A 55,232-nucleotide genomic window follows, 5' to 3' on the forward strand; every position below is an offset into this window, starting at 1 on the left:
TCTCGGGCGTGCGTCACCCGGTTTTCGAGCTGTTTGGCATAGGCCTTGAGCGGCTTGCTGACCTCACGGGGCAGTGGCAGGGCCTGCAGTTGGGTGACCAGCGTATTGAGCGCTGCGCTGACTTGCTCAACCCGGGTTTCACGTCGCTGCTCGGAGTCGAGCACGGCTTTTTCAAGGCGCGGGAGCAAGGCGGCAAGGGCGGCGTCCATCTCATTGGTGCGCACCGCTTCGCGCATTTCTTTCATGCATTGGTCGACCGTGCGGTCCGTGCCCTCAGCGGCCAGGGTGCTACGCACCAGGCCACGGCGCAGCAAGTCGAGGCGGGCATTCCAGCGGCGCTCAAGCTTGTCTTGCAGCTCCACGCTTTTAAGGTATTTCTCTTTCCAGCGCGCGGCCTCGTCCCTCATGCCTTCGCCCCGTTGTCAGGCGGGCGCAGCGCGATCTGGGAGTCGACGCCGACAGAGCCTGGCAGACGGATATCGACGGCTACCGGCAGATGGTCCGAGATAGGCTGATCCAGTACCTGGACGCGCTCAAGGGTCAGGCTTGGGCTGAGCAAAATATGATCCAGGCAACGTTGCGGGCGCCAACTGGGGAAGGTGGCCTCCATTTGCGGCGCCAGCAGCCCGAGGTCCCGCAGTGGCGAGGTGTGCAGCAGGTCGTTGGCATGGGTGTTCATGTCGCCCATCAACACCTGGTGCTGATAGTCGCCAATCAACTCGCGAATATAGGCCAGCTGCCGGGTGCGGGTTTTGGTTCCCAGCGCCAGGTGCATGACCACGACCACCAAAGCGTCGGGGCCTTCACCAAAGCGCACCAGAATCGCACCACGCCCCGCAGGGCCGGGCAAGGGATGATCTTCAATCGCGGCAGGGCGCAACCGGCTGAGCACACCATTACTGTGCTGGGCCAGACGCCCGAGATTGCGATTGAGTTGTTGATACCAGTAGGGAAATTCGCCCTGCTGGGCAAGATACTTGACCTGATTGATGTAGCCAGAACGATGGCTACCACCGTCGGCCTCTTGCAGGGCGACCAGGTCGAAGTCGCCGAGCAGGTCACCAATACGCTCCAGGTTACCGGCCCGCCCCTTATGGGGGAGCACATGCTGCCAACTGCGGGTCAGGTAATGCCGGTAACCCTGGGTGCTGTTACCCACCTGGATATTGAAACTGAGCAGTCGTAAACGTCGATCATCCGGCATCCCGCAGGACGCCAGATGATCTTCGTTGATCTGCGGCTCATGCAGACCAACACTTCGCTCGCCTTTCCAGCGGAGCATGGGCGAGGGCGCCGCTTAGTTTTTTGCGCCCGCTGCGCGCTCTTTGGCGATCAGCTGGTCAGCCACGCTCAAAGCGCCTTCAGGGCCACCGGCAGTGCCCAGGTCGAAGCGGTACTTGCCGTTGACGACCATGGTCGGTACGCCGGAGATTTGATAGGCCTGTGCCTTCTTCTTGGCGTCTTCAACTTTGCCTTTGACGGCGAACGAGTTGTAAGTGCTCAGGAACTTGTCTTTATCGATGCCTTCACCGGCCAGGAAATCAGCCATTTCTTCTGGGGTTGCCAGCTTCTTGCCGTCGTGGATGGCCTGGAACACGGCTTTGTGAACCTTGTTTTCAACGCCCATGGCTTCAAGGGTGATGAACAATTGGCCATGAACATTCCAGATCCCGCCAAACATGGCAGGGATACGCACGAAGCTCACGTCGGCGGGCAGTTTTTCTGCCCAGGGATTGATGGTTGGCTCGAATGCAAAGCAATGCGGGCAGCCATACCAGAACAGCTCGACCACTTCGATCTTGCCAGGCACGGCAACCGGAACGGCGCTGCTCAGCTCTACATATTGTTTGCCCGCTTCAAGCGGCTCGGCAGCTTGAGCGGTCATGCCAAACAGGCTGGCACTGACGAGAGCGGCGCTGAGAATCAGATTACGCATGCTTTACTCCTGGACAGATAAGGTCATATCAACGTGACCTGTATTCAGACAGGTCCATGCTGGCTTGAGTTCGATAGTGTAACTGTAGACGCGATGCAAAAGGGCAGCCGAAGCTGCCCTTTGAGGTTCACATTCAAGGATTAAACGATCGTTAACGTGACCTCTGGTATCAAGACCTGGCCCCGCCGACCGTACAGACCTTAGTGCAGGCCTTGAATATAGCTGGCCAGCGCCTTGATGTCCTTGTTGCTCATTTTGGCCGCGATGCCGCGCATGATCATCGAGTCACCATCGTTGGCGCGGTCGCCTTCACGGAAGTCTGTCAGCTGTTTCTCGATATAGCTGGCGTGCTGGCCGCCCAGGTGCGGGAAGCCGGCAGCGGCAAGGCCCTGGCCGTCTGGCGAGTGGCAGCCGATGCACGCTGGCATGCCTTTCTCAAGGTTGCCACCACGGAACAGGGCCTCACCCTGGGCTACCAGGGCCGGGTCAGCAGCGCCAACCGAACCTTTCTGGCTTGAGTAGTAGGCCGCGATGTCGGCAAGGTCCTGATCGTTCAGGTTCGCCAGCAGGCCGGTCATTTCCAGCACCTGACGCTTGCCGTCCTTGATTTCATGCAACTGCTTGAGCAGGTAGCGATCACCTTGCCCGGCCAGCTTGGGGAAGTTTGGGGCCATGCTATTGCCGTCCGGACCGTGACAAGCGCCACATACAGCGGTTTTTGCCTGACCTGCAGCAGCATCACCTACCACAGCGGTGCTAGCAGCCTGGGCAATACCGCTGACGCCCAAGGTCAACAGCAGACTCACGAGTAATTTGTTCATCAGCTAATCCAACTACGGCTAAGGGTTAAAGAGTTATGGGCCGGGCTCACTCGCTTATCCACTGTAGGACAGTTCGGTAATCCTCGACACTGCAGTCCATGCACAAACCACGCGGCGGCATCGCCTTGAAACCCTGGGTCACATGTCGTACCAGCGCCTACATACCTTGCTCTTACCTTGGCCTATTAGCTGACCAGCATGGCAGACAATACAAACGCGGTTGTACACGGCTTCCGGATCCTGTGTAGCCTGAATGCTGTAACGTGGCATCAAGACACCGTCACCAGCAGTCATAAAACGACCTTTTCAGGGTTGGGAGCCTGCTGCGTTCTAATGCGCAACCTGGGTTTTTTGCTCCCGTGTTCTTCATCCTACGCTGGGACAAAGCGCACACAAAATCTGCGGCATTATATACTGGCGTCACTGAAACGGAAACGACACGCTCGCCGCGTCCATTCCTGACGCCGCTCACATCGGAAATCCCATGCAACTCAAGAACCCCATTCTCGGTCTGTGCCAACAGGCCACCTTCATGCTCAGCGCTGCCAAAGTCGATCAATGCCCCGATGACGAAGGCTACGAAGTCGCGTTTGCCGGGCGCTCCAACGCCGGCAAGTCCAGTGCACTCAACACTTTGACCCACGCCAGCCTGGCGCGCACGTCGAAAACTCCGGGCCGCACTCAGTTGCTGAACTTCTTCCAACTGGACGAAGAACGTCGCCTGGTCGACTTGCCAGGTTACGGTTATGCCAAGGTGCCGATCCCGCTGAAATTGCACTGGCAGCGCCACCTTGAAGCATATTTCGGCAGCCGTGAAAGCCTCAAGGGTGTGATCTTGATGATGGATATCCGTCATCCAATGACCGATTTCGACCTTTTGATGCTTGATTGGACCGTGTCCAGCGGCATGCCTATGCACATTTTGCTGACCAAAGCCGACAAACTGACGTACGGCGCTGCAAAAAATACGCTGCTTAAAATCCAGTCGGACATTCGCAAGCAATGGGGCGATGCCGTCACCATCCAGTTGTTCTCCACGCCAAAGCGCATGGGCCTGGAAGAGGCGTACACCGTGCTGGCACGCTGGATGGAATTGCCGAACAAAGGCGAAGAACTGGTTGAAGCTGACGAGTAACAAATCGCAGGCAAAAAAAACCCCGGACTTCGCATGGGGGGAAGGAGGTCCGGGGTTCAAGTACTGAACCGCTAGGGCGGGGTTCAGGTATCTGCCAACACTTAACACAACATTAGGAGCTTTGAAGGGCTTCACCACCCATTCAATAAATCTGAGTGGTGTTGGCAGATTTAGTTCCGGGAGCTTAAAAACTCTTTGGAATAAGCCCGGTCTCTGCAGCAGCAATAAATTTTTAGTGTGGGAGCGGGCTTGCTCGCGATGGCATCAACGCGGTCATTGCGACAGACCGCGTCGCCTGCATCGCGAGCAAGCCCGCTCCCACATTCCCTCATTAATGCGCTTCATCCCAGTTGTTGCCCACGCCTACTTCAACCACTAGCGGCACATCCAGCTTCGCCGCTTCGCTCATGTGTATCCGCACTTCATCACGCACCTGGTCCACCAGGTCTTCGCGCACTTCTAGCACCAGTTCATCGTGTACCTGCAGGATGACGCGGGCATCGAGGCCTGAGGCGCTGAGCCAGTTATCCACAGACACCATGGCTTTTTTGATGATATCGGCTGCCGTGCCCTGCATCGGTGCGTTGATTGCCGTGCGTTCGGCGCCTTTGCGCAGCGCCGGGTTTTTCGCGTTGATTTCCGGCAGGTACAAGCGACGACCGAAAATGGTCTCGACATAGCCTTGCTCGGCAGCCTGGGTGCGCGTGCGCTCCATGTAGTCCAGCACGCCCGGGTAACGTGCGAAATAACGGTCGATATAGGCTTGCGACTGTTTGCGGTCGACGCCGATCTGTTTGGCCAGGCCAAAGGCGCTCATGCCATAGATCAGGCCGAAGTTGATGGCCTTGGCACTGCGGCGCTGGTCGATGGTGACGTCCGCCAGATCAACCCCGAATACCTCGGCAGCGGTGGCGCTGTGCACGTCCAGGTTGTTGCGGAAGGCATGCAGCAAACCTTCGTCCTTGGCCAGGTGGGCCATGATCCGCAGCTCGATTTGCGAGTAGTCGGCCGCCAGCAGTTTGTAGCCTTTAGGGGCCACAAAGGCCTGACGGATCCGACGACCTTCGGCGGTACGGATCGGAATGTTCTGCAAGTTTGGATCACTTGAAGACAAACGACCGGTCGCCGTGACGGCCTGGTGGTAGGAGGTGTGGATACGGCCCGTACGCGGGTTGATCTGCTCAGGCAGGCGATCGGTGTAGGTGCTTTTCAGCTTGCTCATGGAGCGGTACTGCATCAGCACCTTGGGTAGCGGGAAGTCCTGCTCGGCCAGTTCCGCCAGCACGGCTTCGGCAGTCGAAGGCTGGCCTTTGGCCGTTTTGCTGATGATTGGCAGACCGAGTTTTTCATACAGGATCACACCCAGTTGCTTGGGTGAGCTCAGGTTGAACTCCTCACCGGCAATGGCAAAAGCCTCACGCTCCAGCGCAACCAGCTTGTCACCCAGCTCAACACTCTGGATACCCAGCAGGTTGGCATCCACCAGCGCGCCCTGGCGTTCAATACGCGCCAGTACCGGCACCAGCGGCATCTCGATGTCCGTCAATACGCTGTTGAGGCTAGGGATCGCTGCGAGTTTTTCGTGCAGTACATGGTGCAGGCGCAAGGTCACGTCGGCATCTTCGGCCGCATACGGGCCGGCCTGCTCCAGGGAAATCTGGTCGAAGGTCAGTTGCTTGACGCCCTTGCCGGCAATGTCCTGGAAGCTGGTGGTGGTGTGGCCCAGGTATTTGAGGGCCAGGCTGTCCATATCGTGGCGGCTGCCCGTGGAGTCGAGCACATAGGACTCAAGCATGGTGTCGAAGGCAACGCCCTGAACCATGATCCCGCACGATTGATCGCCACCGATGGCGCAGTTGGCCAGAATATTCATGTCGTACTTGGCGTGTTGTCCGACCTTGGCTTTGCTCGGGTCTTCCAGCAGCGGCTTGAGGGCACGCAATACCGTGTCGCGATCCAGTTGCTCGGGTACGCCCATGTAGGAATGGGTCAATGGAATGTAAGCCGCTTCGCCAGGCTTGACCGCGAACGACAGGCCCACCAGCTGCGCTTGCTGCGCGTCCAGGCCGGTGGTTTCGGTATCAAAGGCAATCAATTTGGCGTCGTTGAGTTTTTTTAGCCATACATCAAAGCGAGCCTGATCGAGGATGGTCTCGTACTGTTGCTCCGCTTCGGCGGGCGCTTCAGGAGCCTCATGCACAATCACCTGCCCGGCACGCTTGGCCTCGCGCTCAACTTCGGCAATCCAGCTTTTGAACTCAAGTTCGGTGTACAGCTCAATCAACTTTTCGCAGTCAGGCGCCTTGAGGTGCAAGTCTTCCAGGCCGATATCCAGCGGCACATCGATCTTGATCGTCGCCAATTGATAGGACAAAAACGCCATTTCGCGATGTTCTTCGAGTTTGGCAGGCAAGTTTTTGGCGCCGCGAATGGGCAGGGTCGGCACGATATCGAGCTTTTCGTACAGATCGACCAAACCACCGCCTACACCCACCAGCAAGCCGGACGCTGTCTTGGGACCAATACCAGGTACGCCTGGAATGTTGTCAGACGAATCGCCCATCAGCGCGAGGTAGTCGATGATCTGCTCGGGCGATACGCCAAATTTCTCTTTAACGCCCTCAATGTCCATCACGCTGCCGGTCATGGTGTTAACCAGCGTGATGTGGCCATCAACCAGCTGGGCCATGTCCTTGTCACCGGTGGAGATGACCACTGGTCGGTCTGCCGCGGCGCTGCTGCGGGCCAGCGTGCCGATGACATCATCGGCCTCCACGCCTTCAACGCACAGCAAGGGGAAACCCAGCGCAATCACACTGGCGTGCAATGGCTCGATTTGCACCCGCATGTCATCGGGCATGCTCGGGCGGTTGGCCTTGTACTCGGCGTACATGTCATCGCGAAATGTCCCGCCCTTGGCATCGAAAACCACCGCGAACGGGCTGTCCGGATACTGCTTGCGCAGGCTTTTGAGCATGTTCAATACGCCCTTCACGGCGCCTGTCGGCAGCCCTTTGGACGTAGTCAGCGGCGGCAGCGCGTGGAAGGCGCGGTACAGATATGAAGAACCGTCCACCAGGACGAGGGGAGCTTGGCTCATGAGCAGGATCAACCTTTTCGGCGAGTCCGGCGCTAGAATGTCCGGACCAATGACGACAAAGGGACAAGGTTATCATGCGCACACTCAATCGCCTGTTGCTGACCGGTTTGTTTGCATTCACTCCGCTGGTAACCTTCGCAGCAGATGAAGCAGTCACCGCCGATCCAGATGTAACCATTCGCACGGAAGGCGATAAAACCATTCAGGAGTACCGTCAAAACGGTTTCCTGTACGCCATCAAGGTCACCCCAAAAGGGGGCAAACCGTACTTCCTGGTACGGGCTGATGGTACTGATGCCAATTACATCCGTTCCGACCAGCCGGATATGCTGATTCCTTCGTGGAAAATCTTCGAATGGAAGTAGCGTCTTAACTTTAATTGGCGCCGCCTTGCGCGGCGCCCGTACTGGCAATTTAAATCATGTCTGTATTCACCCCACTGACTCGCAGCGAGTTGGAAACCTTCCTTGCGCCTTATGAACTCGGCCGTTTGCTCGATTTCCAGGGGATTGCTGCGGGCAGCGAAAATACCAACTACTTCATCAGCCTGGAGCGCGGTGAATTTGTCCTGACCCTGGTTGAGCGTGGGCCGGTCAAAGAGATGCCGTTCTTTATCGAGCTGCTGGATGTGCTGCATGACGCCGACCTGCCGGTGCCATTCGCCTTGCGCACCGTTGACGGCCAGGCCCTGCGCGAACTCAAGGGCAAGCCGGCGCTGCTGCAGCCGCGCCTGGCGGGCAAGCATATTCGTGAGGCCAACGCCCAGCATTGCGCCCAGGTTGGGGAACTGCTCGGCCACTTGCATACCGCGACCCGCAACAACGTACTGGAACGCAAGACAGACCGCGGCCTGGACTGGATGCTGGCTGAAGGTCCTGCCTTGATGGCTGGTTTGTCGCCTGATTCAGCAGATTTGCTGCAAAAGGCGCTGCAGGAAATTACTGAGCGTAAGGCGCAGATTCTGGCACTGCCCCGGGCGAACCTGCATGGCGACCTGTTTCGTGATAACGCGATGTTTGAAGGCACTCATCTGACCGGGCTGATCGATTTTTACAACGCCTGCTCGGGCCCGATGCTGTACGACGTGGCCATTGCCCTGAATGACTGGTGTGCAGACGAAGACGGTCAGATCGATGCTCCCCGCGCCCGTGCGCTGCTGGGTGCCTATGCCGCCCTGCGTCCGTTCACTGCCGCCGAGGCCGAGTTGTGGCCGACCCTGTTGCGCGTTGCTTGCGTGCGGTTCTGGCTGTCGCGCCTGATCGCAGCCCAGACCTTTGCCGGTCAGGACGTGCTGATTCATGATCCGGGCGAGTTTGAAAAACGCCTGGCTTTGCGTCAGACGGTGACCGTACAGCTGCCGTTCGCGTTGTAACAAACACTGAAATCAATTGTGGGAGCGGGCTTGCTCGCGATTGTAGCGACGCGGTGTATCTGAACAACCGCGTCGATCCAATCGCGAGCAAGCCCGCTCCCACAGAGGTTCTGGCAAGCCGCAACTTTTGTGAATGTCACACAATCTGTGGGAGTCGGCTTACAAGCTTTCCAGACACCCCGCCAGGTCATTGCCGAGTTTTTCCAGCAACTGCTCATACCCCTGCGCCGTCGCCGGGGTGTAGCCACCCAGGGCATCCAGCTCCGCCAACTTGACCGGCAACCCGGCCGTCAGGGTGTCAGCCAGGCGCGGACGCAGCGGCGGATCGCTGAAGACACAGGTCTTGCCCACTTCCTGCAGACGCTTGCGCATGGCGGCTACGTGCTGGGCGCCCGGCTGAACTTCCGAAGCCACACTGAAGGTGCCCGTGTGCTTGATGCCGTAAGCGCTTTCAAAATAGTCGTAGCCTTCGTGGAAGACGAAGAACGGTTTGTCGGCAATCCCGGCCAGTCGCGTTTTGAGGCGCGCATTCAACGCATCCAGGCGTTCATTGAAGGCCTTGAGATTGCTTTGATACCTGGTCGCATTGGCAGGGTCTTTTTCACTCAGGTCCGCCGCCATTTTCGCGGCGATCACCCGCGCATTGTCCGGAGCCAGCCACAAGTGTGCATCCAGGGTGCCGGGACGATGATCGTGATCATGTTCGGCGGCATCTTCTTCGTGCGAATGGCTATCTTCGGCGAAATGACGCAATTTCAAGCCCGGCAGGGTTTGTACCGTAACCGATGGCAGGGTGCGGCCCTTGATCACTCGTGGCAGAAACCCTTCCATGTCCGGACCGATCCAGTAGAGAAGGTCTGCTGACTGCACGCGCCGTACGTCGGATGGGCGCAGCGCATAGTTATGCGGTGAGGCATTGGGCGGTAAAAGCACCTCCGGATGCCCCACGCCGTCCTGCACGGCAGCGGCAATCAGTTGCAGGGGCTTGATGCTGGTCAGCACGTTGACCTCGGCCCGGGCCGGGCTGATCACAAGCAAACTGGCGCTTAGAGCAAGAAAAAGGGAAAAAAGACGGGGCACGATAAGCACTCATGATGGCTGAAACAGGTAACATAATAACGTCTCTCTCAATAATCGTCGCCGCCCATGCCTATAACACCGCTTGCCAGCCGTCCCCACGACCATTCTCATTGTGTCCATAGCGCCCTGACCGAGGCCGATGCCTTGTGTGCGCAAAAGGGCCTGCGCCTGACCGCCTTGCGTCGACGGGTGCTTGAGCTGGTGTGGCAAAGCCACAAGCCGCTGGGTGCCTACGACATTCTTGCAGTACTGAGCGAGCAGGATGGCCGTCGCGCTGCGCCGCCTACCGTTTATCGGGCTTTGGACTTCCTGCTCGACAATGGCCTGGTGCACCGCATTTCCTCACTCAACGCTTTTGTTGGCTGCAGCCACCCCGAGCACCCGCACCAGGGCCAGTTCCTGATTTGCCGCAACTGCCACGCCGCCATCGAGCTTGAGCAAAAGTCCATCAGCGACGCAATTATCAATAGCGCCCGGGATGTCGGCTTTACTGTCGAAGGCCAGACTGTCGAAGTGGTCGGTTTGTGTTCGGGTTGCCGGGAGGCCTGATGAGCGCTGCACTGATACGCCTGCAACATGTCACTGTGACCTATGCCGGGCAAAACGTACTCGACAATATCGAGCTGAGCGTTGAACCGGGCCAGATCGTGACCCTGATCGGTCCCAACGGCGCCGGCAAGACCACGCTGGTCAAAGCCGTGCTCGGCCTGCTCAAGCCCACCAGCGGCAGCGTATGGCGCAAGCCCAAGCTGCGCGTGGGCTATATGCCGCAAAAGCTTCACGTTGACCCGACATTGCCATTGTCCGTGTTGCGCTTTTTGCGCCTGGTGCCCGGTGTAGACCGTGCCCAGGCCCTTGAGGCGCTAAAGGAAGTCGGTGCTGAAAAGGTCATCGATAGCCCGGTGCAAAGCGTGTCCGGTGGTGAAATGCAGCGCGTGCTGCTGGCCCGCGCCCTGCTGCGCAAGCCCGAATTGCTGGTGCTCGACGAGCCGGTGCAAGGCGTGGACGTGGCCGGTCAATCGGAGCTGTATGCCCTCATCACCCGCCTGCGCGACCGCCACGGCTGCGGCGTGCTGATGGTCTCCCACGATTTGCATCTGGTGATGAGCACCACCGATCAGGTGGTATGCCTCAACCGCCACGTCTGTTGTTCGGGCCATCCCGAGCAGGTGAGTGGTGACCCGGCTTTCGTTGAGCTATTTGGCAAAAACGCACAAAGCCTGGCGATTTATCACCACCATCACGACCATGCTCATGACTTGCATGGCTCAGTGGTTAGCGAAAATAACCCGGCGGCATCCGCCCACGTTCATGGAGAAGGCTGCAAGCATGGCTGATTTTCTGCTTTACGCCCTGCTGGCAGGTCTGGCTTTGGCAATAGTTGCAGGCCCTTTGGGGTCATTCGTGGTGTGGCGGCGCATGGCCTACTTCGGCGACACGTTATCGCACGCAGCCCTGTTGGGCGTAGCCCTGGGGTTCCTGCTGGATATCAGCCCGACCATTGCCGTGACCGTGGGCTGCCTGTTGCTGGCGGTGCTGTTGGTCACGCTGCAGCAGCGACAGTCGCTGGCATCCGACACACTGCTCGGAATTCTCGCCCCCAGCACCTTGTCCCTCGGGCTGGTCGTACTAAGCTTCATGCATGAAGTGCGGATCGACCTGATGGCGTATTTGTTTGGTGACCTGCTGGCCATCAGCCCAACCGACCTGATGTGGATCCTGGGTGGCAGCGCGACGGTTCTGGCCTTGCTGGTTGCACTGTGGCGACCATTGCTGGCGATCACCGTGCATGAAGAGCTGGCCATGGTTGAAGGCCTGCCCGTGGCGGCGTTACGATTGGCCCTGATGCTGTTGATTGCGGTGGTGATTGCCGTGGCGATGAAAATCGTCGGCGTGTTGCTGATTACCTCCTTGCTGATTATTCCGGCGGCCGCGGCCCAGCGTCATGCTCGCTCGCCGGAGCAAATGGCACTGGGCGCCAGCGCACTGGGCATATTGGCCGTAGTGGGTGGCCTTGCGCTGTCATGGTTTAAGGACACGCCAGCAGGCCCGTCGATTGTGGTGTGTGCCGCAGCACTGTTTTTGTTGAGTTTTGTTCTACCCCGTCGAGGGGTGTAGACTTGCTTGTTTTTTGCGCACTTAGAGAGCCGCAGGAATGAAGCTGTTCAACTCCCGTTACTTGCTCCTGGCCGCATTTTCCCTGCTGCTGGGCGCCTGCCAAAGCACGCCGTCGGCCGACACTACTGCCGCCGCCGCACGCGCTACGGCCATCGCACAGCTGGAGCAAAACCTGGCCAGCAGTGAACTCGCGACCGCTGAAGACCAATTGAGCGCCTTGCAGGCGCAAACCCCGGATGATCCGCAGTTGGTGCAGTACCAGCGCCAACTGGCCGAGGCCTACCTGCAACGCAGCCAGATCGTCCTGCAAAAGGGTGATGTCAACGCGGCAGCTACCGCCCTGAGCCGTGCCCGCGCCCTGATGCCCAAGGCCCCTGCACTGACCGGTGGGGTCAATAGCGCCATTGCCCAGGCCCGCAAGGCCGAGCTGGACAAGGCTGAAGCCGCCCTCAAGGCTGCCGAGGCCCGACCACCGGCCAAGGTGATCGACCCGGCGGCCGAAAGCACCACCGTTGCACTGAACATCAACGATATTGCCAAACTTCGCCATCAACTGGATTTGATCGCGCAAGATATCGTCAATTACCAGTGCGCCGTCAGCCTGCAGGTTCCGCGTACGGCGGATTATCCATGGCTGGCCACACTGATCAGCAAGCGGGTTAAAAAGATCGACCCCGGGTTTGACCTCAAGCTGAACCGTCAAGTCATTCGCCACGTACCCGCACAAATGGTGCTGATCCCCAGCAAACCGGAATAAAACATCCGGGCATGAAAAACCCGTAGCAGCCAAAGGCTGCTACGGGTTTTTTGTTTTCGGCTAGGCCGGTATTGCCTTGGCCCTGGCCTCCCGTGACCACACGCGGTGTTGCCCGATGGCTGCAAAAAAGGCTTTTAGATCCTGGGCATCCTTGATCGCCAGCAACCCTTCATCTGCCTGTAGGTGCAGCACGTCCAGCAGTTGTCTGGCATCACCCTGCAAGGCGATGGCCTTGAGGTGCTTGTACGCTTCCAGCAGGTAGTGCAAGGCCACTCCGTCGCCGCTCAGTGCCTTGATCGACGCCGCGCCACCCGGTACGTACACCGCGTCGAACGCCACCGAAGGCAAGCCTTCCATCGACGCATCCACAGCCAGCAATGTGCCGTCAGCGGTTTTCACCGGGGCTGACGTCGGCCCCAGCAATTTGGCGTGGGCACCCTCTGCTGCAAGCGCCTGTTTCAGCGCATCGATCGCTTTGCCATCCACCCCGTTGGCCGCCAGGATCGCCACTTTTCGGGTTTTGATATTCCCTGCCAGCAGATTGGCCTGGCTCAGGGCCGGTGACTGGGTAAAGCGAGTCTTGCGCTCAGCTACCGTACCGGCCTTGGGTGCGGGCAAGCCCAGATTTTCGGCGACGCGCCTGGCCAGGCCCAAATCAATATTGGCCAGAATCTCATTCACCTGCCGCGCACGGATAGACTCGCGCTCAACTTTACCCAGCTCAAAGCTGTAGGCAGCAATGATGTGCTCTTGCTCATGGTTGCTCATGCTGTTGAAGAACAGCCGCGCCTGGGAGAAATGGTCACCGAATGATTCGCTGCGCTGACGGATTTTGTTGGCGTCGATGCGTTCCGGGTAACTCTCAAAACCGCCGTCACTGGCCGCCGGTGGGGTTTCTTTTGGCCAGCCGCCATCGATCGAGTTGGGTTCGTAGGCTGCACGCCCCTTGTGGAGGGTGCTGCGGTGCTGGGCATCACGCTGGTTGTTGTGGAATGGCGCCACCGGACGGTTGATCGGGATCTCATGAAAATTCGGCCCGCCAAGGCGACTGATCTGCGTATCCGTATAGGAAAACAGGCGCCCTTGCAGCAACGGGTCATTGGAAAAGTCGATCCCTGGAACAATGTGGCCAGGGCAGAAGGCGACTTGTTCGGTTTCTGCGAAAAAATTGTCCGGGTTGCGGTTGAGGACCATTTTTCCCAATGGCGTAATCGGTATCAGTTCTTCCGGGATCAGCTTGGTCGGGTCAAGGATATCGAAATCAAACTTATGCTCATCTTCCTCCGGGATGATCTGGACACCGAACTCCCACTCCGGGTAATCGCCCGTCTCAATGGCGTCCCACAGGTCACGGCGATGGAAGTCCGTGTCTTTGCCTGCGAGCTTCTGCGCTTCGTCCCACACCAACGAGCAAGTGCCTACACTTGGGCGCCAGTGAAATTTTACGAAGTTAGACTGGCCTTGCGCGTTGATGAAACGAAAGGTGTGCACGCCAAAGCCCTGCATGCTTCTCAGGCTTTTCGGAATGGCCCGGTCGGACATGGCCCAAATGACCATGTGAGCGGACTCCGGAACCAGTGAGACAAAGTCCCAGAAGGTGTCATGGGCCGAGCCGCCAGTAGGGATTTCATTGTGTGGCTCAGGTTTTACAGCATGTACAAAGTCTGGAAACTTCACCGCATCCTGTATGAAAAATACCGGCATATTGTTCCCGACCAGATCGAAGTTACCTTCGTCGGTGAAAAACTTGACCGCGAAACCGCGAACATCACGCACCGTATCCCCGGAGCCCCGCGGGCCTTGCACGGTGGAGAAACGCACGAATACGGGGGTTTGCTTGCCGGGGTCCTGCAAGAATCCTGCTTTGGTCAGTGCGCTGTGGGACTTGTACGCCTGAAAATAACCATGAGCACCAGTGCCTCGCGCATGCACGATGCGCTCGGGAATACGCTCATGGTCAAAATGCGTGATCTTCTCGCGCATGATGAAGTCTTCGAGCAGCGACGGCCCGCGCGAACCGGCCTTGAGGGTGTTCTGATTGTCAGCAATCTTCACCCCTTGGTTGGTTCGTAAGGCCTGATCGGTGGCGTCGTCGCGAAAGGTTTCAAGGCTTTCCAGTTTGACGTTGGTGTTACCACGATCCAGGGTGTCGGTGCCGGCCATCTGGCTCTTGTTGGAAGACGGTTTTTTGCTGCTCATCAGACTAAACTCCTTGTATGCGAAAGCCCTGTGGTAAGGGCTTTGTAGACAAATACCGCCCAAGCGGATGCGAGTTGCCTAAGTACTGACGTCTGGCCGTTACCGTCGTTCCTTTTTTCTGACCTTTAGTCGTCTTATTGCCAAATCAAAGGTTTGTGCGCAAATAAATGCTAAGTGCATCTATACGGACAGGCTAAAATGCGCGCCCGGCTTACCGCTGAACTTCTATTTACGCGCCCACAAGGTTCGCTACGTGATTGAGTTTCATAACGTTCATAAAACTTACCGGGTTGCCGGTAAGGACATCCCCGCGCTGCACTCCACCACTTTGCGTGTTGAGAGCGGCCAGGTGTTCGGCCTGATAGGCCACTCCGGTGCGGGTAAAAGTACATTGCTGCGCCTGATCAACCGCCTCGAAACGCCGAGCGGCGGCAAAATCATCGTCGATAACGAAGACGTGACCGCGATGGACGCCAACGGCCTGCGCCGTTTCCGTCAGCAGGTCGGCATGATTTTCCAGCACTTCAACCTGCTGGCTTCCAAGACCGTGGCTGATAACGTCGCGATGCCTCTGACACTGGCCGGTGAATTGTCCCGCAGTGCTATTGATAAGCGCGTTGCAGAGTTGCTCGAGCGCGTGGGCCTGTCTGATCACGCCAAAAAATACCCGGCCCAACTTTCAGGCGGCCAAAAACAGCGTGTGGGCATTGCCCGTGCGCTGGCCACCAAGCCAAAAGTGTTGCTGTGCGACGAAGCCACCAGCGCCCTCGACCCGCAAACCACCGCCTCGGTGCTGCAATTGCTGGCCGAGATCAACCGTGAGCTGAAGTTGACCATCGTGCTGATCACCCACGAGATGGATGTTATCCGTCGCGTGTGTGACGAAGTGGCAGTGATGGACGCGGGGGTGATCGTTGAGCAAGGCCCGGTGGCCGATGTATTCCTGCACCCCAAGCACCCGACCACCAAGCGTTTTGTGCAGGAAGACGAGCAGATCGACGAGAGTGAGCAGCGCGACGATTTCGCTCATGTACCTGGTCGCATCGTACGCCTGACCTTCCAGGGCGAAGCTACCTACGCACCACTGCTGGGCACAATCGCCCGCGAAACAGGTGTGGACTACAGCATCCTGGCCGGTCGTATTGACCGCATCAAAGACACCCCTTATGGGCAATTGACCCTCGCCATCACCGGTGGCGATATGAAAGCGGCGTTCGCCCGCTTCGTTGCCGCTGACGTTCATATGGAGGTGCTGCGCTAATGGACGCTTTCTTGAGTTTTTTCTCCAATATCGACTGGCTGGAAATCTGGCTGGCTACCGGCGACACCCTGATGATGCTCGGCGGTTCGCTGCTGTTTACCATCGTGTTGGGCCTGCCGCTGGGCGTGCTGCTGTTTTTGTGCAGCCCGCGCCAACTGTTTGAACAAAAGGCGGTGTATGCCTTTCTGTCGCTGGCGGTGAACATTCTGCGCTCGCTGCCGTTCATCATCCTGCTGATTGTGATGATCCCCTTCACGGTACTGATTACCGGCACCTCGCTGGGCGTTGCCGGCGCCATCCCACCACTGGTGGTCGGCGCCACGCCGTTCTTCGCCCGTCTGGTGGAGACTGCCTTGCGTGAAGTGGACCGCGGCATCATCGAGGCGACCCAGGCCATGGGCGCCAGCACGCGGCAGATCATCACCAGCGCCCTGTTGCCTGAGGCGCGCCCTGGTATCTTTGCGGCGATCACCGTGACCGCCATTACCCTGGTGAGCTACACCGCGATGGCCGGTGTGGTGGGCGCAGGTGGTCTGGGCGATCTGGCGATCCGCTTCGGTTATCAGCGCTTCCAGACCGACGTGATGATCGTCACGGTGGTGCTGCTGCTGATTCTGGTGCAGATTCTGCAAACCGTTGGCGACAGGCTGGTGGTGCATTTTTCGCGCAAGTAAGTACCCCCCGGATTAATAAACGTAACCGCCAGCCTGTGGCTGGCAGATACCTGATTTCAGGTATTCCCAAGGAGTTGCTGCATGAAGAAGTTATTTGCTGCTGTGGCCGCTGTTGCGGCGTTCTCGGCCCACGCGGGCGATCTGTCGGTTGCGGCCACCCCAGTGCCTCACGCCGAAATCCTGGAGTTCGTGAAACCTGCACTGGCCAAAGAGGGTGTAAACCTCAAGGTCAAGGTGTTCACCGACTACATCCAGCCAAACGTGCAGGTGGCCGAAAAGCGCCTGGACGCCAACTTCTTCCAGCACCAACCGTACCTGGATGAGTTCAACAAGGCCAAGGGCACCCACCTGATCAACGTTGCAGCCGTTCACCTGGAGCCGCTGGGCGCTTACTCGAGCAAGTACAAAAAGCTGGATGAAATCAAAGACGGTTCTACCGTGGTGATCCCGAATGACGCCACCAACGGCGGCCGTGCGCTGTTGTTGCTGGATAAGGCCGGGCTGATTACGCTCAAGGACAAGACCAACATCCTGTCGACACCCAAAGACATTACCGCCAACCCCAAGAAGCTGAAGTTCCGCGAGTTGGAAGCAGCCACCATTCCACGGGTGCTGACCCAGGTTGATCTGGCGCTGATCAACACCAACTACGCGCTGGAAGCCAAGCTGAACCCGGAAACAGACGCACTGGTCATCGAAGGCAGCGACTCGCCTTACGTGAATATTCTGGTAGCTCGCCCGGATGACAAGGACTCGGCTGACATGCAAAAGCTGGTTGCAGCCCTGCACAGCCCGGAAGTGAAAGCGTTCATTCTTGAGAAGTACAAAGGCGCCATCGTTCCGGCGTTCTGACACCCACTGTCGGAGCAATCCCGCCCCTCTGTGGGAGCGGGCTTGCTCGCGATGGCATCATTGCGGTTTGTCTGAAAGACCGTGTCGCCTGCATCGCAGGCAAGCCAGCGCCCACCCAGTAACCTGCAGACCCCCTCCTTACTTGCGTTCAACCAATCCCGGCAACTGGGCAACCATCTTCTGGTTGTTGAACGGTGCGCGGATAAACCCTCGCTGAGTGCCGTCCGGCCCGATCAGCGCAAGATTGCCACTGTGATCCACCGTGTAGTTCGCCTTGCTGGTATCGGCGGGAATAAATGGGATGCTCACCGCGTTGGCGAGTGTCTGCAGCTCTTCAATGGAGCCCGGCGTCAGCCCCACAAACTGCGGGTCAAAGTAGCCCAGGTATTGCTTGAGCTGCTGCGGCGTGTCGCGATGGGGATCAACGCTGACCAGCACGATCTGCAGCTTGTCCTGTACCTCTTTGGGCAGCTCGCTTTTGATCTGGCGCAGTTGGGCGAGGGTGGTCGGGCAAATGTCCGGGCAGAAGGTGTAGCCAAAAAACAGCATGCTCCACTTGCCTTTCAGCGCGTTCATCACCACCGGCTGACCATCCTGGTTGGTCATCGTCACGTCCGGCAGTTGGCGGCTTTGCGGCAGCAAAATGATCCCGGCATCGATCAGCGACGTGTTATCGCCCTGGTTTTTACCCGACATCATTTTGTTAAACGTCAGGCCCATGACCAAGGCCACCAGCGCAACGAGAATAAAGACGGTCTTTTGAATTTTAGTCATAGGTTCAACATCAGATAGTGGTCGACAAGCAGCGCGATAAACAGCAGGAACAGGTAGTAGATAGAGTACTTGAACGTGTTGATCGCCGCGTGCGGCTGGGTGCCACGGTACAGCACCCACGCCCAATGCAGAAAGCGTGCGCCCAACCCTAGCGCACAGCCCAGATAGAGCAAGCCGCTCATATGGATCACAAACGGCAGCAGACTCACTGCCAGCAGGGCACAGGTGTACAGCAGGATATGCACCTTGGTGTAGTGTTCGCCGTGAGTGACCGGCAGCATCGGGATATCGGCCTTGGCGTATTCTTCCTTGCGATGAATGGCCAGGGCCCAGAAATGCGGCGGGGTCCAGGCGAAGATGATCAACACCAGCAGCAACGGCTCGGCGGTGACCTGCCCGGTAACCGCCACCCAACCCAGCAGCGGTGGGGCAGCCCCGGCGAGCCCCCCGATAACGATATTTTGCGGTGTGGCCCGTTTCAAAAAACCGGTGTAGATCACCGCATAGCCGAGCAACGACGCCAGCGTCAGCCAGGCTGTCAGCGGATTGGTAAACACCAGCAGCAATCCCATGCCCGCCAGCGCCAGCAACAGAGCGAAGGTCAGCGCAGCAACCGGCGACACTCGCCCCTGTGCCAGCGGGCGCTTGTGGGTGCGGGCCATGACGGCGTCAATGCGCCGGTCCACTACATGATTGACCGCGGCCGCAGCACCGGCACACAGGCTGATGCCCAGATTGCCGAAGATCAGCACCGGCCAGGGCACGCCGGCGCGGGTCGCCAGGAACATGCCCACCAGCGACGTAATCAGCATCAAGACCAGCACCTTGGGCTTGGTCAGCTCCAGATAATCGCGCCACAACGCCCGCTGTGCCTGCTCGCCCATCAAGGTCGCCACGGTTGTTCTCCTTTGAGGCTGTAGGTCCAGCGGGAAAATCGTGGCGCCCGGGCCCGTACCAGCACTGCGCGTGCGTGGTAATTGACCAGCACCAGGGTCAGCAGCAAAGCCGCACCCCCGGCGTTGTGGGCCACCGCCACTGCCAGCGGCAAGCCAAACAGCACATTGCTCAGGCCCAGGCCGATCTGTGCCGCCAGCGCCACCAGCAGTAACCCCGCAAGACGGCTCATGCCGACCTTGCGCAATTGCCAGGCCAGACCCAGCAGCACGCCGGTCAGCAGCATGGCGCCCAAACGATGGGTGAGGTGAATCGCTGTACGGGCTTCGCTGTCCAGTTGCCCACCCAGATAGTTGGGGCCAATGTGCTGAGTCAGATGAAAACCATTGGCGAAATCGGCTTCAGGCCACCATTGGCCATGGCAGGTCGGCACATCAACACACGCCACGGCGGCATAGTTGGAGCTGACCCATCCCCCCAATGCGATCTGCAGGATTGCCAGCATCAGCCCGGCGCTGGCCCAACGTTGCAAACGCCGCGGTACCGCCAGCGCGGGCAATACGCCAGAGAGGCGCAAGGTCAGCAAAAACAGCAAACTCAAGGTGGCAAAGCCGCCGAGCAGATGCCCGGTGACAACCTGCGGCCATAGTTTGAGCGTCACCGTCCACATGCCAAAGGCCGCCTGGGCGATCACCACCAGCAGGATAAACAGCGGCAGCTTGAGCGGCTGATCGGGCAAGTGCCGCTGCCGCCAGGCACGGGCTGCCAGGAGTACGATCATCAGGCCCAGGGTGCCAGCGAAGTAACGATGGGTCATCTCGCTCCACCCTTTATCGGCCTCCACCGGGGTATCGGGAAAATGCAGCTCGGCATGGGCCAGTTGCGCCTCGGTCTTGGGCACGCTGATAAAACCGTAGCAGCCCGGCCAGTCAGGGCAGCCCAGCCCTGCATGGGTCAGGCGGGTGTAGGCGCCGAGCAGCACCACCACCAGCGCCAGCAAGGTGGCAAGCAAGGCGAGACGAAATCCGGCTTTGGCCATGGCGTAGCCCTCTATCCGATATTGGACAGCTTCAGCAGCAGGCGCAGGTCGTTGAGCACGTCCTTGCCGATCACCCCGTAGGCGTAGCGCAGCACCAGATTGCCGTGGGGGTCGATGATCCACAGTTGCGCTGCACCGTTGCCCTCGGCACCCTGCGTATAAGTTGGCAGGTCCAGGGCGTAGCGCTGCAGTTGCGGGTATTCGAGTTGCAGCTTGGCCGCGTAGGCCGCATCTACGGGGTGTGCCGCTGCCAGTGCGTGGGTTGCGCGGGAGGCATCGCGACCCAGGCCGATCTGCAGCTGGCGGGCCAGGTACACCAGTTGCTGGCAATCCGTAGCGCAACCCTGAGGCGCGGTCACCAGCAGCTGCCAGCGTTGTTCATCGGCCGTCACCCCAAGGGCAGCGCGGCTTTGCCCGTTGCCGATTAGCTCGCCGTGGTAGCTGCGGCTTTCGGGCAGCCAGAATTTGAGTTGGTACATGCACGTGGCCAGCACCATCGGGCCGACGGTGAGCAGCAAAATAAGGATCAGTTGCAAGCGCCCGCGCCGTCGTGTGGTCGGGGGCAGGGTGCGTGTGCTTTCAGGCGGATTGATGGCCGTTCCCATGGCGTTTCTCCTGAGCAGTGTGCCAGCCGAGATACAGATAAAGACCGAGTAACGCCAGTGCCATGGCGAACCATTGCACGGCATAGGCGGTGTGTTTTTCCGGGCCCATGCCCGTGGAGATCAGTGGCCAGTCGGCCAGATACGCTGCGGGCCCGGGGGCGATGCGCACCTCGTCGGCAAAGCCTTCACGGCCCAGTTCGGCCCACAGTTTGGCTGGCATCACAGCCGTCACCAGCCGTGGCCAGGGTGCGCCCAGCGGGTCGGGGTGCAGCTGGAAGGGCGCTCCCGGTGATTCGTAGACCCAGGCCTGAATATCCAGTATCTGCTCCGGGGTGCTGAACTCGGGTGGCTTAAGGCGGCTCGGCCATGGCAACCAGCCGCGATTAAGCCACAGCCACTGGCCGCTGGCCTGATCCTGAAAGGGCTGCAGCAACTCCACACCGACCTTGCCATCGCGCATGCGGTTGTCCAGGAGCAGGCTGTGTTGACCGTCGAAATGGCCGCGCAGCTGCACGCGGCGAAAGGCCGGATCATCGAAGGTGAGCAATTGCCCGACGGTCACCGGTGCAGCCACCTGACGCTCGGCGTAGTGGTTGAGCAACTCACGCTTTTGCTCGCCCCGGTCAAGCTGCCAGAAGCCCAGAAACACCAGCAGCGGCAGCACCGCCAACACCACCAGCGTGGGGGCAAAACCAGGGCGAAAGCGCGTCATAGCACGTAAACAAACAAGAACAAGCCGAGCCACACAACATCAACAAAATGCCAGTACCAGGTTGCGGCCTGGAATCCGAACTGGTGCTCGGCATTGAAGTGGCCGCGCACAATACGGATCAGCATGATCAGCAAAATCAGCGCGCCGATGGTCACGTGGGCACCGTGAAAACCGGTGAGCATAAAGAAGGTCGCACCATAGATGCCTGAGCCCAGAGTCAACCCCAGCTCTTTGTAGGCGTGAACATATTCCTCGGCCTGGAACCCCAGGAAGCCTGCACCCAGCAACACCGTCAGCCCCAGCCAGAACTTCAACGCGCCGCGATGGCCCTTGTTCAGTGCATGGTGGGCGATGGTCAGGGTGACGCTGGAACTGACCAGCAATACGGTGTTGAGCAGCGGCAAGCCCCACGGGCTGATGGTGCCTTTGGGGGGCGGGTACAGGGCAGGGTCGGGGGTGTGCAGCAGTGGCCAGGTGAACTGAAAGTCGGGCCACAGCATATGTGCCACTGCCTTGCTGCCTTCGCCCCCCAACCACGGGCCGGCAAAGTGGCGTACATAAAACAGCGCACCAAAAAAGGCGAGAAAGAACATCACCTCGGAAAAAATAAACCAGGTCATGCCCCAGCGAAAGGAGCGGTCGAGCTGCGAGCTGTAAAGCCCGGCGCGACTCTCTTTGATCACCGCGCCAAACCAGCCGAACATCATGTAGGCAACGATCAGACCGCCGACGAAAAAGATCAGCGGCCCGTGGGATTCAGGCCGCGCCGCCTTCAGATCGTTGAACCATGTCCCCAGTCCATACACCGTGACCAGCAAGCCAATGGTGGCAATGATCGGCCACTTGCTTTGCGCCGGGACGTAGTACTGATCGTGAGTTGCCATGGGGCGTTCTCCTTATCGGGAAGGCTGGTCAGCGGCCTTGCCGGCGATGGCGGCGACGGGCGGATGGCGAGCGGTGATATCGAACAGCGTGTAAGCCAGCGTCAGGTGTTTCACATCCTTGGGCATGGCCTGATCGACGATAAAGCGCATGGGCATTTCGATCCGTTCACCCGGTTGCAGCACCTGTTGGGTAAAGCAAAAGCACTCGGTCTTGTGGAAGTACCGGGCCGCTTCGGCGGGCGAAATGCTCGGCACTGCCTGCGCTGACATCGGTTGACCGGTAGGGTTGTAGGCAACAAAGACCATCTCGTTGACCGCGCCCGGATTGACCACCAGTTGATCGCCCTTGGGGTAGAACTCCCACACCATGTCGATGGCATTGGTAGACAGGAATTGCACCCGTACCTGACGGCTCGGGTCGACCACTTGCTCCCCTTCGTACTGCCCGGCGGTCTTGCCATTGATGCCAAAGGCCTTGCACATCACGTCGTAAATCGGCACCAGGGCAAAGCCGAAGGCAAACATCACCACCACCAGCAGCGACAGGCGCAGGACCAGGCGTTTGATGGGGGTTGAGTTGTTCACGCTTGATCTCCTTGGAGCAAAAGCCCCTCTCCCAAAGGGAGAGGGGACTGACCGCACGCGGCCTCAAGAGCACCGCCAATCTGCTCCCTCTCCCTCTGGGAGAGGGTTGGGATGAGGGGCCTTTGGCCTTTCACTTGATTTCCGGCGGCGTGGTAAAGGTGTGGTACGGCGCGGGCGAAGGCACGCTCCATTCCAGACCTTCGGCGCCGTCCCACGGCTTGGCCGGTGCTGGCGGCCCACCGCGGATGCATTTGATGACAATAAACAGGAACAAAAACTGCGTCGCTCCAAACATGAACCCACCAATCGACGACACCATGTTGAAATCGGCAAATTGCAGGTTGTAGTCCGGAATCCGCCGCGGCATACCCGCCAGTCCGACAAAGTGCATCGGGAAGAACGTCAGGTTCATGCCCACAAAGGACAGCCAGAAGTGCAGCTTGCCCAGGGTTTCGTCGTACATGTGACCGGTCCATTTCGGCAGCCAGTAGTAGGTCGAAGCGAAGATGCCAAAGATTGCCCCCGGCACCAGCACATAGTGGAAATGCGCCACCACAAAATAGGTGTCGTGGTACTGAAAGTCCGCCGGGGCAATGGCCAGCATCAACCCGGAAAACCCGCCGATGGTGAACAGAATCACAAAGGCCACGGCAAACAGCATCGGCGTTTCAAAGGTCAGTGAGCCTTGCCACATGGTGCTGGCCCAGTTGAACACCTTGACCCCGGTGGGCACCGCGATCAGCAGCGTGGCGTACATGAAGAACAGCTCGCCCACCAGCGGAATGCCCACCACAAACATATGGTGCGCCCATACGATAAACGACAGGAAGGCGATGCTGGCTGTGGCGTAGACCATCGAGGTGTAGCCAAACAGCGGCTTGCGCGAGAAGGTTGGAATGATCGCGCTGACCGCACCGAAGGCCGGCAGGATCATGATGTACACCTCGGGATGGCCGAAAAACCAGAACACATGCTGGAACAGCACAGGGTCACCGCCACCTGCGGCGCTGAAAAAGCTGGTGCCGAAGTGGATATCCATCAGCATCATCGTCACCACACCCGCGAGCACCGGCATTACCGCAATCAGCAGAAAGGCGGTGATTAACCAGGTCCAGACAAACAGGGGCATTTTCATCAGGGTCATGCCGGGGGCGCGCAGGTTGAGGATGGTGGCGATCACGTTTATCGCGCCCATGATCGAGCTGATGCCCATCAAATGGATTGCAAAAATGAAAAAGGTCACGCTTTCGGGTGCGTAGGTCGTGGACAGCGGCGCGTAGAACGTCCAGCCGAAGTTGGGCCCACCTCCGGCGGTGAATAGCGTCGAAACCAGCAGTAAAAATGCGGCGGGCAACAGCCAGAAGCTGAAGTTGTTCATCCGTGGCAAGGCCATGTCCGGTGCGCCGATCATCAGCGGGATCATCCAGTTGGCCAGGCCGACAAACGCCGGCATCACCGCGCCGAAGACCATGATCAGACCGTGCATGGTGGTCATCTGGTTGAAAAAGGCCGGGGCCACGATCTGCAGGCCGGGCTGGAACAGCTCGGCGCGAATCACCATGGCAAACGAGCCGCCAAGCAGAAACATGCAGAAGCTGAACCACAGGTACAAGGTGCCGATGTCCTTGTGGTTGGTGGTCAGCACCCAGCGCATCAGGCCTTTGGCCGGGCCATGGGCCTGACCGTCTGCATGGCCGTGGTCATCGATAACAGCACTCATGTCCTGACTCCTGCAAACAGCTGGACCAAGAAGCCAGTGGCAGATTGCCCCCGACCGTTACGTGCACACATCCCCGGGCGGCTCATTTGCCTTGTTCCTGCTTGAGCGCCAGCACGTCTTTTGGTGTCACCATGTCGCCCTTGTTGTTGCCCCAGGCGTTGCGCTCGTAAGTCACCACCGCAGCGATGTCGACTTCCGACAGTTGCTTGCCGAAAGCGGCCATGGCGGTACCCGGTTTGCCGAAGAACACGCGGTGCAGGTGGTCGGCGGCAGGGCCGGTGGCAACAGGAGAACCCTTGAGTGCCGGGAACATCGGCGGCAGGCCCTGGCCCTGAGCCTGGTGACAGGCCACGCAGGCGGTGTGATAGACCTTGTCGCCACGCGCCACCAACTCGTCGAGGGTCCACTCTTTACTGGTCAACTCCTTGAGTTGCGCGGCCTGGGCCTTGCGTTCGGTCAACCAGGCGTCGTAATCGGCCCTGGTTTTGACATCAACCACAATCGGCATAAAGCCGTGGTCCTTGCCACACAGTTCGGCGCACTGGCCGCGGTAAAGGCCAGGCTTCTCGACGCGGGTCCAGGCCTCGTTGATAAACCCCGGAATGGCGTCACGTTTGAGTGCAAAAGCCGGCACCCACCAGGAATGGATGACATCGGCCGAGGTCACCAAAAACCGCACCTTGGCGCCTATGGGCAAAACCAGCGGTTCATCGACCTCGAGCAGGTAATGCTCGCCCTTGGGGGCCTGGTTGTGGATCTGGTCGGCGGGGGTGGCCAGGTTGCTGAAAAACTCGACGTCCTGGCCCAGGTATTTGTAATGCCATTTCCACTGATAGCCAGTGACCTGGATATCCACATCCGATTCACTGCTGTCATAGATATGGATCAGAGTGCGGGTCGCGGGTACAGCCATGGCGATCAGGATCACCAGGGGGATGACTGTCCACAGGATTTCGACTCTGGTGCTCTCATGAAACCTGGCCGGTTGCTGGCCGGTGGAGCGACGGTGGACGATCATCGACCAGAACATGGCCCCGAAGACGATGATGCCGATCACCACACAGATCCAGAAGATGGTCATGTGCAGGTCGAAGACCGCATGACTGACTTCGGTTGCACCTGGCGTCATATTCACGGTCCAGGCCGCTTGTGCCTGGCTGAACACTGACCACAACAGCAGGCCCATCCATAACTGTGGATGTCGCATCGCGGTGTTCCCCTTTATTTTTCTTGTTATTGCGCCGGTCTGCATCTGTACACGGGCAGCGCTACAAGGGGGCGGTGTTCCAACCAGCTGTTCCTTACCGCCGAGCCTCGTCTGCTCAAGCAGTCGGGCGTCATCGAATAACGGTTACAAAAACGAGTATAGACACAGGGCCCGGCCCCGCAATATGAGGGGCCAAAACAATGAAATAAGGGGCCATCGACAAATGGCACTCACTGCCCGGTCACAAAATGAATGACAATACTCCCCCTGAAAAACCCCTCTCCTTGACCTGAGAGGGCTACTTTTTTAAAAGTACCCCCCTGTCTAGCACCCCCCTGGAGTTCCCATGAACACCGCCGCCATCCGCGTGCAGATCTCGCGTGCCCAAGACCATGAGGCTGAAACGGGTCTGCTCGCCAAGCATCTGGCCGCTCAATTGCCACACCTTCACACCGCCATCCAATTGCCTGAAGTCGACCGTAATGTGGTGATGACGCGTTTCGTCAGCGCCTATATCGACCAGGTGCCCGACTTGCTCGATGCGGCCAATGAAGTCGCTCGCGAGGCCGGTATCGAGTCGCAGATCAAGCCGATCCTGAAAATCGCCGAGCAATTCTTTGCCCAGCCATTGCCGCTGCTCGTTGGCCACGAAGGGCTGGAGGGTTTGCTGGACGAAGCGTACCTGGCGCACCGCCTGGTCGAAGAGGTCAACGACCTCTATATCAAGCACTTCCAGCAGCCGTTGATTCCGCTGGACATGACCGTGGCCAACCTGATCGCCCACCAGTTGATTGGCGAAGACTTTGCCAACCAGCTGGATGCCGCCGTGCATCATGCGGTTGACCTGATGCTCAACGAAGAGAGCTTTGCCCTGGAGTCGGTCGAAGCCTATCGCGAGCGCCTGACCAGCCCTGAAACGGGCGCAGCCTGGAAGCGCTGGCCGTGCCTGTCCAAGCAATTGGGTGTTGGGCTGGCGTTGTAAGATTTTTGCAGGCTTTTTGTGGGAGCTGGCTTGCCTGCGATGCAGACGCTGCGGTTTAACTGACATACCGCGCTGATGCAATCGCGAGCAAGCCCGCTCCCACCGCTCATGCGCGTTTAAAACCGCGCTTTGGGCGTCGCGCTCGGGATCGGGCTGGTGCCGTCCAGTGGCAGGAATTCGCCCTTGTCGGCGTCGTAGGCCTTGATTGCGCTGGTTTCGATGTCGTAGACCCAGCCATGGATAAACAGATGCCCATTGGCCATACGCGACGCTACCGACGGGTGCGTGCGCAAGTGCTGCAGTTGGGCAATCACGTTCTCTTCCGTCAGCACGTGCATGCTTTCAGATTCATTGGCGCAGTTGCAGTTGTCCTGCACCATGGTCTTGGCCACTTCCACGTGGTGCAACCAGGCCTTTACCGTCGGCATTTTTTTCAGGCTGGCGGGGTTGAGCACGGCGCGCATCGCGCCACAATCGGAATGCCCGCAAATGATGATGTGCTGCACGCCCAGTGCCAGTACCGCGTACTCGATCGCCGTGGAAACACCACCGTTCATCTGACCGTAAGGCGGTACAACGTTGCCGACGTTACGGGTCACGAACAGATCGCCCGGTGCGCTCTGGGTGATCAGCTCCGGCACGATGCGCGAATCGGCACAGGCAATAAACATCGCACGGGGGTTTTGCGCCGTGGCCAGCTTTTTGAAAAAGGCTTCTTGTTCAGGGAAGATTTCGTGATGAAAGTGCAAAAAACCATCAACGATATGGTGCAGTGCTGAATCGGCACTTTCAGCTGCGGCCGAGGGCTGCGATTTAGGCTTGTCAGTCATCGTTGTATCCCTGGGCAATGTGATGGCGGATATTACCTGAACTCATTTCTGCGTCAAAACACCCAGTGCTTTGGCCGCTTCTTCGAGCTCCAGCTCACTGAATACCTGCACCCCTGCACGGGTCAGCAAGGCTGCAGTCACGCCCTGCCCCTCGACTTTGACACCCCTAAAGCTGCCGTCATAGGTCAGTCGATTGCCGCAGGACGGGCTGTTGGCCTTGAGAATGGCAATGCGGATGCCGTGGCGCTCAACCAGCGCCAGTGCCTGACGCGCGCCGGACACAAACGCCTCGGTTACGTCTTCGCCTTCAGTGGTAATGACTGCAGCCTTGCCCGCGAGCACCTCGACCCCTTGGCCGCCGGGGATCTCTGCTGCAGCGCGTGGCGTGGGCAAGCCGCCCGCCACTTCCGGGCACAAGGCAATCACCCGGCCTTCGGCCTGCCATTGCGCCAGTAGTGCATAGGGGCCGCTGGCGCCGCCGTCGTAGCGTACGCGATGCCCCAGCAGGCAGCGACTGACCAGTACTTTGGGGCTCATACAAACACCTCGGTGGCACGACGGCGAAACCAACCGGTCAACGACAGACGGTCACGGGTCGCAGGCATGACTTCATGGGGGATTTCGCCCGAGAGAAAGACCACCAGACACCCGCCGGTCGGCAACACGTCATAGTCGATATCGCCGTCCAGGTACATGCGCAAATGCCCACCATGCTCGGGCAGCCAGCCCTGGTTGAGATAGACCACGGCCGAAACCATGCGCCGGTCATCATCCCGAAAGCGGTCCAGATGCTTGAGGTAAAACGCACCGGGCGGGTAGAGCGCAAAGTGGCTTTCAAAGTCCTCCAGGCCCAAAAAAAGCCTGCGATTCATGGCGATTCGCAGGCTTTCCATTAACCCCAGGTAACTGTCGCAAGCCAGCGCCTCTCCCGGCTCCAGCCATTGGATATGGTCACCGCGTATTCCCTCGCGTACCTCCTGAGTCACACCGCGGCCGACCGCTGCCGGGGTCAGTTCGCCTTCAGCTGAACGTTTATGGCACTCAGCCGCCAGTTCGAGGGTCAGAGCCTCGGGCAGGAAAATATTTTGCTGTGACCATCCCTGCGTATACAGGTCGTCGACGATGCGTAGCAACAGCGGGTGATCAGAGGGTATTTGCATGGCGCGCATAGTATCGAGCCGCCTCAAAATCTGACAGCTCCGTCTGGCTGGCAATGTCGAAATAAATCACCTGCACGCTTTAATGCCCATATGAGCAAGACGAATTCTCGACAAGTCCTACGCCACACCCGGACAATAGCGCCCTGCAGACAGGAGCCCCTCATGCGCCGCTTGTTTTTACTGTTAATGATGTTTTGTACGTTACCCGCATGGGCAGACAACCTTGATGATCTGTTTACGGTCGCCGGCTGGCCGCAACAACGTGAGCACTTCAATGATGCGCTGGGCGCTGCTCAGGAGCGTTATCGCAACAATTTGCCGCCAGCGGTCTACCAGGCGTTGGTCAACAACAGTAGCCAGCGTTTTGCACCTGCGGCGATGGATAAGCGGGCCAAGGAACAGATGCGTAGCAACTTGCCTGATCCGAAGCCGGCGCTGGTGTTTTTCCGCTCGCCATTGGGCGGCAAAATTGTCGCCGCCGAGCTGTTGGCCACGCGCCGCGATCAATTGGCCATGCATGCGCAGGGCCTGCCGCGCATGGACGCCGACGCTACCCGCCAGTTGCTGATCAATCATTTGTCTCGCGCACTGCCTGCCCGTGAAGCCGGGGCCGAAGTCAGCCTGGCGATTGCCGGTGTTGCCGCGGACAGCTTGAGTTCGATGATCCCGGGGCTACTGGGTGGCGGGCAAGCGCAGAGCATGTTGAACGGGCAGCGCCAGCGGTTGATGGATCAGATCGGCGGCGAGCTGGATAACACCTTGCTCTACGTGTATCGCGATCTGTCTGACCCGGAGCTGGAAGAGTTCGTTACCTTTGCGCAATCGCCTGAAGGCAAGACCTATTATCAAGCAGCCCTGGCAGCGGTTCGCGCCGGGCTGGCAGTGGGGCAAAGCACTGCCAACCTGAACCCATAGGACAGCGCCCTTCAGGGTCTCAGAAATACTTGTCCAGAAAAGCGAAATATCGCTCACGTATCTCGGGCGTTTCATTCGCCAGATGGTGCCGGGCTTCAGGCAACAGCAGTGTCTGCGGCTGATTGAACTTGGCCTTGAGCACCTCAAGGTTATGCTGCCAATCCACCGTTTTATCGTCCTGGCCCTGAATCACCAGCGGCTGCCGCGCACTCGGTGCCGCGCCTTCAATTCGCGGGATCCAGCGCGCCAGGGCACCCACCCAGGCCGTCGGCAAGCGCACCGGTTGCAGAGGGTCGGCTTGCAGAAACGGCAAAAAAGCCGGGTCGTTGGAGTTTTCGCTAAAACGCCGGGCAATGCCTTTGACGAACGGGCGCAGCAGGTAGTAGCTGAGTTTCGACCAGCTCCAGCCCTTGGGTCGCACCAGGGGCGAAAGCAGTATTGCCTGGCCCTGTGCCGGGCTTTGCGCACCGCAGCGCAACAGGTGATCGAGCACAATCGCTCCCCCCGTGCTTTGCCCGCACAGATGCCAGGGCTGCGGCAACTGCAATGATTGCGCTTCGATAAACAGGCCTTGCAGCACCGCCTGGTACCGCGCGAAATCGTCGATACTGGCCCGCTCGCCACTGGACAGCCCGTGCCCCGGCAGATCACAGGCGATCACTACAAATCCGTGGTCCAGCCCCCATTCGATCACATGCCGGTAAAGCCCCATATGATCGTAAAACCCGTGAATCACAAACAAGGTCGCCACGGGTGACGAGGCTGGCCACCACACCTGACTGACGATCTCGTAACCCCCCGCAGTGAAGCGCCCCAACTGACGTTTGACTGGCGCCTGACGATGGGGAAAATCCAGACCGTAATAACGCTGATACGCCAGGGCTTCACTCGATAACGGCTGGCCCGCAGCCAGCGGCTGCAGGCTGGCGCGCAAGGAATCGGGAGAAAACAGGGCAGGCATAGAGGCTTCCAGACAGGGCGCAGGCGCGCAAAACAGGCTTTATAGACCTTCAATATTCATCTGTCAGGTCAAGCATGGCAAGCTACGCGGCCTTCAAGGAGCTTTCCAATGCCGGTGCCCCCGTTCAAAACCCTGTTGGCCTGCCTGCTGACGCTGATCTGCGCGGTGGGGTTGTGGACGGCCTACGACTGGTTCCAGGGCCGCTATATCCGTGCCTTCAGTGATCAGGCCGCTTTGTTCTCCGGAGATGTACTGAGCCTGCCCGCCGAACTGTCGGGTCCGGGTGCCATTCGCGTGGTGCACTTCTGGGACCCGGCGTGCCCCTGCAACGTTGGCAACCAGCAGCACCTCAGCGAGCTGCTGGCTCATTACGCGCCCCAAGGCGTCGAATTCTACTCACTGCAAAAGCCCGGCACTCACGGTCAATTACCCGCCACCCTGGGCGCGATCAAGGCGCTGGCCAGCCTGCCCGGCGCCGAGCATCTGAGTGCCAGCCCGGCCGTGGCCATCTGGGACCGCAGTGGCCAACTGGCCTACTTTGGCCCCTACAGCGAAGGGGCCACCTGCAACGCCAGCAACAGTTTCATAGAACCCATCCTGCAAGCCCTGAGCGAAGGTCGCCCGGTCAAGGCCACCCATACCATGGCGGTGGGCTGTTACTGCTCCTGGCAAGATAAAAGCGCCGCCCACTGATATCGCCCCGGCGCGTACGACCAGAACAAGGAGTTGCTTCATGAATCGCAGCCTGACCGTTATCGCCGTTGCCATTGTCGTCCTTGCAGGCGGCGGGGCCTGGTACGTGCAGAGCAAACTGCCCGTACGCCAGGGGCAAGTGGCGCTTGCAGCGTTGCAGGGGCCGGTCACGGTGCGTTATGACGAGCGCGGTGTGCCGCATATTCGTGCAGGCAACCAGGCGGATATGTACCGGGCCCTGGGCTACGTTCAGGCACAAGACCGGCTGTTTCAGATGGAGATCATGCGCCGCCTCGCCCGGGGCGAACTGGCCGAGGTGCTGGGCCCCAAGCTGGTCGATACCGACAAGCTGTTTCGCAGCCTGCGCATCCGTGAGCGGGCTGCGAGTTACTTGACTGAGCTGGATCACCAGTCCCCGTCATTTCTGGCCTTGCAGGCTTACCTGGACGGGATCAATCAATACCAGGCCAACAACCCCAAACCCGTGGAGTTCGACCTGCTGGGCATCGCCCCCCGGCCCTTTACCGGCGAAGATACCATCAGTGTCGCCGGCTACATGGCTTACAGCTTTGCCGCCGGCTTTCGTACCGAACCGCTGCTGACCTATATACGTGACCAACTGGGCAGCGATTACCTGAAAATCTTCGACCTCGACTGGCAGCCCCAGGGCGTATTGTCTCCTGCACTGGCGGCCAGCGACTGGGAAACCCTGGGGGCGCTGGCCCAACTGAGCGATCAGGCCCTGAGCCAGGCGGGCTTGCCGCAGTTTGAAGGCAGCAACGCCTGGGTGGTGTCAGGCAAACGCACACAAAGTGGCAAGCCACTGCTGGCGGGTGACCCGCATATCCGTTTTGCGGCACCGTCTGTGTGGTACGAAGCGCAGCTGTCGGCACCGGATTTCGACCTGTATGGCTACCATCAGGCGCTGGTGCCGTTCGCTTTTCTGGGCAACAACCCCGATTTTGGCTGGAGCCTGACCATGTTCCAGAACGACGACCTGGACCTGATCGCGGAAAAGACCAACCCCGCCAACCCCAACCAGGTGTGGTACTACGGCCAGTGGGTCGACATGACCCGCAGCGAGCAACAGATTGCCGTCAAGGGCGAGGCGCCGGTGACCCTCACCCTGCGCCAGTCACCCCACGGGCCGATTATCAATGACGTGCTGGGCGCCACGGCGGGCAACACGCCGATTGCCATGTGGTGGGGCTTTCTGGAAACGAAAAATCCGATCCTCGAAGGCTTCTACCAGCTCAACCGCGCCGACACCCTGAGCAGGGCGCGTACGGCAGCGACGTTTATTCAGGCGCCGGGGCTGAACCTGGTGTGGGCAAACGCCAAGGGGGATATCGGATGGTGGGCAGCAGCGCAGTTGCCCAAACGCCCGGCGGGGGTCAACCCGGCATTCATCCTCGATGGCAGCACCTCACAGGCCGATAAAGACGGTTTTTACCCGTTCAGCGCCAACCCCCAGGAAGAAAACCCGGCGCGGGGCTATATCGTGTCGGCCAACTTTCAGCCGCTGTCGCCTGCCGGCATCGAGATTCCCGGTTATTACAACCTGGCCGATCGCGGCCAGCAGCTTGATCGCCAGCTCAGCGATGCCAGCGTGAAGTGGAACCTGAAAAACAGCCAGGCCTTGCAGTTGGGGACTGCCACGGGCTACGCGCAGCGTGTGCTCAAGCCCCTGTTGCCGGTGCTGCGCGAAGTGGTCACGGACCCGGGCGAACGCAAACTGGTGGAGCAACTGGCACAGTGGAAGGGCGATTATCCGCTGGACTCAACTGCGGCGACCTTGTTCAACCAGTTTTTGTACAGCCTCACAGAGGCCACCATGCGCGACAAACTGGGCGACAGTTTTTTTGATGCCATGCTGACTACGCGTGTGATCGATGCTGCCTTGCCGCGCCTTGCGGCCAGCCCGGATTCACTGTGGTGGGACAACCGCAGCACCGCGCGCACAGAAACCCGCGCCGATACGGTCAAGGTGGCGTGGCAGGCCAGCATCGCCCATTTGAAGGCCACCCTGGGTGACGACCCCGGGCAATGGCGCTGGGGCGTGGCCCACACCCTGACCCATGAACACCCGCTGGGGCGGCAAAAGCCCCTGGACTGGCTGCTCAACGTCGGCCCCTTCGCCGCCCCCGGCGGCCACGAAGTGCCCAACAACCTCAGCGCCAAACTGGGCAATGCCCCGTGGCCAGTGAGCTACGGCCCGTCTACCCGGCGCCTGATCGACTTTGCCGAGCCGTCCCACGGGCTGACCATCAACCCGGTCGGGCAAAGTGGCGTGCCGTTCGACAAGCACTACCGCGACCAGGCCGAGTCCTACATCGAGGGTGATTACGACAAACCGCATATGGACGAAAACGAAATCCAGCTCAATACCCGCAGCACCTTGCGGCTGGTGCCAGCGGGGTAAGGCCGATGTGGGAGCGGGCTTGCTCGCGACTGGATCGTCGCGGTCTTGCAGCGCCACCGCGCTGTCCGCATCGCGAGCAAGCCCGCTCCCACACGGGTTGGGTCAGCGTTGAAAAAACTCGCGGGGCAGGGGCTCAAGCCACCGCATAATTGAGCACGATCCCCACAAAAATCGCCAACCCTGCCCAGTGGTTGTGCAGGAAGGCCTTGAAGCAGCGCTGCGGATCACGGTCGCGGGTGTACCAGAATTCCCACACAAAACAGCCCGCCGCCGCCAGCAGGCCAAGGTGGAACCAGCCGCCCAGCTCAAAGTGCGACCCTGCCAGCAGCAGGCAACCCAGGGCCAGACCCTGCAGGCTGAGGATGATCACGCGGTCGGCATCGCCAAACAGGATGGCAGTGGATTTAACCCCGATCTTGAGATCATCTTCGCGGTCGGTCATGGCGTAGTAGGTGTCGTAGGCCACTGTCCACAGCAGGTTGGCGATGTACAGCAGCCAGGCCGCAGCAGGCAGGCTGCCGGTCTCGGCCGTAAAGGCCATCGGTATGCCCCACGAGAACGCTGCGCCCAGCACCACTTGCGGGTAGTAGGTGTAGCGCTTCATGAACGGGTAAGTGGCCGCCAGTGCCAGCGCGCCAAATGAAAGCCAGATGGTCGGAGCATTGGTGCACAGCACCAGCAGGAAGCTGACCCCCATCAACAGCGCAAAGAACACCAGGGCTTCTTTGCTGCTGATTTTGCCACTGGCCATAGGCCGTTGTTCTGTTCGTTTGACATGACCATCCACCTTGCGGTCGGCAAAGTCGTTGATCACGCAGCCGGCAGCACGGGTCAACACCACGCCTAAGACAAAAATCAGCAGGTTACCCACCGAGGGTACGCCTTTGGCGGCCACCCACAATGCCCACAAGGTCGGCCACAGCAGCAGGTAGATGCCGATGGGCTTGTCCATGCGGGTCAGCTGGATAAAGTCCCAGGCACGGGGGTTGAAACGGTTGAGTGATTTGAGCAGGCGCGTGTACATCAATTGTTCTCCGACCGGGCACCGAGGGCGGCCCACAGTTTGGGTAAAAACACTTCGGCCACCAGCACGCTCAGTTTGCCACGCACAAAGCGCGAGCGGCGTGCCCACAGGTGATCGACCTGATCAACCTGCGGCAACCAGTTACGCGGGTAATGGCACACCTGCAGGGCTCCGCGCTCAAAGGCCTGGTCGCTGAACAGCAACTCCCCCAGCGAGCGGTTGCCCAGTTCGTCCATGTTCAGGCCACCCTCTTGCAGTGAGCTTTTACCCGCGACACTGCGTGCAAACACCCAAGGCTCACCGTGCCCGCGCAAATACACTTCGCGCACCCAGCCCTGAACGCCTTCAGGCAGGTCCAACGCAGCGCATTCATCCGGGCGCAGTACTTGCCAACCTTCATAAAGTGGAAGCACGCTGAAGGCATTATCTGAAATTGCAGTGAGACGCCGAGTCAGAGAGCCCTCGTCAAATAGCCAGTCCAGGGTCTGTGTGTCAGGCAGCGCAGGAAGTTGGCCTTGTTCAAGCCATACAGGGGGGATAAGCGGAGAAGTTATGTGCGGCACGGTGGGTCATAATTGGCAGCCATTGAGGTCGGCGAGCTTATCACGCGGATCCTCGAATGAGCGTCCAAGGGACTTTTGCCCGTATTGGTGCTTGCATCTGCGGGTGGTCATCAGTACAAAACGCCCTGAATTTGACGAGTAACACGGCGCCTGTTGATAAGTCCGTGGCCTTGTCCAAGCCTGAACCTTTAGGAAATACCCAGATGAAGAAGTGGCAATGCATTGTATGTGGACTGATTTATAACGAAGCCGACGGCTGGCCGGATGATGGCATCGCCCCCGGTACCCTGTGGCAGGACGTACCTGAAGACTGGCTGTGCCCGGATTGTGGCGTCGGTAAAATGGATTTCGAGATGATTGAAATCAACTGATCAACCCTTTTAAAACCTGATTCAACTTCTGGAGATTGGCATGAACGCACCTGTCGTGATCGTTGGCACCGGGCTGGCCGGCTATAACCTGGCCCGTGAGTTTCGCAAGCTGGACAGCGAAACCCCGCTGCTGTTGATCACCTCCGATGACGGGCGCTCTTACTCCAAGCCAATGCTGTCTACCGGCTTTGGCAAAAACAAAGAGGCTGACGGCCTGAGCATGGCCACGCCCGAGGCGATGGCCGAGCAGCTCAAGGCCCAGGTGCGTATCCATACCCGCATCAGCGGTATCGACCCGGGCCACAAGCAATTGTGGATCGGTGAAGAGGCGGTGCCCTATCGTGACCTGGTGCTGGCCTGGGGTGCGCAAACGGTGCAGGTCCCGGTGGAGGGCGACGCCCAGGATGCGATCTTCCCGATCAATGACCTGGAAGACTACGCGCGTTTTCGCGCAGCTGCCGCAGGTAAACGCCGCGTCTTGATCCTGGGCGCCGGGCTGATCGGCTGCGAATTTGCCAACGATCTGATCGCAGGCGGTTATGAGGTCGATCTGGTCGCGCCCTGCGAGCAAGTGATGCCAACCCTTTTACACCCCGCTGCTGCAGCGGCGGTGCAGGCTGGCCTCGAAAGCCTGGGCGCACGCTTTCATCTGGGCCCGGTGTTGACCCGCCTGCAACGTACCGACAGCGGCCTCGAGGCGCATTTGTCGGATGGCAGTGTCGTTCCGTGCGATGTGGTGGTGTCCGCCATCGGTTTGCGCCCTCGCATTGATATGGCCGCCGCTGCGGGGATCAAGGTCAATCGCGGGGTTGAGGTGGATCGTCATCTTAAAACCTCTCACTCCCATATCTACGCGCTGGGCGATTGTGCCGAGGTCGACGGCCTTAACCTGCTGTATGTGATGCCGTTGATGAGTTGCGCCCGGGCGCTGGCGCAAACCCTGGCAGGCAACCCGACCGCGGTCAGTTACGGAGCCATGCCCATTACGGTGAAAACCCCGGTTTGCCCGCTGGTGGTGTCACCTGTGCCGCGTGGCTATGAGGGTGTGTGGACCGTGGAAGGCCAGGGCGCCGATATCAAGGCGCTGTGCCGCGACGCAGACGGCAAGTTGCTCGGTTATGCGCTGACGGGTGAGGCTGTTCGAGAAAAACTCGCGCTAAACAAAGAGCTGCCTGCACTTTTGGCGTAAAAGCGGCTCATTCTGTCGCATATGCCATTGCCTTGACTCAACAAAGCCTGTGCAGAGGCTGGCGCCGACCTTGGTCGCGTGCCATTCTCACACGGGTCTGCCGCAGTTTAGAGCCTGCGGCGCCTTGGGCGCTGTTCCGTAGAGAGCAGCACGGACATAACAACAAAAAACCGTCAATGAGGCTTCATCATGCGTAAACCCGATCTCGCCGCAGCTATCGCTGAAAAGGCTGACCTAACCAAAGAACAAGCCAACCGCGTTCTCAATGCGGTGCTGGAAGAAATCACCCAGGCCCTGCATCGCAAGGACAGCGTTACGCTGGTCGGCTTTGGCACCTTTATCCAGCGCCACCGCGGTGCCCGTACGGGGCAAAACCCGCAAACCGGTCAGCCGGTCACCATCAAGGCCAGCAACACGGTGGCGTTCAAACCGGGCAAATTCCTCAAGGACAGCGTGAATCCTTAAGGCACGGGCTACATGAAGAATGGGCAAGCTGGCCTTGCCAGCGGCCCGTTCTTGAGAAAACACGGGCCGATTGTGCGGCCATAAGTGGCAAAACCTAGCCCATCTACGCCTAACTCTGCAGAAATATGGCGTTCTTCGCTCAAATCGTTACACTGCGCCGGCCATTTTTTATTTCCCCGAGGCCGCGTACATGAAATTTCGTTTTCTGCTCTGGATGCTGGGCTTTTTGATGGGCAAAGCCAGCCGCAACAATCCTGCTTTCCAGCAACAATTGGTGGACAAGGATCTGGTGTTCCAGCTGCAAACCCTCGACGGCAAAGTGGCCCGTCATTTCAAGGTCAAAGACCAGCGCATCACCAGCCACGGCGGCCTGTACCCCGAGCCGGCGTTTGCCATCGCCTTTAAAGATGCCGCCTACGGCTTCGCTACGCTGCAGGCGAAGAACAAGCAACTGGCGTTCATGACAGGGATTCAGGACAAGTCGATTCAGATCAAGGGCAACCCGGCGCTGGTGATCTGGTTCCAGGGCCTGACCAAGTACCTCAAGCCGCGTAAAAAGGCCAAGGCTTAAGATCAAGAGCCCCTCACCCTAGCCCTCTCCCAGAGGGAGAGGGAACTGACCGCGCGCGATTTCAAGAACACCGACAATCAGCTCCCTCACCCTCTGGGAGAGGGATGGGGTGAGGGGCTTGTGCTTTTAGTTATTCAAGCCTGACCGAACTGCGCCGCCATCTCGCGCAGCAACACTTCAGCCTCCAATACTTTGCCCACCACCGCCTCAGCCTTTTCTCGTGGCACGCCAAGACGCTCGAACAACGCATCCGGCAACGGCGCACACGCACCGTGACCGACTCCACGGCTGCGCAGCAAGCCCAGCGCCACACACACCAGGTTCGGATACTGCGCATCCACCCCCACATAAGCCGGGTCGTGTTGATAGCGTACGGCAATCGCCAACTCATCCGGCATCCCCCAAAAGCGCATCAGCCAGGCGCCCATCTGTTCACGGCTGATACCCAACAGGTGCTGCTCGATCAGGCTGTGGCTGACGTGGGGGTTTACCTCAAGATGCCGGCAGATCAGCGAAAAATGCGGCGGAAATACATGGGCCAGCAGCAGGTAACCAAAATTGTGCAGCAACCCGCCCAGGTAAGTCATGCCGACTTCGGGGCGCTGCTCCCGAGGCATGGCCCGGGTCAGCCCTTCAATCACCGCCGCGGTGTAGATCGACTGCTGCCAGTAAGGAGTGCTCGATTGCGGATGGTCCTTGGGCAGGCTCAGGGTTTTGCCCAGCGACAGGCTGAGTGCCAGGTTGATCACCAGATCAACCCCCAGCACGCGCACAATGGCGTCTTCGACCGAGCGAATCTTGCTCTGCGAGGCGTAAAACGATGACGAGGCCCAGCTCATGACCTGCGCCGCCAGCGCCGGGTCAGTTTCCACCACGCTGGTGATTTCATCGATGGTCACGTCAGGGTCGGAGCGCAGCCGCATGATTCTGCGCACGCTCTCGGACAGCGGTGGCAGTTCGATGGTGGCCTCCAGCCGCTGCTGGATGCGCCGCGCCGTGAAGGCCTGCACTGCCCGGGTGATGGCCTCGCCATCGTCCCCGCCGAGATCAGGTGTGATGGCGCCCAAAGGCTCGCCAAAACGGCCGGCGCTGGCGTTTTTGAGCAGGGGTTTGAAGTCTTGCTGGGCAATCTCCAGCCACAGGCCCGGTTCACCCGTGCTGATTAGCAGCGAGGGTTGTTGCAGCAAGTGTTCTTCGTACAGGCAGGGCGAGTTGACCAGCGCCGGCAAGCCCGGCAGCTGGCTCAGGCCATGCTTGTCCAGCAAGACCTGCAGGCGCTCCGGCGCAACGGCGGTCATGCGCCGCCCGGTCAAGTCGGCCAGACGGTTCAGATCAAGTAAATGATTCTGGGTGAACAGCACCAGCAGGGGACCGATCGAATCGTCGAGCAGTACGGCGTGCACCTTGCGCGCAGGGTCGAGCTCCGGGTGATCCGGGACTTTGCGATAGGCAACAGCCAGGTCACCGAGCAAGCGCCCGATAACGGACGGCGTGCTCGCAGCAACAAGGGCACTGGCAACTTCAGTCATGGTCTGCATCCGTTCTGTACAACTTGATTTTGATTAGCTCTTGATCGGCCGCCGGGCCATTTACTGAATGGTCTTTTACACCTGACCATATTGCTGACCGTGGCGCAGCCAGCGATCAAGCAGGGGGCTGACATGGCTCGGCCAGCGTTCGATCAACGCCTGGGCGGCCTCGCGCACGGCGGGTAGCAGGTCGGCATCGCGCATCAGGTCGGCGACCTTGAATTGCAGAAGACCGGTCTGGCGGGTGCCGAGCATTTCGCCGGGGCCGCGCAGTTCGAGGTCTTTTTCGGCGATCACAAAGCCATCGTTGGTCTCGCGCATGATGCCCAGGCGCTGACGGCCGATTTGTGACAGCGGCGGGTGATACAGCAGCACGCAATGGCTGACGGCGCTGCCCCGGCCCACGCGACCGCGCAACTGGTGCAGCTGGGACAGGCCGAGGCGCTCGGGGTTTTCGATGATCATCAAGCTTGAGTTGGGCACGTCGACGCCCACCTCAATCACCGTGGTGGCCACGAGCAATTGCAGCTCGCCAGCCTTGAAGCGCGCCATGACTTCGGCTTTTTCAGCGGGCTTCATTCGCCCGTGAATCAACCCGACGCGCAGCTCACCCAAGGCGCTGGAGAGGTCTTCAAAGGTGGTTTCGGCAGCCTGGCAGGTCATTTCTTCCGACTCTTCGATCAGGGTGCACACCCAATACGCCTGGCGCCCTTCAGCGCAGGCGGCGCGCACCCGCTCGATCACTTCGAGACGCCGCGTATCGACCACCAGTACCGTATTAACCGGAGTACGGCCCGGCGGCAGCTCGTCGAGGATCGAGGTGTCGAGGTCGGCATAGGCGCTCATGGCCAGGGTGCGCGGGATCGGCGTGGCAGTCATGATCAGCTGGTGCGGGCACATCACTCCGCCCACGCCCTTGTTGCGCAGGGCCAGACGTTGCTGCACGCCAAAGCGGTGCTGTTCGTCGATGATCACCAGCGCCAGGTTCTTGAACTGCACGTTGTCCTGGAACAGAGCATGGGTACCGACCACCATCGGTACGCCGCTGGCGATTTGCTCCAGCGCACTGACCCGGGCCTTGCCCTTGAGCTTGCCGGCCAGCCACGCCACTTCAAGGCCCAAAGGCTCGAGCCAGCGCTTGAAGTTGATGAAGTGCTGCTCGGCGAGGATTTCCGTGGGGGCCATCAGGGCAACCTGATAACCCGCCTCAAGTGCTTGTAACGCTGCCATGGCCGCAACCACGGTCTTGCCGGAGCCCACGTCGCCCTGAATCAGGCGCAACATGGGTTCGGGCTGACTGAGGTCGTAGGCAATCTCGTTGCCAACCCGGGTCTGCGCGCCCGTCGGCGGGAAACCCAGATTGGCGAGGAACTGCACTGGCAGTTTTTTCGCCTTGGGCAACGCCGGGGCTTGTTGTGAACGCAGGCTCTCGCGCAGTCGCTGTTGCGACAGCTGGTGAGTCAGCAGCTCCTCAAAGGCCAGGCGGTGCTGGGCCCAGTGATGGCCCAGGGCGAGTTCTTCAACATCAGCATTGGCAGGCGGCTGATGCAGATAGCGAATGGCTTCATCCAGCGGGGCCAGTTGATAGTCCTTGGCCAGCTCCGGCGGCAACCAGTCGGGCAGGCTGCGCGGGCCGAGCATGGCCAGGCTTTGCTGGCTGAGCTGACGCAGGCGCTGTTGGGTCAGGCCTTCGGTGGTGGGGTAGATGGGCGTCAGCGTGGTGTCGACAGGTGGCGGTTCGTCGCCGGTAATGGCGCGGTATTCGGGATGGTAGATCTCCAGCCCCGAAGCGCCGGGGCGGGCTTCGCCATAGCAGCGCACTTCGGTGCCACGTTTGAGGCTTTCCTTCTGCGCATTGCTGAAGTGGTAGAAGCGCAGACTCAGGCCGCCGGTGCCATCGTTGATGCGCACCAGCAAGCTGCGGCGCTTGCCCATGACCACGTCGGCGCCAATGACCCGGCCCTCGACAACGGCATCCTGACCGGGGCGCAAAGCGCCAATCGGGACAACGCGGGTGCGGTCCTGATAGCGCAACGGCAAATGGAACAGCACGTCCTGGACGTTTTCCAGTCCGACCTTGGCCAATTTTTCGGCCATGGCCTCACCGACGCCCTTGAGCGCGGTGACCGACACTTTCGACAACTCGGTCATTGCAGTGGCACTTAGGTCGCGGCAGGCGGCTTGGCCACCGAGCACAGGCGGATCGAGTCTGCGAGGATTTCAATCGCCTTTGGCCGCGGGAAGCTGGCGCGCCAGGCGATGGCAACGGTGCGGAACGGTACCGGCGGGGTCAGCGGACGCACAGCCAGGATGCCCGGGGCATAGTGATGACTGTCGACAGCCGACAACGGCAGAATCGAGATACCCAGGCCGGAAGCGACCATGTGGCGGATGGTTTCCAGCGAGCTGGATTCGACCGTAGTGTGCATGGCGCCATCATTGCCTTTGGCCACAGTCGGGCAGGCTTCCAGCACCTGATCGCGGAAGCAGTGACCTTCGCCCAGCAACAGCAGGCTCTTGTCGTTGAGCAGGCTGGCGTCGATGGTGTCTTTTTTGGTCCACGGGTGCTCGCTGGGCATGAGCACGTAAAACGGCTCGTCATACAGCGGCATGGTCAGCACGTCGGCTTCCTGGAACGGCAGGGCGATGATGATTGCATCCAGCTCGCCGTTGCGCAGTTTGTCGCGCAGCACATGGGTGAAGTTTTCTTCGATATACAACGGCATCTGCGGGGCAACCCGGTGCAGTTGCGGGATCAGATGCGGGAACAGATACGGACCCACGGTATAGATCGCGCCTACTTTAAGCGGAGCGGTCAGCTGGTTCTTGCCGGCCTGAGCCAGTTCGCGAATGCCCTGGGCCTGCTCCAGCACCTTTTGCGCCTGGGCCACGATGGCTTCGCCCACGGGGGTTACACGCACGGCACTTTTGCTGCGCTCGAAAATCAGCACACCGAGTTCGTCTTCCAGTTTTTTCACACCCACCGACAGGGTCGGCTGGCTGACATGGCAGCGCTCGGCGGCGTGGCCGAAGTGCTGCTCTTGGGCGAGGGTAACGATGTAGCGTAATTCTGTAAGCGTCATAGCGTGCGTCCCTGTGGTTGCGGGCCAAGCATAGCGGCTGCAATCGATAGACGCACGTTATCAGACATTACCCTCAGAGCTACAGTAGCCAATCAAGGTATGACTGGTTTTTTATCCAGACCGCAGATGCACAAAGGGCACCCTGAGGTGCCCTTTGTGGTGTTAGCGCCGACGTTTATCGATGGAATAAACGAAGGGTGCCACGATCTCGATGCTGCCATTGGTCAGCATTTCAGGCGGCGGCTTGGGCAGGGGTTGTGCCCGGCGAATCATTTCCAGGGTGGCCCGGTCCAGATCGGCGTTGCCAGAGCGCCCTACCAGTTCGTAGGACAGTACCTTGCCTTCGGCGTCTACCACGAAGCGCAGACGGTTCAAGCCTTCCTTGCCACGGGATTGCGCAGCAGGCGGGTACTTTTTGTACTTGCCCAGGTGACTGAGCAAAGTGCCTTCCCAACTGGCCTTGGCCGCCAGTTGTTGCGCCGACGGCCCCGGTGCCGGTGCAGCGGATTTCTCGCTGGTATTTTTGGTCGGCGTTGCGTCGCTCGGTTTCTCTTCTGAAGGTTTCTCTTTGACCGGGTCCGGTTTTTCCACAGGCTTGGGCGGTTGAGGCTTTTGCTTGGGCTTGACCGGTTTGGGTACAGAAATCTTCGGTTTGGGCGCTTCGGCCAGCTTGGGTATCGGCAACTCTTCCACCGGCGCCGGGGGTTGTGGCGGTGTCACCACTTTGGGCGGCGCAGGCGGCGGTGGTGCTGGCAACGGCGCCAGGTCAACCATCATCGCTTGCGGCGGAAGTTCGATAGCGCGCGGGTTGGACCATTGCAGGGCCAGAATCACGGCCACGGCATGGATGGCCAACACCGCGGCCAGGCTGATTGCGTAACGCGTCATCTTTTGGCGCGCTATGGTCATTTCTTGGCTGCCGTCTCAAGTCCGACCAGACCCACCTTCAAATAACCCGCTGCGCGCAAAGCATCCATCACGCTCATCAGGTCACCGTAGTCCACGCCCTTGTCGGCCTGGAAGAAGATCGTCGTGTCTTTGTTGTTGTGGGTCCTGGCATCCAGGGTCGGGCCCAGGGCTTCAACCGTGACCGGCTCTTCGCCCAGGTACAGGCGCTGATCAGCCTTGACGCTGAGGAACACAGGTTTCTCAGGGCGAGGCGCCGGTTTGGCGCTGGAAGCAGGCAAGTCAACCTTGATATCCACAGTGGCCAGCGGTGCTGCCACCATAAAGATGATCAGCAGTACCAGCATCACGTCAATAAAGGGGGTGACGTTGATTTCATGGTTTTCGGCGAGATCGTCATCGCCTTCTTTTAAATGCAGGCCCATGGCCGATTACCCCACTTTCACCATGTGCGGTTGCGAGCTGCGCTCGGGCGGCAGGTGATCGAGGTCACGGCTAACCAACAGCAACACTTCAGCAGACGCATCCGCCACCTGGGCCTTGTAGCCGGTGATGGAGCGGGCGAAGACGTTGTAAATCACTACCGCAGGGATCGCTGCGACCAGACCCAGTGCCGTGGCCAGCAGGGCTTCGGCAATACCCGGCGCAACAACTGCCAGGTTGGTGGTCTGGGTTTTGGCGATGCCGATAAAGCTGTTCATGATGCCCCATACGGTACCGAACAGACCGACGAACGGTGCTGTGGAACCGATGGTGGCGAGTACGCCAGTGCCGCTGCTCATGTTGCGACCGCACGCTGCAACCAGACGCTCAAGACGGAAGCTTACACGCTCCTTGATGCCTTCTTTTTCACGGCTGTTGGCCGACAGGCGCATTTCTTCAAGGGCGTCCTGCACCAGCAAGTGGGCCAGGGTGCCTTCTTTGCCAGCCGTCTCGCTGGCTTCTTTCAAGGTGCGAGCTTTTTTCAGTTGGGCAATTTCGCTGCGCAGACGACGCTTGGCACCCAGGACTTCAAAGCCTTTGGCAATCCAGATCGTCCAGGTGATGATCGAAGCAATAGCCAGGCCGATCATTACGATTTTGACGATGATGTCTGCGTTTTTGTACATGCCCCAAGGCGACAGGTCATGGGCCATGCCCAGGCTGTTGTCTTCTTCTGCGACTATTTGCGGCGCGTTATCGGCTGGCGCAGCAGCGCCTTCAACCAGTGTAGGATCAGTCGTACCCGGTGCAGCAACAGGTGCCGGGGCAGCTGCTTCAGTGGCCGCGTGCACGGCCGGGGCAGCAGGCTCGTCGGCAAATGCCGCAACAGGTGCCAACATCAAGCTGAACATCAGCGCCGCAACCCCACGCCAGACGCGTGCAGGGCTCGAAGGCTGGGTTGGCGAAGCGGTGGGATGATTGCGTGTCATGCTAGCCGGACCTGAGAAAAGTAATGAGGTAATGCCCTACAACGCGTTGTAAGACCAAGGGCAAAATGATGGGTTATTATTGCAAGTAATTCTTGTTAACAAAAGCAATAGCATCTGTTTTTTTCGGAAGTCACGACTTTGGTCGTGCCAAATTACGTCTTTTTGTAACTTTTCATTAGGATTTTTGCGATGCCCAAAGCCTCTGTATTGATCGTCGGATGCGGTGATGTCGGCAGCCGTCTGGCGACTCAACTGCTCGACCAGGATTGGCAGGTCTACGGCCTGCGCCGCTCCATTGACCGTTTACCCACGGGCGTTATCGGTGTGGAGGGCGATTTGTTCAGCGAGCAATGCCCGACGCAATGGCCAACCGGGCAAATTGATTACGTGGTGTACAGCGCGGCGGCGACCGAGCATGACGAAGCGGGCTATCAGGCGGCATATGTAGACGGCCTGAAAAACACCCTGAGTTGGCTGGAGCAGCATGGTCAGCGACCCAAGCGTCTGCTGTTTGTATCCAGCAGTGGCGTTTACGCCCAGAAAGACGGGGAATGGATCGACGAAACATCGCCCGCCCTGAGCACCAACTACTCTGGCCGGATCATCCTGGATGCCGAGCGGGTGGCGCTGGAGAGTGGCATCGCTGCCAGCGCGGTACGCCTGACCGGGATCTACGGGCCGGGTCGTGAATGGCTGCTGGGGCAAGTGCGCAAAGGTTATCGCGTGGCGGTTGAGCCGCCGCTGTATGGCAACCGTATCCATGCCGATGATGCTGCGGGGCTGCTGGCCTTTCTGCTGGAGGCTGATCGTCAGGGCAAGGCGCTGGATGACTGCTATATAGGTGTGGATAACGCACCGGCGCCACTGGCAGAAGTGGTGGACTGGTTGCGCGAGCGGTTGGGCATTACCGAATGGGCCGCCGAAGCGAGCGTGCGCCGCGCAGGCAGCAAGCGCTGCAGCAATGCCCGCGCCAAGGCGCTGGGCTGGGAGCCGCGCTATTCGAATTATCGCGAGGGCTATGCTGCGATTTTGGGGGAGCAGGCCTGAGAGTTGTCTTGTGGGAGCGGGCGTTTGGTTGGCTTACAGCTTCTCCAGCGCCCACTCACGCTTGCCCGGGTAGAGCTGGGGCATTTCGTCGGGCGCTGAGACGTCCACCGCCTCGAAGATTTCAAGTGTGCGGCCTTTGCGCACAAAAATATGCGCTGCGCCCATTTCCCCCTGCTGAAGCCAGAGGCTGTCCAAACCGCCGCTCATAGTGGCGCAGTCACCTCCCAGGCACAGCTCATAGCCATTGATGCCAGGCAATCCACTGACTTGCCCCTTGGGCGAGAATGTCACCTTGGCACCCTGACCTGCACCACTCAGTACGCGCCATTCGCCCCCAAGATAGGCTGACTTGAGTGCCTGCTCAAAATGCACCGATTTGAACAAATCTGCATTTGTGCCCCGGGAAACTTCACCGACATCACTTTGAGCTGGACGTACGAACGCCTGCCGCGGAAAGAATTCAGTCGCTGACTGTATTAATTCAGAGCCTTCGAGCTTCAGGTCAGTATTCTCACCGCCATAGAAATTGACCTTCCACGACGCGCTGCCATCAGGCACCAGCGTACCCTCGTCCCGCTCAAAGCTGCTTCGCCAGGTGGCCTTGGCGTTTTTGGCGTCGATGCTCCATTCCAGGGTTGGCCCTGACGACGACAAGGCGTCAAGCAGGCCGCCACCCTTGGCCGCTTCATCTATTGCTGCCTGATTGATCCAGATGCCACTGATATCACGGGGGGCGGGTTCGCTGGCACAACCACCCAAAACAATGGAGAGCAGTGACAACACTAGCGCTTTGCGCATGGTGGAATCCTTTTGAAGCCGGGAAGAGCGGGGGGGTGGCGCAGCATGAAGACGCTGCGCCGAGGGCGTTACTCAATAACCAGAATAGCGTCCATTTCTACCTGCGAGCCCTTTGGCAGTGCAGCAACGCCAATGGCGGCGCGGGCCGGATAGGGTTGTTCGAAGTAGGTGCCCATGATCTCGTTGACCTTGGCGAAGTGGCTCAGGTCAGTCAGGAAGATGTTCAGCTTGACGATGTCCTTGAACGAACCGCCTGCGGCTTCAGCGACCGACTTCAGGTTTTCGAAAACCTGGATGGTCTGGGCTTCAAAGCCTTCAACCAGTTCCATGGTTTTTGGGTCCAGCGGGATTTGACCGGACATGTAGACAGTATTGCCAGCTTTGATCGCCTGAGAATAAGTACCGATTGCAGCAGGTGCCTTGTCGCTGGTGATAACAGTCTTGGACATGGGTGACTCCTTGTAATTAGATGGCTACGCACGCATGCGAGTGATGCGGATAACCCCGGTAAGGGCGCGCAGTTTTTTGATCACGCGGGCCAGGTGTACACGGTCGTGTACGCTGACCACCAGTTGGACCACGCTGATGCGACCATCGCGTTCGTCCATGCTGATCTTTTCGATATTGCCGTCGGCAGCGTTGACGCTGCTGGCCAGCAGCGCAATCAGGCCGCGCTGGTGTTCCAGTTCGACGCGCAATTCAACGTTGAACTCGCCGGTAACGTCCTTGGCCCACGACAGCTGAATGCACTTTTCGGGGTTGTGGCGGATTTCACTGATATTGCGGCAGTTGTCCAGGTGCACGACCATGCCTTTGCCTGCGGACAAATGGCCAACGATCGGATCCCCCGGGATCGGCGTACAGCATTTGGCGTAGCTGAGCACCAGGCCTTCGGTGCCGCGAATCGCCAGCGGGCCTTCCGGGCTCGGCAATGCTTCGCCTTCGCCCAGCAGGCGTCGGGCCACTACATAGGCCATGCGATTGCCGAGGCCGATATCTTCGAGCAGGTCTTCGATATGCTCCAGGCGGTATTCCTGGAGCATGGCCTGAACGCGCTCGGCCGGGATCTTGTCCAGCGCGCTGTTGAAGCCGTTAAGCACCTTGTTGAGCAGGCGTTCGCCCAGGTTGACCGACTCGGAACGACGTTGCAGCTTGAGCGCATGGCGAATATGGGTACGCGCCTTGCCGGTGACCACAAAGTTAAGCCAGGCCGGGTTGGGTCGGGCGCCGGGAGCGCTGACGATCTCGACCGTGGAGCCGCTTTGCAGCGGCTCGGACAGCGGTGCGAGACGCCGGTTGATGCGACAGGCGATGCAGCTGTTGCCCACATCGGTGTGCACCGCGTAGGCAAAGTCGACGGCCGTGGAGCCTTTGGGCAGCTCCATGATCCGTCCTTTGGGCGTAAACACGTAGACCTCGTCCGGGAACAGGTCGATCTTCACGCTTTCGATGAATTCGAGGGAGTTGCCGGCGCGTTGCTGCATTTCCAGCACGCCCTTGACCCATTGCCGCGCCCGGGCGTGGGTGCCCGTGTGCTGCTCGTCGCCACTGGACTTGTAAAGCCAGTGGGCGGCGATGCCGTTGTTGGCCATTTCTTCCATTTCACGGGTACGGATCTGGATCTCGATCGGTACGCCATGCATGCCAAACAGCGTGGTATGCAACGACTGGTAGCCGTTGGCCTTGGGAATGGCGATGTAGTCCTTGAACCGGCCCGGCAGGGGCTTGTACAAATTATGTACAGCGCCCAGCACGCGGTAGCAGGTGTCGACCTTGTCGACGATGATCCGGAATGCGTAAACATCCATGATCTCGTTAAAAGCCCGGCGTTTGCCGCGCATCTTCTTGTAGATGCCGTAGATATGCTTTTGACGACCGCTGACTTCGCCCTGAATGCCATCGATGGCCAGGCAGTGGCTGAGCGATTCTTCAATTTTGTTGACGATTTCCTTGCGATTGCCCCGGGCGCGTTTGACCGCCTGATAAATGCGCGCGGAGCGCATCGGGTACATCGCCTTGAAACCGAGGTCTTCGAATTCGATACGAATGCTGTGCATGCCCAGCCGATTGGCGATGGGTGCGTAGATTTCCAGGGTTTCCTTGGCAATCCGTCGGCGTTTTTCGCCGGACAGCACTTCGAGGGTGCGCATGTTGTGCAGACGGTCAGCCAGCTTCACCAGGATCACGCGGATATCGCGTGCCATGGCCATGGCCATCTTCTGGAAGTTTTCAGCCTGGGCTTCGGCCTTGGTTTCGAAGTTCATCTGAGTCAGCTTGCTGACTCCATCGACCAGGTCGGCCACGGTTTCGCCGAACTGCGCTACCAGCGCTTCCTTGGCAATACCGGTGTCTTCAATCACGTCATGCAGCATGGCCGCCATCAGGCTCTGATGGTCCATATGCATGTCGGCAAGGATATTTGCCACTGCCAGCGGGTGCGTGACATAAGGCTCGCCGCTGCGTCGGCGTTGGCCGTCGTGGGCTTGTTCTGCGTAGAAGTACGCCCGGCGGACCAGATTGACCTGGTCCGGGCCGAGGTACGCCGACAAGCGATCGGCGAGGGCGTCTATGCTCGGCATGAGGAAACCTCCTGCCAAAACTTTTTACCCTTCGCCGTGCTACGTCGACCGGGCATAGGCTTAGTTCGCCTCGTTGGACTCGTCCTCGAACGCTGCGAACAGCGGTTCGTCTTCGACGATTTCAGCGTTGGCGATAAACTCGTAGCTCATCAGGCCTTCTGCGATTTCGCGCAGGGCAACAACGGTAGGCTTGTCGTTTTCCCACTGCACCAGAGGCTCTTTACCGCCGGTGGCCAGTTGACGGGCACGCTTGGTAGAGAGCATGACCAGCTCAAAGCGGTTATCCACGTGTTCTAGACAGTCTTCAACGGTTACGCGGGCCATGGTCTTCCTCGTAGCAAATGCAATATGCGCGCTGCCCGGATGGGCGAGCGGACTGAACAGTTTAAAAAATCACCAGCCATTAGGGAAGCGCTGATTTTTCCGTCACTGCTCCTAAAACCTCTGTAAGCGCCAATGTAAAGCCCTTACAGGGGTTTTGGGAAGTGTTCATTAACCGAGCAGTTCGGCCAGTAATTTGCCAAAACGCTGTTGCTGGCGTTTTTGCTGAAGGCGATTGGCACGGAAAATGGCCTTCAAGTCTTCAAGTGCCAGGGCAAAATCGTCGTTGATGATCAGGTAGTCATAGTCCACATAGTGGCTCATTTCACTCACGGCTTCGCGCATGCGTGCGTCAATGATTTCGTCGCTGTCCTGGCCACGGTTGTCCAGACGCTGACGCAAGGCTTCCTGGCTCGGCGGCAGGATAAAGATCGAGCGCGCCTGCGGCATCAGCTTGCGCACCTGCTCTGCACCTTGCCAGTCGATTTCCAGAATCAGGTCGTGGCCTTCATCCAGGGTCTGCTGCAGGTGGCTTTGCGAAGTGCCGTAAAGGTTGCCGAACACTTCGGCACGTTCCAGGAAGTCACCGTGCTCGATCATTTTCACGAACTCTTCGCGCTCGACAAAATGATAGTTCACGCCATTCACTTCACCTGGGCGCATGGCACGGGTGGTGTGCGAGACCGATACCCGGATCTGCGGCTCAACGTCGATCAATGCCTTGACCAGGCTGGTCTTGCCTGCGCCCGAAGGAGCAGAAACGATATAAAGGGTGCCAGTGCTGTGGGTCATGTCAGGGTGTGCCTTACTCAATATTCTGTACTTGTTCACGCATCTGCTCGATCAACACCTTGAGGTTGACCGCCGCTTGGGTACTGCGTGGATCGAATGCCTTGGAGCCCAGGGTATTGGCCTCGCGATTCAGTTCTTGCATCAGGAAGTCCAGGCGTCGCCCGGCAGCACCCCCCGACTTGAGTACGCGGCGTACTTCAAGAATATGGGTGCTCAGGCGGTCCAGCTCTTCGGCCACGTCGCTTTTTTGCGCGAGCAGAACCATTTCCTGTTCAAGGCGCTGGGGGTCAAGCTCGGCCTTCATGTCGGCAAAGCGATCGAGGACCTTTTGACGCTGGGTGGCGAGCATTTGCGGTACCAGCTCGCGCAGGGTTTCGACATCGCTTTCGATGGCGGTCAAGCGATCGCTGATCAGGCGGGCCAGTTCCGCGCCTTCGCGCTCACGGCCGTTTTTCAGTTCTTGCAGGCCTTGCTTGAACAGCGCCAGGGCCTGGGTGTTCAAGGCTTGCGGGTCGCTGGCATCGGCTACCAGAACACCGGGCCAGGCCAGGACTTCCAGCGGGTTGAGCGCGGCAGGCTGCTTGATCAGGCTGGCGATGGTCTCGGCGGCGGCCACCAGCTGGGCGGCACGCTCGCGGTCAACCTGCAGCGGCTTGCCGGTGGTTTCTTCAGTGAAACGCAAAGTGCATTCCAGCTTGCCCCGGGAGATGCCCTGGCGCAGCGCTTCACGCACCGCGCCCTCGAGGTCACGGAAAGATTCAGGCAGACGCAGGTGCGGCTCCAGGTAGCGGCTGTTGACCGAACGCAGCTCCCAACTCAGGGTGCCCTGAGTGCCGGCGCTTTCGACGCGGGCAAAGGCGGTCATGCTGTGCACCATGGACGGTACCTCGCGATTGGATGAGTTAAGCCTGGCGGCAGGTTAGACGACAGATTGTAACGCAGTGCGGGCAACTGCCCCAAATGGCGTCGGTCGTAAATACATCCAATCTTCGTTCCCCGCCAGGGTTCACAGACGCGCCCTGCGCAGCCATGGCCTTTCCTTTATAATGCTCGGCAGTTTTCCGTCCCGTACAGGTATCCCACATGAAACGTCCAAGTGGTCGCGTTGCCGATCAGCTCCGCCCGATCCGCATCACCCGCAACTACACCAAACACGCAGAGGGTTCTGTACTGGTCGAGTTCGGTGACACCAAAGTCATCTGCACCGTCAGCGTCGAGAATGGCGTACCGCGGTTCCTCAAAGGCCAGGGCCAGGGCTGGCTGACTGCCGAATACGGCATGCTGCCACGCGCCACCGGCGACCGTAACCAGCGCGAAGCCAGCCGCGGCAAGCAAGGCGGGCGCACCCTGGAAATCCAGCGCCTGATCGGCCGCTCCCTGCGTGCTGCACTGGATATGTCCAAACTGGGCGATATCACTTTGTACGTCGACTGCGACGTAATCCAGGCTGACGGCGGCACCCGCACTGCCTCGATCACCGGCGCCATGGTTGCTCTGGTCGACGCCCTGAAGATCATCAAGAAGCGTGGCGGCCTCAAAGGCGGTGACCCGATCAAGCAGATGATCGCGGCGGTATCGGTGGGCATGTACCAGGGCGTACCGGTACTTGACCTGGACTATCCTGAAGATTCGGCAGCCGAAACCGACCTCAACGTGGTGATGACCAGCAGCGGCGGTTTCATCGAAGTTCAGGGCACCGCCGAAGGCGCACCGTTCCAGCCTGAAGAGCTGAACGCCATGCTGGCACTGGCACAAAAAGGCATGAACGAAATTTTTGCCCTGCAACAAGCGGCATTGGCCGACTAAATTGCCGGATTGACTGTCAAAGCCTTCAAACGACCAACCGGAGAACGTGATGAGTGAGCTGGATCTTTCAACACCCAAACCGGGCCGCGACGCCCGGAAATGGGCGATGTTCTGTCATTTTTCGGCGTTCCTCGGGATGTGGTTTCCGTTTGGCAGCCTGATCGGCCCGCTGATCCTGTGGCAGGTAAAGCGCGAGAGCGACCCGTTTATTGACGACCAGGGCAAGGAAGCACTGAACTTCCAGATCACCGTGGCGATTGCTTCGGCCATTTGCTATGTGCTGATGTTCGTGCTGATCGGCTTTGCGCTGCTGGGCCTGGTACTGATTGGCGCGGTAGTGCTGGTGGTGATTGCAGGGGTCAAGGCCAATGACGGGGTGGTGTACCGTTATCCCTTCACCTGGCGGCCGATCAAGTAAGGTTTCAGTCAGCAACTCAGGCACCTTGTAGAAAAGCCCACCTCGGTGGGCTTTTCTACGCTTGCTGATTGCGGGAGCCAAAACAACAGGTGAGTGGACGTCAGTACGATGCTTTGTTTATCCAGGCATTCGTTTAACGACAACTACTTACTTATGCGCGCTAAATAAACCATGCCTTTAAGAGAGCCTCATTTTAAAGCGCACCGTTATTTATCGCGCCATGTTAGTGCAATGGCCATCTGTGAATACCGAATTTAAAGAAAGGCCAAGTGGCACTTGAAAATATGCTGTTGACTATTTGTTTTTACTCGTCTAGTTTTTATGTCGACTGCTTGATCAGTCTTCGCCACTATCTTTAAGGATAAAGATATTATGAAAACTGCCGTGATGAATTCTCAAAAAGGTGCTGCACCCCATTGCTCTGCCGGCAGTGGACACCGATAGAAGCTGAGATAGCGATCCAGTATTATAAAAACTTTTGTTTCTCAATAAAAATACCAGGCAATGTATCCCGTCCTGCCACCCGCGCTGGAAGTGGATGAAATCTGGCATCATCTTATCTTGGATATGCGAACTTATAGGGATGCCTGTTAGCCTATATTTGGGCATTACATGATAACCCTATGGAAACGTCGAACGTGAAGTTGACCTATGAGCAAAATCTAAAGGAAAACTTATGGAATTTTATTGTCAGTCGACTCTTTCCATTTTTTGGCATTTCCATCGCTGCGGCGCTGCTCGCGCACAAGAATATTGCCGATCTTCCTGTGTTCGCCTATGTCCTGGCGATCTTTTCAGTTATATCTACCCTTTTCTACATGCCGCTGGCGGCCATTGGCAATATCGTTCATCATCAAAAAAATGCGCTCACTCCCCAGGCAATCTTTGAGAGCGGACTGTCGATAGCGGTTTTATTCGCTGCCATTGCGTTTGCCGCAGCCCTTGCCGTATTCGCTTACCTCCCCTCCATCCGTTTTCTGGACAGCCTTGACAGGGATAAACTTTTTTACCTGTCTCTTATTTATATTCCGGCCATCCCTTTGCTGGTAATCAATACCTTCACCCATCTTTTCCACGAAGCCTCTGGACACTCCTTGCCGTGTGCAACCGTAAAGAAGTGGTGCACGTGTGCAGGCTGCGCATTCCTGATGTTTTGTTTTGTTTTTTGCAGCAAGCACGACTTTGTTTTCTTGGCTGTTGGCTACTTCTTGATTGTCGAAACAGCCCTCTTCATCTCCCTGGCCTGCCTCTCTATGCGGCTCGGATACCGGCACATCCTCGTCAAGCCAAAAATACTGGCAGACGTCGTTTCAATGGGCTTTCCTATTGCCGCCGGGGTAGCGGGGCAAAAATTGTACTTTTACCTGCTTAACGGAAAACTGCTGTCGCTGAATGAAAGCCTGGTTGCCGATCTTTCGATCTGTATGTCTATTATCGGATTTCTCAGCATTCCGGTCATAGCGTTCGCTCAGCTTCATAGCGTCTATACCAGCCAGCATATCGTGGATGCGGACAAGATCTACCCGCGCGGACAACTAGCCGCCGCCGTGCTCATGGCCGTGATTGCAGGGGGTTTTTATGCGCTGGGAAGCGGTTTGTTTTTTATCTTTGGCGACCGCTCGCTGACGTTTACCAGTGAAGGATTTGTGGCGATATGCATGTCGGTATTGAGCTCGCTTTACTTCTCGCTCACGGCAAGCCACTTGCGGGCAATGCGAGACACCCTGATCCCTCAAGTACTGATCAATACCTTTATGCTTGCAGGGTTTATCCCGGTCATTTACCTGTATGACTTTAATAGCCCTTCAATCTATCTATTCATCGTACTGCAGGCTGTTGTCACTTTTATTGCCGCTGTGCTTTTGCAGTACCGGATACGCACCTTGCATAAACGAACGCCCAGTTTCGCCTGAAAGTGCCTCGGATACAAAAAAGGCCCCCGCCCTTGATAACAGAGCGGGAGCCTTTTTCTGGATCTGCGATCAACACTTAGATAGTCAGTGTCCAGTCGTAGTCCACGATCAATGGCGCGTGCTGCGAGAAGCGTGGCTGACGCGGCATGCGAGCGCTTCGTACAAAGCGGCGCAAGCCCGGTGTCAGCAGCTGGTAGTCAAAACGCCAGCCCAGATTCAGCATCTCGGCCTGTTCGTTATCCGGCCACCAGCTGTACTGGTCACCTTCCCGACTGACTTCACGCAGGGCATCGACATATCCCATGTTGCCGACAATCTCATCCATCCAGGCCCGTTCAGGCGCCAGGAAGCCGGGCGATTGCTGGCTGTCGCGCCAGTTTTTAATGTCGAGTTTCTGCTGCGCCACATACAGCGAGCCGCAGTAGATGTACTCACGACGCTTGCGACGCTGCTTATCCAGGTAGCGGGCAAAGTCGTCCATTAACTTGAATTTTTGATTCAAGTCTTCATCGCCGTTCTGCCCCGAAGGGAGCAGCAAGGTCGCGATGCTGACCTTATCGAAATCGGCTTGCAGGTAGCGCCCGTAGCGATCGGCCGTCTCGAAGCCAAGCCCGGTGATGACTGCTTTCGGCTGTAACCGCGAGTACAAAGCCACGCCACCTTGGGCGGGGACTTCGGCGTCACAGGCATAAAGAAAGTAGCCATCGAGCTGGTAGGCTGGATCGTCCAGTTCAAAGGCGGAGGCACGGGTGTCCTG

57 protein-coding genes and 1 pseudogene (2 of these 58 cut by a window edge) are annotated in these 55,232 nt (G+C 59.0%); 22 read left to right on the forward strand and 36 right to left on the reverse strand.

All coding sequences use genetic code 11. The features are described from left to right. The 5 genes and pseudogenes from V6L81_RS03750 to V6L81_RS03770 all read right to left on the reverse strand — a co-directional run. Nucleotides 1-407 carry the start of a diguanylate cyclase gene (locus tag V6L81_RS03750; RefSeq protein WP_095020622.1) on the reverse strand. It extends 1,582 nt beyond the left edge of the window, so only the first 407 of its 1,989 coding nucleotides appear in the window; it begins with the start codon at nt 405-407; its stop codon lies beyond the left edge, outside the window. Continuing rightward, nucleotides 404-1,282 carry an endonuclease/exonuclease/phosphatase family protein gene (locus V6L81_RS03755; protein ID WP_094999672.1) on the reverse strand — a complete coding sequence of 293 codons (879 nt, stop codon included), beginning with the start codon at nt 1,280-1,282 and terminating at the stop codon, nt 404-406. Before V6L81_RS03755 ends, V6L81_RS03750 begins: the two co-directional genes overlap by 4 nt. A 15-nt stretch (nt 1,283-1,297) precedes the next feature. Then, nucleotides 1,298-1,936: a thiol:disulfide interchange protein DsbA/DsbL gene (locus tag V6L81_RS03760; protein WP_016782754.1), complete on the reverse strand. Its 639-nt coding sequence runs from the start codon at nt 1,934-1,936 to the stop codon at nt 1,298-1,300. A 200-nt stretch (nt 1,937-2,136) separates the two neighbouring features. After that, entirely contained in the window at nt 2,137-2,757 is a 621-nt protein-coding gene (locus V6L81_RS03765; protein ID WP_095038479.1) for a cytochrome c, read from the reverse strand. A 46-nt stretch (nt 2,758-2,803) separates the two neighbouring features. Further along, a pseudogene (locus V6L81_RS03770) lies at nt 2,804-3,051 on the reverse strand (c-type cytochrome). A gap of 190 nt (nt 3,052-3,241) precedes the next feature. On the opposite strand from V6L81_RS03770, the gene yihA reads away from it, so the two are divergent. Further along, nucleotides 3,242-3,892 (forward strand): ribosome biogenesis GTP-binding protein YihA/YsxC, encoded by a 651-nt coding sequence (gene yihA, locus V6L81_RS03775; RefSeq protein ID WP_094999674.1) that lies wholly within the window; start codon nt 3,242-3,244, stop codon nt 3,890-3,892. Nucleotides 3,893-4,223: 331 nt separating this feature from the next. Here yihA and polA read toward each other — a convergent pair whose 3' ends face one another. After that, a complete protein-coding gene (gene polA / locus V6L81_RS03780; protein ID WP_095017888.1) occupies nt 4,224-6,992 on the reverse strand; it encodes a DNA polymerase I in 2,769 nt (922 codons plus the stop codon). Nucleotides 6,993-7,066: 74 nt separating this feature from the next. On the opposite strand from polA, the gene V6L81_RS03785 reads away from it, so the two are divergent. Both V6L81_RS03785 and V6L81_RS03790 read left to right on the forward strand, forming a co-directional pair. Then, the gene (locus tag V6L81_RS03785) at nt 7,067-7,357 is read left to right on the forward strand and encodes a DUF2782 domain-containing protein (protein WP_019828138.1); all 291 of its coding nucleotides are present in this window, start codon (nt 7,067-7,069) and stop codon (nt 7,355-7,357) included. Nucleotides 7,358-7,413: 56 nt separating this feature from the next. Further along, a complete protein-coding gene (locus V6L81_RS03790; RefSeq protein WP_095020623.1) occupies nt 7,414-8,364 on the forward strand; it encodes a homoserine kinase in 951 nt (316 codons plus the stop codon). Between the two features lie 159 nt (nt 8,365-8,523). Here the strand turns inward: V6L81_RS03790 and V6L81_RS03795 are convergent, their stop codons facing one another. Further along, nucleotides 8,524-9,444 (reverse strand): zinc ABC transporter substrate-binding protein ZnuA, encoded by a 921-nt coding sequence (locus V6L81_RS03795; protein WP_095017886.1) that lies wholly within the window; start codon nt 9,442-9,444, stop codon nt 8,524-8,526. Between the two features lie 66 nt (nt 9,445-9,510). On the opposite strand from V6L81_RS03795, the gene V6L81_RS03800 reads away from it, so the two are divergent. The 4 genes from V6L81_RS03800 to V6L81_RS03815 are packed head-to-tail and all read left to right on the forward strand — an operon-like array spanning nt 9,511 to nt 12,319. Continuing rightward, nucleotides 9,511-9,993: a Fur family transcriptional regulator gene (locus V6L81_RS03800; RefSeq protein WP_094999679.1), complete on the forward strand. Its 483-nt coding sequence runs from the start codon at nt 9,511-9,513 to the stop codon at nt 9,991-9,993. Continuing rightward, entirely contained in the window at nt 9,993-10,781 is a 789-nt protein-coding gene (gene znuC / locus V6L81_RS03805; RefSeq protein ID WP_094999680.1) for a zinc ABC transporter ATP-binding protein ZnuC, read from the forward strand. Before V6L81_RS03800 ends, znuC begins: the two co-directional genes overlap by 1 nt. Then, entirely contained in the window at nt 10,774-11,562 is a 789-nt protein-coding gene (gene znuB, locus V6L81_RS03810; RefSeq protein ID WP_094999681.1) for a zinc ABC transporter permease subunit ZnuB, read from the forward strand. The genes znuC and znuB overlap by 8 nt, the downstream gene beginning before the upstream one ends. Nucleotides 11,563-11,599: 37 nt before the next feature. Continuing rightward, nucleotides 11,600-12,319, forward strand: a complete 720-nt coding sequence (locus V6L81_RS03815; RefSeq protein ID WP_094999682.1) for a PA5502 family lipoprotein — start codon at nt 11,600-11,602, stop codon at nt 12,317-12,319. A 60-nt stretch (nt 12,320-12,379) separates the two neighbouring features. Here V6L81_RS03815 and katE read toward each other — a convergent pair whose 3' ends face one another. After that, entirely contained in the window at nt 12,380-14,572 is a 2,193-nt protein-coding gene (gene katE, locus V6L81_RS03820; RefSeq protein ID WP_254925214.1) for a catalase HPII, read from the reverse strand. A 199-nt stretch (nt 14,573-14,771) separates the two neighbouring features. Here katE and V6L81_RS03825 point away from each other — a divergent pair, with 199 nt between their 5' ends. The 3 genes from V6L81_RS03825 (at nt 14,772) to V6L81_RS03835 (ending at nt 17,305) form a co-directional block, all read left to right on the forward strand. Then, complete coding sequence (locus V6L81_RS03825) at nt 14,772-15,779, forward strand: methionine ABC transporter ATP-binding protein (protein ID WP_094999684.1); 1,008 nt, start codon at nt 14,772-14,774, stop codon at nt 15,777-15,779. Beyond that, nucleotides 15,779-16,453, forward strand: coding sequence for a methionine ABC transporter permease (locus V6L81_RS03830; protein ID WP_094999685.1), 675 nt, complete (start codon nt 15,779-15,781; stop codon nt 16,451-16,453). Before V6L81_RS03825 ends, V6L81_RS03830 begins: the two co-directional genes overlap by 1 nt. Before the next feature lie 81 nt (nt 16,454-16,534). Continuing rightward, the gene (locus tag V6L81_RS03835; RefSeq protein WP_094999686.1) at nt 16,535-17,305 is read left to right on the forward strand and encodes a MetQ/NlpA family ABC transporter substrate-binding protein; all 771 of its coding nucleotides are present in this window, start codon (nt 16,535-16,537) and stop codon (nt 17,303-17,305) included. A 138-nt stretch (nt 17,306-17,443) separates the two neighbouring features. Here the strand turns inward: V6L81_RS03835 and V6L81_RS03840 are convergent, their stop codons facing one another. The 9 genes from V6L81_RS03840 to coxB form a co-directional block, all read right to left on the reverse strand. Further along, nucleotides 17,444-18,079 (reverse strand): SCO family protein, encoded by a 636-nt coding sequence (locus tag V6L81_RS03840; protein ID WP_095026812.1) that lies wholly within the window; start codon nt 18,077-18,079, stop codon nt 17,444-17,446. After that, the gene (gene cyoE / locus V6L81_RS03845) at nt 18,076-18,963 is read right to left on the reverse strand and encodes a heme o synthase (protein WP_153326762.1); all 888 of its coding nucleotides are present in this window, start codon (nt 18,961-18,963) and stop codon (nt 18,076-18,078) included. The genes V6L81_RS03840 and cyoE overlap by 4 nt, the downstream gene beginning before the upstream one ends. Next, on the reverse strand, nt 18,963-20,012 hold the full coding sequence (locus V6L81_RS03850; RefSeq protein WP_404824650.1) for a COX15/CtaA family protein: 1,050 nt from the start codon (nt 20,010-20,012) through the stop codon (nt 18,963-18,965). The genes cyoE and V6L81_RS03850 overlap by 1 nt, the downstream gene beginning before the upstream one ends. A gap of 11 nt (nt 20,013-20,023) precedes the next feature. Beyond that, nucleotides 20,024-20,617, reverse strand: coding sequence for a hypothetical protein (locus tag V6L81_RS03855; RefSeq protein ID WP_169916460.1), 594 nt, complete (start codon nt 20,615-20,617; stop codon nt 20,024-20,026). Continuing rightward, a complete protein-coding gene (locus V6L81_RS03860) occupies nt 20,592-21,329 on the reverse strand; it encodes an SURF1 family protein (protein WP_094999691.1) in 738 nt (245 codons plus the stop codon). The genes V6L81_RS03855 and V6L81_RS03860 overlap by 26 nt, the downstream gene beginning before the upstream one ends. Further along, nucleotides 21,326-22,213 carry a cytochrome c oxidase subunit 3 gene (locus tag V6L81_RS03865; protein WP_094999692.1) on the reverse strand — a complete coding sequence of 296 codons (888 nt, stop codon included), beginning with the start codon at nt 22,211-22,213 and terminating at the stop codon, nt 21,326-21,328. The genes V6L81_RS03860 and V6L81_RS03865 overlap by 4 nt, the downstream gene beginning before the upstream one ends. A gap of 12 nt (nt 22,214-22,225) precedes the next feature. Continuing rightward, a complete protein-coding gene (locus V6L81_RS03870; protein ID WP_094999693.1) occupies nt 22,226-22,798 on the reverse strand; it encodes a cytochrome c oxidase assembly protein in 573 nt (190 codons plus the stop codon). Between the two features lie 130 nt (nt 22,799-22,928). Further along, complete coding sequence (gene ctaD / locus V6L81_RS03875) at nt 22,929-24,518, reverse strand: cytochrome c oxidase subunit I (RefSeq protein WP_095017880.1); 1,590 nt, start codon at nt 24,516-24,518, stop codon at nt 22,929-22,931. Nucleotides 24,519-24,600: 82 nt separating this feature from the next. Beyond that, nucleotides 24,601-25,725 (reverse strand): cytochrome c oxidase subunit II, encoded by a 1,125-nt coding sequence (coxB, locus tag V6L81_RS03880; RefSeq protein ID WP_338660490.1) that lies wholly within the window; start codon nt 25,723-25,725, stop codon nt 24,601-24,603. A 346-nt stretch (nt 25,726-26,071) separates the two neighbouring features. Between coxB and V6L81_RS03885 the strand changes: the two genes are divergently transcribed. Then, nucleotides 26,072-26,707, forward strand: coding sequence for a hypothetical protein (locus tag V6L81_RS03885; RefSeq protein WP_094999696.1), 636 nt, complete (start codon nt 26,072-26,074; stop codon nt 26,705-26,707). Nucleotides 26,708-26,823: 116 nt separating this feature from the next. Here the strand turns inward: V6L81_RS03885 and V6L81_RS03890 are convergent, their stop codons facing one another. The 3 genes from V6L81_RS03890 to V6L81_RS03900 are packed head-to-tail and all read right to left on the reverse strand — an operon-like array spanning nt 26,824 to nt 28,706. Beyond that, entirely contained in the window at nt 26,824-27,537 is a 714-nt protein-coding gene (locus V6L81_RS03890) for a carbonic anhydrase (protein WP_094999697.1), read from the reverse strand. Between the two features lie 42 nt (nt 27,538-27,579). Further along, nucleotides 27,580-28,074, reverse strand: a complete 495-nt coding sequence (locus V6L81_RS03895) for a DUF523 domain-containing protein (protein ID WP_094999698.1) — start codon at nt 28,072-28,074, stop codon at nt 27,580-27,582. After that, the gene (locus tag V6L81_RS03900) at nt 28,071-28,706 is read right to left on the reverse strand and encodes a 2OG-Fe(II) oxygenase (protein WP_094999699.1); all 636 of its coding nucleotides are present in this window, start codon (nt 28,704-28,706) and stop codon (nt 28,071-28,073) included. The genes V6L81_RS03895 and V6L81_RS03900 overlap by 4 nt, the downstream gene beginning before the upstream one ends. A 153-nt stretch (nt 28,707-28,859) precedes the next feature. Between V6L81_RS03900 and V6L81_RS03905 the strand changes: the two genes are divergently transcribed. Then, on the forward strand, nt 28,860-29,612 hold the full coding sequence (locus V6L81_RS03905; RefSeq protein WP_094999700.1) for a hypothetical protein: 753 nt from the start codon (nt 28,860-28,862) through the stop codon (nt 29,610-29,612). Between the two features lie 19 nt (nt 29,613-29,631). Here the strand turns inward: V6L81_RS03905 and V6L81_RS03910 are convergent, their stop codons facing one another. After that, a complete protein-coding gene (locus V6L81_RS03910) occupies nt 29,632-30,573 on the reverse strand; it encodes an alpha/beta hydrolase (RefSeq protein WP_133144103.1) in 942 nt (313 codons plus the stop codon). Nucleotides 30,574-30,681: 108 nt separating this feature from the next. Here V6L81_RS03910 and V6L81_RS03915 point away from each other — a divergent pair, with 108 nt between their 5' ends. Both V6L81_RS03915 and V6L81_RS03920 read left to right on the forward strand, forming a co-directional pair. Continuing rightward, the gene (locus V6L81_RS03915; RefSeq protein WP_095017876.1) at nt 30,682-31,266 is read left to right on the forward strand and encodes a DUF6436 domain-containing protein; all 585 of its coding nucleotides are present in this window, start codon (nt 30,682-30,684) and stop codon (nt 31,264-31,266) included. A 40-nt stretch (nt 31,267-31,306) separates the two neighbouring features. Continuing rightward, nucleotides 31,307-33,688 (forward strand): penicillin acylase family protein, encoded by a 2,382-nt coding sequence (locus tag V6L81_RS03920; protein ID WP_338660491.1) that lies wholly within the window; start codon nt 31,307-31,309, stop codon nt 33,686-33,688. A 133-nt stretch (nt 33,689-33,821) separates the two neighbouring features. On the opposite strand, the gene ubiA is transcribed toward V6L81_RS03920, so the two are convergent. Both ubiA and V6L81_RS03930 read right to left on the reverse strand, forming a co-directional pair. Beyond that, nucleotides 33,822-34,712 carry a 4-hydroxybenzoate octaprenyltransferase gene (gene ubiA, locus V6L81_RS03925; RefSeq protein ID WP_153326733.1) on the reverse strand — a complete coding sequence of 297 codons (891 nt, stop codon included), beginning with the start codon at nt 34,710-34,712 and terminating at the stop codon, nt 33,822-33,824. After that, on the reverse strand, nt 34,712-35,275 hold the full coding sequence (locus tag V6L81_RS03930; RefSeq protein WP_338660492.1) for a chorismate lyase: 564 nt from the start codon (nt 35,273-35,275) through the stop codon (nt 34,712-34,714). The genes ubiA and V6L81_RS03930 overlap by 1 nt, the downstream gene beginning before the upstream one ends. Nucleotides 35,276-35,478: 203 nt before the next feature. Between V6L81_RS03930 and V6L81_RS03935 the strand changes: the two genes are divergently transcribed. From V6L81_RS03935 to V6L81_RS03950, 4 genes are all read left to right on the forward strand, one after another. Next, nucleotides 35,479-35,646 (forward strand): rubredoxin, encoded by a 168-nt coding sequence (locus tag V6L81_RS03935; protein ID WP_003437744.1) that lies wholly within the window; start codon nt 35,479-35,481, stop codon nt 35,644-35,646. A 40-nt stretch (nt 35,647-35,686) separates the two neighbouring features. Next, a complete protein-coding gene (locus tag V6L81_RS03940; RefSeq protein WP_095038484.1) occupies nt 35,687-36,835 on the forward strand; it encodes an NAD(P)/FAD-dependent oxidoreductase in 1,149 nt (382 codons plus the stop codon). A gap of 189 nt (nt 36,836-37,024) precedes the next feature. Continuing rightward, nucleotides 37,025-37,300 carry an HU family DNA-binding protein gene (locus V6L81_RS03945; protein ID WP_016782719.1) on the forward strand — a complete coding sequence of 92 codons (276 nt, stop codon included), beginning with the start codon at nt 37,025-37,027 and terminating at the stop codon, nt 37,298-37,300. A gap of 190 nt (nt 37,301-37,490) precedes the next feature. Then, nucleotides 37,491-37,871 (forward strand): helicase, encoded by a 381-nt coding sequence (locus V6L81_RS03950; RefSeq protein ID WP_094999708.1) that lies wholly within the window; start codon nt 37,491-37,493, stop codon nt 37,869-37,871. A 134-nt stretch (nt 37,872-38,005) separates the two neighbouring features. On the opposite strand, the gene V6L81_RS03955 is transcribed toward V6L81_RS03950, so the two are convergent. The 6 genes from V6L81_RS03955 to exbB form a co-directional block, all read right to left on the reverse strand. Further along, nucleotides 38,006-39,400 (reverse strand): aminoacyl-tRNA deacylase and HDOD domain-containing protein, encoded by a 1,395-nt coding sequence (locus V6L81_RS03955; protein WP_198417411.1) that lies wholly within the window; start codon nt 39,398-39,400, stop codon nt 38,006-38,008. A gap of 75 nt (nt 39,401-39,475) precedes the next feature. Then, on the reverse strand, nt 39,476-41,551 hold the full coding sequence (gene recG, locus V6L81_RS03960) for an ATP-dependent DNA helicase RecG (RefSeq protein WP_094999710.1): 2,076 nt from the start codon (nt 41,549-41,551) through the stop codon (nt 39,476-39,478). Nucleotides 41,552-41,562: 11 nt separating this feature from the next. Beyond that, nucleotides 41,563-42,483, reverse strand: coding sequence for a hydrogen peroxide-inducible genes activator (locus V6L81_RS03965; RefSeq protein WP_094999711.1), 921 nt, complete (start codon nt 42,481-42,483; stop codon nt 41,563-41,565). 162 nt (nt 42,484-42,645) lie between these two features. Next, nucleotides 42,646-43,392, reverse strand: a complete 747-nt coding sequence (locus V6L81_RS03970; protein ID WP_094999712.1) for an energy transducer TonB — start codon at nt 43,390-43,392, stop codon at nt 42,646-42,648. Then, a complete protein-coding gene (gene exbD / locus V6L81_RS03975) occupies nt 43,389-43,814 on the reverse strand; it encodes a TonB system transport protein ExbD (RefSeq protein WP_016782713.1) in 426 nt (141 codons plus the stop codon). The genes V6L81_RS03970 and exbD overlap by 4 nt, the downstream gene beginning before the upstream one ends. Nucleotides 43,815-43,820: 6 nt before the next feature. Continuing rightward, nucleotides 43,821-44,801, reverse strand: coding sequence for a tonB-system energizer ExbB (gene exbB / locus V6L81_RS03980; RefSeq protein ID WP_094999713.1), 981 nt, complete (start codon nt 44,799-44,801; stop codon nt 43,821-43,823). A gap of 189 nt (nt 44,802-44,990) precedes the next feature. Here exbB and V6L81_RS03985 point away from each other — a divergent pair, with 189 nt between their 5' ends. After that, the gene (locus V6L81_RS03985) at nt 44,991-45,848 is read left to right on the forward strand and encodes an NAD-dependent epimerase/dehydratase family protein (protein WP_094999714.1); all 858 of its coding nucleotides are present in this window, start codon (nt 44,991-44,993) and stop codon (nt 45,846-45,848) included. Nucleotides 45,849-45,881: 33 nt separating this feature from the next. Here the strand turns inward: V6L81_RS03985 and V6L81_RS03990 are convergent, their stop codons facing one another. The 6 genes from V6L81_RS03990 to V6L81_RS04015 all read right to left on the reverse strand — a co-directional run bounded on the left by V6L81_RS03990 (nt 45,882) and on the right by V6L81_RS04015 (nt 51,215). Then, entirely contained in the window at nt 45,882-46,646 is a 765-nt protein-coding gene (locus V6L81_RS03990) for a hypothetical protein (RefSeq protein ID WP_338660493.1), read from the reverse strand. 68 nt (nt 46,647-46,714) lie between these two features. Next, nucleotides 46,715-47,095 (reverse strand): RidA family protein, encoded by a 381-nt coding sequence (locus V6L81_RS03995; RefSeq protein WP_016782709.1) that lies wholly within the window; start codon nt 47,093-47,095, stop codon nt 46,715-46,717. 24 nt (nt 47,096-47,119) lie between these two features. Then, nucleotides 47,120-49,225: a bifunctional GTP diphosphokinase/guanosine-3',5'-bis pyrophosphate 3'-pyrophosphohydrolase gene (gene spoT / locus V6L81_RS04000; protein ID WP_094999716.1), complete on the reverse strand. Its 2,106-nt coding sequence runs from the start codon at nt 49,223-49,225 to the stop codon at nt 47,120-47,122. A 60-nt stretch (nt 49,226-49,285) separates the two neighbouring features. Next, nucleotides 49,286-49,549, reverse strand: coding sequence for a DNA-directed RNA polymerase subunit omega (gene rpoZ, locus V6L81_RS04005; RefSeq protein WP_016782707.1), 264 nt, complete (start codon nt 49,547-49,549; stop codon nt 49,286-49,288). A gap of 168 nt (nt 49,550-49,717) precedes the next feature. Continuing rightward, complete coding sequence (gene gmk / locus V6L81_RS04010) at nt 49,718-50,338, reverse strand: guanylate kinase (RefSeq protein ID WP_016782706.1); 621 nt, start codon at nt 50,336-50,338, stop codon at nt 49,718-49,720. Nucleotides 50,339-50,351: 13 nt separating this feature from the next. Then, nucleotides 50,352-51,215, reverse strand: a complete 864-nt coding sequence (locus V6L81_RS04015; RefSeq protein WP_095017870.1) for a YicC/YloC family endoribonuclease — start codon at nt 51,213-51,215, stop codon at nt 50,352-50,354. 206 nt (nt 51,216-51,421) lie between these two features. Here V6L81_RS04015 and rph point away from each other — a divergent pair, with 206 nt between their 5' ends. From rph to V6L81_RS04030, 3 genes are all read left to right on the forward strand, one after another. After that, nucleotides 51,422-52,144, forward strand: a complete 723-nt coding sequence (gene rph / locus V6L81_RS04020; RefSeq protein WP_016782701.1) for a ribonuclease PH — start codon at nt 51,422-51,424, stop codon at nt 52,142-52,144. 49 nt (nt 52,145-52,193) lie between these two features. Next, nucleotides 52,194-52,562 carry a DUF4870 domain-containing protein gene (locus V6L81_RS04025; protein WP_094999718.1) on the forward strand — a complete coding sequence of 123 codons (369 nt, stop codon included), beginning with the start codon at nt 52,194-52,196 and terminating at the stop codon, nt 52,560-52,562. A 638-nt stretch (nt 52,563-53,200) separates the two neighbouring features. After that, entirely contained in the window at nt 53,201-54,475 is a 1,275-nt protein-coding gene (locus V6L81_RS04030; protein ID WP_130872188.1) for a hypothetical protein, read from the forward strand. 76 nt (nt 54,476-54,551) lie between these two features. Here V6L81_RS04030 and V6L81_RS04035 read toward each other — a convergent pair whose 3' ends face one another. Further along, a protein-coding gene (locus V6L81_RS04035) for an exodeoxyribonuclease III (RefSeq protein WP_016782698.1) crosses the window boundary here: on the reverse strand, nt 54,552-55,232 show its 3' portion. It continues 99 nt past the right edge of the window; the window shows 681 of its 780 coding nt (coding positions 100-780); its start codon lies off the right edge, out of view; its stop codon occupies nt 54,552-54,554.

The organism is Pseudomonas bubulae, assembly GCF_037023725.1.
Classification (GTDB): domain Bacteria; phylum Pseudomonadota; class Gammaproteobacteria; order Pseudomonadales; family Pseudomonadaceae; genus Aquipseudomonas; species Aquipseudomonas bubulae.

Bases quoted from the DNA above. Each gene is read 5' to 3' on its own strand.
- V6L81_RS03945 (WP_016782719.1), top strand. From the start codon at position 37,025: ATGCGTAAACCCGATCTCGCCGCAGCTATCGCTGAAAAGGCTGACCTA.
- coxB (WP_338660490.1), bottom strand. From the start codon at position 25,725: ATGCGACATCCACAGTTATGGATGGGCCTGCTGTTGTGGTCAGTGTTC.
- exbB (WP_094999713.1), bottom strand. From the start codon at position 44,801: ATGACACGCAATCATCCCACCGCTTCGCCAACCCAGCCTTCGAGCCCT.
- V6L81_RS03955 (WP_198417411.1), bottom strand. From the start codon at position 39,400: ATGACTGAAGTTGCCAGTGCCCTTGTTGCTGCGAGCACGCCGTCCGTT.
- V6L81_RS03940 (WP_095038484.1), top strand. From the start codon at position 35,687: ATGAACGCACCTGTCGTGATCGTTGGCACCGGGCTGGCCGGCTATAAC.
- V6L81_RS03835 (WP_094999686.1), top strand. From the start codon at position 16,535: ATGAAGAAGTTATTTGCTGCTGTGGCCGCTGTTGCGGCGTTCTCGGCC.
- V6L81_RS03760 (WP_016782754.1), bottom strand. From the start codon at position 1,936: ATGCGTAATCTGATTCTCAGCGCCGCTCTCGTCAGTGCCAGCCTGTTT.
- V6L81_RS03840 (WP_095026812.1), bottom strand. From the start codon at position 18,079: ATGACTAAAATTCAAAAGACCGTCTTTATTCTCGTTGCGCTGGTGGCC.
- V6L81_RS03860 (WP_094999691.1), bottom strand. From the start codon at position 21,329: ATGACGCGCTTTCGCCCTGGTTTTGCCCCCACGCTGGTGGTGTTGGCG.
- V6L81_RS03910 (WP_133144103.1), bottom strand. From the start codon at position 30,573: ATGCCTGCCCTGTTTTCTCCCGATTCCTTGCGCGCCAGCCTGCAGCCG.
- V6L81_RS03990 (WP_338660493.1), bottom strand. From the start codon at position 46,646: ATGCGCAAAGCGCTAGTGTTGTCACTGCTCTCCATTGTTTTGGGTGGT.
- V6L81_RS03755 (WP_094999672.1), bottom strand. From the start codon at position 1,282: ATGCTCCGCTGGAAAGGCGAGCGAAGTGTTGGTCTGCATGAGCCGCAG.
- V6L81_RS03905 (WP_094999700.1), top strand. From the start codon at position 28,860: ATGCGCCGCTTGTTTTTACTGTTAATGATGTTTTGTACGTTACCCGCA.
- V6L81_RS03900 (WP_094999699.1), bottom strand. From the start codon at position 28,706: ATGCGCGCCATGCAAATACCCTCTGATCACCCGCTGTTGCTACGCATC.
- V6L81_RS03985 (WP_094999714.1), top strand. From the start codon at position 44,991: ATGCCCAAAGCCTCTGTATTGATCGTCGGATGCGGTGATGTCGGCAGC.
- recG (WP_094999710.1), bottom strand. From the start codon at position 41,551: ATGACCGAGTTGTCGAAAGTGTCGGTCACCGCGCTCAAGGGCGTCGGT.
- V6L81_RS03950 (WP_094999708.1), top strand. From the start codon at position 37,491: ATGAAATTTCGTTTTCTGCTCTGGATGCTGGGCTTTTTGATGGGCAAA.
- yihA (WP_094999674.1), top strand. From the start codon at position 3,242: ATGCAACTCAAGAACCCCATTCTCGGTCTGTGCCAACAGGCCACCTTC.
- V6L81_RS03935 (WP_003437744.1), top strand. From the start codon at position 35,479: ATGAAGAAGTGGCAATGCATTGTATGTGGACTGATTTATAACGAAGCC.
- rpoZ (WP_016782707.1), bottom strand. From the start codon at position 49,549: ATGGCCCGCGTAACCGTTGAAGACTGTCTAGAACACGTGGATAACCGC.
- ubiA (WP_153326733.1), bottom strand. From the start codon at position 34,712: ATGTACACGCGCCTGCTCAAATCACTCAACCGTTTCAACCCCCGTGCC.
- V6L81_RS03765 (WP_095038479.1), bottom strand. From the start codon at position 2,757: ATGAACAAATTACTCGTGAGTCTGCTGTTGACCTTGGGCGTCAGCGGT.
- rph (WP_016782701.1), top strand. From the start codon at position 51,422: ATGAAACGTCCAAGTGGTCGCGTTGCCGATCAGCTCCGCCCGATCCGC.
- V6L81_RS03800 (WP_094999679.1), top strand. From the start codon at position 9,511: ATGCCTATAACACCGCTTGCCAGCCGTCCCCACGACCATTCTCATTGT.
- V6L81_RS03790 (WP_095020623.1), top strand. From the start codon at position 7,414: ATGTCTGTATTCACCCCACTGACTCGCAGCGAGTTGGAAACCTTCCTT.
- V6L81_RS03970 (WP_094999712.1), bottom strand. From the start codon at position 43,392: ATGACCATAGCGCGCCAAAAGATGACGCGTTACGCAATCAGCCTGGCC.
- V6L81_RS04025 (WP_094999718.1), top strand. From the start codon at position 52,194: ATGAGTGAGCTGGATCTTTCAACACCCAAACCGGGCCGCGACGCCCGG.
- V6L81_RS03850 (WP_404824650.1), bottom strand. From the start codon at position 20,012: ATGGCCAAAGCCGGATTTCGTCTCGCCTTGCTTGCCACCTTGCTGGCG.
- V6L81_RS03920 (WP_338660491.1), top strand. From the start codon at position 31,307: ATGAATCGCAGCCTGACCGTTATCGCCGTTGCCATTGTCGTCCTTGCA.
- V6L81_RS03830 (WP_094999685.1), top strand. From the start codon at position 15,779: ATGGACGCTTTCTTGAGTTTTTTCTCCAATATCGACTGGCTGGAAATC.
- V6L81_RS03965 (WP_094999711.1), bottom strand. From the start codon at position 42,483: ATGACGCTTACAGAATTACGCTACATCGTTACCCTCGCCCAAGAGCAG.
- V6L81_RS04015 (WP_095017870.1), bottom strand. From the start codon at position 51,215: ATGGTGCACAGCATGACCGCCTTTGCCCGCGTCGAAAGCGCCGGCACT.
- V6L81_RS03995 (WP_016782709.1), bottom strand. From the start codon at position 47,095: ATGTCCAAGACTGTTATCACCAGCGACAAGGCACCTGCTGCAATCGGT.
- gmk (WP_016782706.1), bottom strand. From the start codon at position 50,338: ATGACCCACAGCACTGGCACCCTTTATATCGTTTCTGCTCCTTCGGGC.
- V6L81_RS03895 (WP_094999698.1), bottom strand. From the start codon at position 28,074: ATGAGCCCCAAAGTACTGGTCAGTCGCTGCCTGCTGGGGCATCGCGTA.
- V6L81_RS03915 (WP_095017876.1), top strand. From the start codon at position 30,682: ATGCCGGTGCCCCCGTTCAAAACCCTGTTGGCCTGCCTGCTGACGCTG.
- V6L81_RS03885 (WP_094999696.1), top strand. From the start codon at position 26,072: ATGAACACCGCCGCCATCCGCGTGCAGATCTCGCGTGCCCAAGACCAT.
- znuC (WP_094999680.1), top strand. From the start codon at position 9,993: ATGAGCGCTGCACTGATACGCCTGCAACATGTCACTGTGACCTATGCC.
- znuB (WP_094999681.1), top strand. From the start codon at position 10,774: ATGGCTGATTTTCTGCTTTACGCCCTGCTGGCAGGTCTGGCTTTGGCA.
- V6L81_RS03855 (WP_169916460.1), bottom strand. From the start codon at position 20,617: ATGGGAACGGCCATCAATCCGCCTGAAAGCACACGCACCCTGCCCCCG.
- spoT (WP_094999716.1), bottom strand. From the start codon at position 49,225: ATGCCGAGCATAGACGCCCTCGCCGATCGCTTGTCGGCGTACCTCGGC.
- V6L81_RS03865 (WP_094999692.1), bottom strand. From the start codon at position 22,213: ATGGCAACTCACGATCAGTACTACGTCCCGGCGCAAAGCAAGTGGCCG.
- exbD (WP_016782713.1), bottom strand. From the start codon at position 43,814: ATGGGCCTGCATTTAAAAGAAGGCGATGACGATCTCGCCGAAAACCAT.
- V6L81_RS03890 (WP_094999697.1), bottom strand. From the start codon at position 27,537: ATGACTGACAAGCCTAAATCGCAGCCCTCGGCCGCAGCTGAAAGTGCC.
- V6L81_RS03815 (WP_094999682.1), top strand. From the start codon at position 11,600: ATGAAGCTGTTCAACTCCCGTTACTTGCTCCTGGCCGCATTTTCCCTG.
- V6L81_RS03785 (WP_019828138.1), top strand. From the start codon at position 7,067: ATGCGCACACTCAATCGCCTGTTGCTGACCGGTTTGTTTGCATTCACT.
- ctaD (WP_095017880.1), bottom strand. From the start codon at position 24,518: ATGAGTGCTGTTATCGATGACCACGGCCATGCAGACGGTCAGGCCCAT.
- cyoE (WP_153326762.1), bottom strand. From the start codon at position 18,963: ATGGGCGAGCAGGCACAGCGGGCGTTGTGGCGCGATTATCTGGAGCTG.
- polA (WP_095017888.1), bottom strand. From the start codon at position 6,992: ATGAGCCAAGCTCCCCTCGTCCTGGTGGACGGTTCTTCATATCTGTAC.